Origin of the sequence: Zunongwangia pacifica (genome assembly GCF_023499215.1) — a bacterium.
GTDB classification, from domain to species: Bacteria; Bacteroidota; Bacteroidia; order Flavobacteriales; family Flavobacteriaceae; genus Zunongwangia; species Zunongwangia pacifica.
Window position 1 is genome coordinate 1 of sequence record NZ_JAKHSK010000035.1, and the last position, 53,464, is coordinate 53,464.

The 53,464-nt window shown below is 35.1% G+C and carries 52 protein-coding genes, 1 rRNA gene and 1 other RNA gene; 24 read left to right on the forward strand and 30 right to left on the reverse strand.

The window, feature by feature from the left end:
* Positions 1 to 39: 39 nt before the first annotated feature.
* Positions 40 to 149: ribosomal RNA gene (gene rrf, locus L1967_RS18045) — 5S ribosomal RNA — on the forward strand.
* 305 nt (positions 150 to 454) lie between these two features.
* Here rrf and L1967_RS18050 read toward each other — a convergent pair.
* Both L1967_RS18050 and L1967_RS18055 read right to left on the reverse strand, forming a co-directional pair.
* Positions 455 to 886: a DUF4268 domain-containing protein gene (locus L1967_RS18050; RefSeq protein WP_249602903.1), complete on the reverse strand. Its 432-nt coding sequence runs from the start codon at positions 884 to 886 to the stop codon at positions 455 to 457.
* A gap of 3 nt (positions 887 to 889) precedes the next feature.
* Positions 890 to 1,558 carry a ZIP family metal transporter gene (locus L1967_RS18055; protein ID WP_249602904.1) on the reverse strand — a complete coding sequence of 223 codons (669 nt, stop codon included), beginning with the start codon at positions 1,556 to 1,558 and terminating at the stop codon, positions 890 to 892.
* 144 nt (positions 1,559 to 1,702) lie between these two features.
* Between L1967_RS18055 and L1967_RS18060 the strand changes: the two genes are divergently transcribed.
* Positions 1,703 to 2,860 carry a THUMP domain-containing class I SAM-dependent RNA methyltransferase gene (locus L1967_RS18060; protein ID WP_249602905.1) on the forward strand — a complete coding sequence of 386 codons (1,158 nt, stop codon included), beginning with the start codon at positions 1,703 to 1,705 and terminating at the stop codon, positions 2,858 to 2,860.
* Between the two features lie 321 nt (positions 2,861 to 3,181).
* Here the strand turns inward: L1967_RS18060 and L1967_RS18065 are convergent, their stop codons facing one another.
* The 3 genes from L1967_RS18065 to rlmD are packed head-to-tail and all read right to left on the reverse strand — an operon-like array spanning position 3,182 to position 5,936.
* Positions 3,182 to 3,928, reverse strand: a complete 747-nt coding sequence (locus L1967_RS18065; protein WP_249602906.1) for a DUF6048 family protein — start codon at positions 3,926 to 3,928, stop codon at positions 3,182 to 3,184.
* Entirely contained in the window at positions 3,928 to 4,527 is a 600-nt protein-coding gene (locus L1967_RS18070) for a DUF6452 family protein (RefSeq protein ID WP_249602907.1), read from the reverse strand. Before L1967_RS18070 ends, L1967_RS18065 begins: the two co-directional genes overlap by 1 nt.
* Entirely contained in the window at positions 4,527 to 5,936 is a 1,410-nt protein-coding gene (gene rlmD / locus L1967_RS18075; RefSeq protein ID WP_249602908.1) for a 23S rRNA (uracil(1939)-C(5))-methyltransferase RlmD, read from the reverse strand. Before rlmD ends, L1967_RS18070 begins: the two co-directional genes overlap by 1 nt.
* 166 nt (positions 5,937 to 6,102) lie before the next feature.
* Between rlmD and rocD the strand changes: the two genes are divergently transcribed.
* Entirely contained in the window at positions 6,103 to 7,347 is a 1,245-nt protein-coding gene (gene rocD / locus L1967_RS18080) for an ornithine--oxo-acid transaminase (protein ID WP_249602909.1), read from the forward strand.
* A gap of 69 nt (positions 7,348 to 7,416) precedes the next feature.
* On the opposite strand, the gene L1967_RS18085 is transcribed toward rocD, so the two are convergent.
* From L1967_RS18085 to L1967_RS18095, 3 genes are read right to left on the reverse strand one after another with little or no spacing between them, the layout of a single operon-like run.
* A complete protein-coding gene (locus L1967_RS18085) occupies positions 7,417 to 7,737 on the reverse strand; it encodes a CCC motif membrane protein (protein ID WP_249602910.1) in 321 nt (106 codons plus the stop codon).
* Positions 7,738 to 7,746: 9 nt separating this feature from the next.
* Positions 7,747 to 8,028, reverse strand: a complete 282-nt coding sequence (locus tag L1967_RS18090) for a DUF2752 domain-containing protein (RefSeq protein ID WP_249602911.1) — start codon at positions 8,026 to 8,028, stop codon at positions 7,747 to 7,749.
* Positions 8,029 to 8,047: 19 nt separating this feature from the next.
* The gene (locus tag L1967_RS18095; protein WP_249602912.1) at positions 8,048 to 9,832 is read right to left on the reverse strand and encodes a T9SS type A sorting domain-containing protein; all 1,785 of its coding nucleotides are present in this window, start codon (positions 9,830 to 9,832) and stop codon (positions 8,048 to 8,050) included.
* 91 nt (positions 9,833 to 9,923) lie between these two features.
* Between L1967_RS18095 and L1967_RS18100 the strand changes: the two genes are divergently transcribed.
* Positions 9,924 to 10,133 (forward strand): hypothetical protein, encoded by a 210-nt coding sequence (locus L1967_RS18100; protein WP_249602913.1) that lies wholly within the window; start codon positions 9,924 to 9,926, stop codon positions 10,131 to 10,133.
* A complete protein-coding gene (locus L1967_RS18105; protein WP_249602914.1) occupies positions 10,133 to 10,687 on the forward strand; it encodes a Smr/MutS family protein in 555 nt (184 codons plus the stop codon). The genes L1967_RS18100 and L1967_RS18105 overlap by 1 nt, the downstream gene beginning before the upstream one ends.
* A gap of 29 nt (positions 10,688 to 10,716) precedes the next feature.
* Here L1967_RS18105 and L1967_RS18110 read toward each other — a convergent pair whose 3' ends face one another.
* Positions 10,717 to 11,733 (reverse strand): hypothetical protein, encoded by a 1,017-nt coding sequence (locus L1967_RS18110; RefSeq protein WP_249602915.1) that lies wholly within the window; start codon positions 11,731 to 11,733, stop codon positions 10,717 to 10,719.
* 89 nt (positions 11,734 to 11,822) lie between these two features.
* Between L1967_RS18110 and L1967_RS18115 the strand changes: the two genes are divergently transcribed.
* Positions 11,823 to 12,971 carry a cysteine desulfurase family protein gene (locus L1967_RS18115; protein ID WP_249602916.1) on the forward strand — a complete coding sequence of 383 codons (1,149 nt, stop codon included), beginning with the start codon at positions 11,823 to 11,825 and terminating at the stop codon, positions 12,969 to 12,971.
* Positions 12,972 to 13,095: 124 nt separating this feature from the next.
* Here the strand turns inward: L1967_RS18115 and L1967_RS18120 are convergent, their stop codons facing one another.
* Positions 13,096 to 14,790 carry a M23 family metallopeptidase gene (locus L1967_RS18120; RefSeq protein ID WP_249602917.1) on the reverse strand — a complete coding sequence of 565 codons (1,695 nt, stop codon included), beginning with the start codon at positions 14,788 to 14,790 and terminating at the stop codon, positions 13,096 to 13,098.
* Positions 14,791 to 14,973: 183 nt separating this feature from the next.
* On the opposite strand from L1967_RS18120, the gene L1967_RS18125 reads away from it, so the two are divergent.
* The 4 genes from L1967_RS18125 (at position 14,974) to rny (ending at position 17,367) form a co-directional block, all read left to right on the forward strand.
* Positions 14,974 to 15,264, forward strand: coding sequence for a hypothetical protein (locus tag L1967_RS18125; RefSeq protein ID WP_249602918.1), 291 nt, complete (start codon positions 14,974 to 14,976; stop codon positions 15,262 to 15,264).
* A 6-nt stretch (positions 15,265 to 15,270) separates the two neighbouring features.
* Positions 15,271 to 15,564: a cell division protein ZapA gene (locus L1967_RS18130; protein WP_041579872.1), complete on the forward strand. Its 294-nt coding sequence runs from the start codon at positions 15,271 to 15,273 to the stop codon at positions 15,562 to 15,564.
* Between the two features lie 53 nt (positions 15,565 to 15,617).
* Positions 15,618 to 15,734, forward strand: a non-coding RNA gene (ssrS, locus tag L1967_RS18135) — 6S RNA.
* A gap of 49 nt (positions 15,735 to 15,783) precedes the next feature.
* Positions 15,784 to 17,367, forward strand: coding sequence for a ribonuclease Y (gene rny, locus L1967_RS18140; RefSeq protein ID WP_249602919.1), 1,584 nt, complete (start codon positions 15,784 to 15,786; stop codon positions 17,365 to 17,367).
* A gap of 115 nt (positions 17,368 to 17,482) precedes the next feature.
* Here the strand turns inward: rny and L1967_RS18145 are convergent, their stop codons facing one another.
* Together L1967_RS18145 and xerD are read right to left on the reverse strand one after the other, a co-directional pair.
* Positions 17,483 to 18,439 (reverse strand): aldo/keto reductase, encoded by a 957-nt coding sequence (locus tag L1967_RS18145; RefSeq protein ID WP_249602920.1) that lies wholly within the window; start codon positions 18,437 to 18,439, stop codon positions 17,483 to 17,485.
* Between the two features lie 96 nt (positions 18,440 to 18,535).
* The gene (gene xerD, locus L1967_RS18150) at positions 18,536 to 19,435 is read right to left on the reverse strand and encodes a site-specific tyrosine recombinase XerD (RefSeq protein ID WP_249602921.1); all 900 of its coding nucleotides are present in this window, start codon (positions 19,433 to 19,435) and stop codon (positions 18,536 to 18,538) included.
* A 116-nt stretch (positions 19,436 to 19,551) separates the two neighbouring features.
* On the opposite strand from xerD, the gene L1967_RS18155 reads away from it, so the two are divergent.
* The 4 genes from L1967_RS18155 (at position 19,552) to L1967_RS18170 (ending at position 22,512) form a co-directional block, all read left to right on the forward strand.
* Positions 19,552 to 20,169: a porin family protein gene (locus tag L1967_RS18155; protein WP_249602922.1), complete on the forward strand. Its 618-nt coding sequence runs from the start codon at positions 19,552 to 19,554 to the stop codon at positions 20,167 to 20,169.
* 246 nt (positions 20,170 to 20,415) lie between these two features.
* Positions 20,416 to 21,108, forward strand: a complete 693-nt coding sequence (locus L1967_RS18160; protein ID WP_249602923.1) for a porin family protein — start codon at positions 20,416 to 20,418, stop codon at positions 21,106 to 21,108.
* A gap of 186 nt (positions 21,109 to 21,294) precedes the next feature.
* A complete protein-coding gene (gene aroQ / locus L1967_RS18165; RefSeq protein ID WP_249602924.1) occupies positions 21,295 to 21,708 on the forward strand; it encodes a type II 3-dehydroquinate dehydratase in 414 nt (137 codons plus the stop codon).
* An 84-nt stretch (positions 21,709 to 21,792) separates the two neighbouring features.
* The gene (locus L1967_RS18170) at positions 21,793 to 22,512 is read left to right on the forward strand and encodes a Dph6-related ATP pyrophosphatase (RefSeq protein WP_249602925.1); all 720 of its coding nucleotides are present in this window, start codon (positions 21,793 to 21,795) and stop codon (positions 22,510 to 22,512) included.
* A 30-nt stretch (positions 22,513 to 22,542) separates the two neighbouring features.
* Here the strand turns inward: L1967_RS18170 and L1967_RS18175 are convergent, their stop codons facing one another.
* A complete protein-coding gene (locus L1967_RS18175) occupies positions 22,543 to 23,244 on the reverse strand; it encodes a LytR/AlgR family response regulator transcription factor (protein ID WP_249602926.1) in 702 nt (233 codons plus the stop codon).
* Complete coding sequence (locus L1967_RS18180; RefSeq protein ID WP_249602927.1) at positions 23,241 to 24,059, reverse strand: sensor histidine kinase; 819 nt, start codon at positions 24,057 to 24,059, stop codon at positions 23,241 to 23,243. Before L1967_RS18180 ends, L1967_RS18175 begins: the two co-directional genes overlap by 4 nt.
* Before the next feature lie 217 nt (positions 24,060 to 24,276).
* Here L1967_RS18180 and L1967_RS18185 point away from each other — a divergent pair, with 217 nt between their 5' ends.
* Positions 24,277 to 25,449, forward strand: a complete 1,173-nt coding sequence (locus tag L1967_RS18185; protein WP_249602928.1) for a metallophosphoesterase — start codon at positions 24,277 to 24,279, stop codon at positions 25,447 to 25,449.
* A 115-nt stretch (positions 25,450 to 25,564) separates the two neighbouring features.
* On the opposite strand, the gene lpdA is transcribed toward L1967_RS18185, so the two are convergent.
* The 5 genes from lpdA to L1967_RS18210 all read right to left on the reverse strand — a co-directional run bounded on the left by lpdA (position 25,565) and on the right by L1967_RS18210 (position 29,493).
* Positions 25,565 to 26,956: a dihydrolipoyl dehydrogenase gene (lpdA, locus tag L1967_RS18190; RefSeq protein WP_249602929.1), complete on the reverse strand. Its 1,392-nt coding sequence runs from the start codon at positions 26,954 to 26,956 to the stop codon at positions 25,565 to 25,567.
* Positions 26,957 to 27,125: 169 nt separating this feature from the next.
* On the reverse strand, positions 27,126 to 27,680 hold the full coding sequence (locus L1967_RS18195; protein ID WP_249602930.1) for a hypothetical protein: 555 nt from the start codon (positions 27,678 to 27,680) through the stop codon (positions 27,126 to 27,128).
* Positions 27,681 to 27,702: 22 nt separating this feature from the next.
* A complete protein-coding gene (msrB, locus tag L1967_RS18200; protein WP_249602931.1) occupies positions 27,703 to 28,098 on the reverse strand; it encodes a peptide-methionine (R)-S-oxide reductase MsrB in 396 nt (131 codons plus the stop codon).
* A 9-nt stretch (positions 28,099 to 28,107) separates the two neighbouring features.
* Positions 28,108 to 28,596 carry a peptide-methionine (R)-S-oxide reductase MsrB gene (msrB, locus tag L1967_RS18205; protein WP_249602932.1) on the reverse strand — a complete coding sequence of 163 codons (489 nt, stop codon included), beginning with the start codon at positions 28,594 to 28,596 and terminating at the stop codon, positions 28,108 to 28,110.
* A gap of 27 nt (positions 28,597 to 28,623) precedes the next feature.
* Complete coding sequence (locus tag L1967_RS18210; protein ID WP_249602933.1) at positions 28,624 to 29,493, reverse strand: alpha/beta fold hydrolase; 870 nt, start codon at positions 29,491 to 29,493, stop codon at positions 28,624 to 28,626.
* A 146-nt stretch (positions 29,494 to 29,639) separates the two neighbouring features.
* Between L1967_RS18210 and L1967_RS18215 the strand changes: the two genes are divergently transcribed.
* The gene (locus L1967_RS18215) at positions 29,640 to 30,464 is read left to right on the forward strand and encodes a M48 family metallopeptidase (protein WP_249602934.1); all 825 of its coding nucleotides are present in this window, start codon (positions 29,640 to 29,642) and stop codon (positions 30,462 to 30,464) included.
* Positions 30,465 to 30,527: 63 nt separating this feature from the next.
* Entirely contained in the window at positions 30,528 to 31,847 is a 1,320-nt protein-coding gene (locus L1967_RS18220) for an MFS transporter (RefSeq protein WP_249602935.1), read from the forward strand.
* 608 nt (positions 31,848 to 32,455) lie between these two features.
* Here the strand turns inward: L1967_RS18220 and L1967_RS18225 are convergent.
* From L1967_RS18225 to L1967_RS18240, 4 genes are read right to left on the reverse strand one after another with little or no spacing between them, the layout of a single operon-like run.
* A complete protein-coding gene (locus L1967_RS18225) occupies positions 32,456 to 33,193 on the reverse strand; it encodes a head GIN domain-containing protein (RefSeq protein ID WP_249602936.1) in 738 nt (245 codons plus the stop codon).
* 58 nt (positions 33,194 to 33,251) lie between these two features.
* On the reverse strand, positions 33,252 to 34,343 hold the full coding sequence (locus tag L1967_RS18230) for a DUF4097 domain-containing protein (RefSeq protein WP_249602937.1): 1,092 nt from the start codon (positions 34,341 to 34,343) through the stop codon (positions 33,252 to 33,254).
* Positions 34,324 to 34,887: a DUF4179 domain-containing protein gene (locus tag L1967_RS18235; protein WP_249602938.1), complete on the reverse strand. Its 564-nt coding sequence runs from the start codon at positions 34,885 to 34,887 to the stop codon at positions 34,324 to 34,326. The genes L1967_RS18230 and L1967_RS18235 overlap by 20 nt, the downstream gene beginning before the upstream one ends.
* Entirely contained in the window at positions 34,877 to 35,434 is a 558-nt protein-coding gene (locus L1967_RS18240) for an RNA polymerase sigma factor (RefSeq protein ID WP_249602939.1), read from the reverse strand. The genes L1967_RS18235 and L1967_RS18240 overlap by 11 nt, the downstream gene beginning before the upstream one ends.
* 214 nt (positions 35,435 to 35,648) lie before the next feature.
* Between L1967_RS18240 and lon the strand changes: the two genes are divergently transcribed.
* The 4 genes from lon to rpsA all read left to right on the forward strand — a co-directional run bounded on the left by lon (position 35,649) and on the right by rpsA (position 42,080).
* Positions 35,649 to 38,099 carry an endopeptidase La gene (lon, locus tag L1967_RS18245; protein ID WP_249602940.1) on the forward strand — a complete coding sequence of 817 codons (2,451 nt, stop codon included), beginning with the start codon at positions 35,649 to 35,651 and terminating at the stop codon, positions 38,097 to 38,099.
* Between the two features lie 91 nt (positions 38,100 to 38,190).
* On the forward strand, positions 38,191 to 38,883 hold the full coding sequence (gene cmk, locus L1967_RS18250; protein WP_249602941.1) for a (d)CMP kinase: 693 nt from the start codon (positions 38,191 to 38,193) through the stop codon (positions 38,881 to 38,883).
* A 1-nt stretch (position 38,884) separates the two neighbouring features.
* Positions 38,885 to 40,078 carry an MFS transporter gene (locus L1967_RS18255; protein WP_249602942.1) on the forward strand — a complete coding sequence of 398 codons (1,194 nt, stop codon included), beginning with the start codon at positions 38,885 to 38,887 and terminating at the stop codon, positions 40,076 to 40,078.
* Between the two features lie 172 nt (positions 40,079 to 40,250).
* Positions 40,251 to 42,080, forward strand: a complete 1,830-nt coding sequence (gene rpsA, locus L1967_RS18260) for a 30S ribosomal protein S1 (protein WP_249602943.1) — start codon at positions 40,251 to 40,253, stop codon at positions 42,078 to 42,080.
* 85 nt (positions 42,081 to 42,165) lie between these two features.
* Here rpsA and L1967_RS18265 read toward each other — a convergent pair whose 3' ends face one another.
* From L1967_RS18265 to L1967_RS18295, 7 genes are all read right to left on the reverse strand, one after another.
* Positions 42,166 to 42,603 carry a hypothetical protein gene (locus L1967_RS18265; protein ID WP_249602944.1) on the reverse strand — a complete coding sequence of 146 codons (438 nt, stop codon included), beginning with the start codon at positions 42,601 to 42,603 and terminating at the stop codon, positions 42,166 to 42,168.
* Positions 42,604 to 42,695: 92 nt separating this feature from the next.
* The gene (locus tag L1967_RS18270; RefSeq protein ID WP_249602945.1) at positions 42,696 to 43,094 is read right to left on the reverse strand and encodes a response regulator; all 399 of its coding nucleotides are present in this window, start codon (positions 43,092 to 43,094) and stop codon (positions 42,696 to 42,698) included.
* Positions 43,081 to 46,200, reverse strand: a complete 3,120-nt coding sequence (locus L1967_RS18275) for a PAS domain S-box protein (RefSeq protein WP_249602946.1) — start codon at positions 46,198 to 46,200, stop codon at positions 43,081 to 43,083. Before L1967_RS18275 ends, L1967_RS18270 begins: the two co-directional genes overlap by 14 nt.
* Positions 46,201 to 46,333: 133 nt before the next feature.
* The gene (locus tag L1967_RS18280) at positions 46,334 to 47,086 is read right to left on the reverse strand and encodes an NUDIX hydrolase (RefSeq protein ID WP_249602947.1); all 753 of its coding nucleotides are present in this window, start codon (positions 47,084 to 47,086) and stop codon (positions 46,334 to 46,336) included.
* Positions 47,087 to 47,799: 713 nt separating this feature from the next.
* A complete protein-coding gene (gene gloA2 / locus L1967_RS18285) occupies positions 47,800 to 48,183 on the reverse strand; it encodes an SMU1112c/YaeR family gloxylase I-like metalloprotein (RefSeq protein ID WP_249602948.1) in 384 nt (127 codons plus the stop codon).
* Complete coding sequence (gene eutC / locus L1967_RS18290) at positions 48,176 to 48,931, reverse strand: ethanolamine ammonia-lyase subunit EutC (protein ID WP_249602949.1); 756 nt, start codon at positions 48,929 to 48,931, stop codon at positions 48,176 to 48,178. The genes gloA2 and eutC overlap by 8 nt, the downstream gene beginning before the upstream one ends.
* Positions 48,924 to 50,294, reverse strand: a complete 1,371-nt coding sequence (locus L1967_RS18295; RefSeq protein ID WP_249602950.1) for an ethanolamine ammonia-lyase subunit EutB — start codon at positions 50,292 to 50,294, stop codon at positions 48,924 to 48,926. The genes eutC and L1967_RS18295 overlap by 8 nt, the downstream gene beginning before the upstream one ends.
* A gap of 316 nt (positions 50,295 to 50,610) precedes the next feature.
* Here L1967_RS18295 and L1967_RS18300 point away from each other — a divergent pair, with 316 nt between their 5' ends.
* The 3 genes from L1967_RS18300 to L1967_RS18310 all read left to right on the forward strand — a co-directional run bounded on the left by L1967_RS18300 (position 50,611) and on the right by L1967_RS18310 (position 53,186).
* Positions 50,611 to 52,122 (forward strand): MltF family protein, encoded by a 1,512-nt coding sequence (locus L1967_RS18300; RefSeq protein ID WP_249602951.1) that lies wholly within the window; start codon positions 50,611 to 50,613, stop codon positions 52,120 to 52,122.
* Between the two features lie 97 nt (positions 52,123 to 52,219).
* Entirely contained in the window at positions 52,220 to 52,636 is a 417-nt protein-coding gene (locus L1967_RS18305; protein WP_249602952.1) for an organic hydroperoxide resistance protein, read from the forward strand.
* 109 nt (positions 52,637 to 52,745) lie between these two features.
* Entirely contained in the window at positions 52,746 to 53,186 is a 441-nt protein-coding gene (locus tag L1967_RS18310; protein WP_249602953.1) for a MarR family winged helix-turn-helix transcriptional regulator, read from the forward strand.
* The last annotated feature ends 278 nt before the right edge of the window (positions 53,187 to 53,464 follow it).

Consider the following 53,464-nt stretch of genomic DNA (forward strand, 5'->3'; position numbering starts at 1 on the left):
ATCATCTATAACAGATAGGTGATGCAGTAGGTAACGACTTAAGGTGGTTATAGCGACGGGGCTCACCTCTTCCCATTCCGAACAGAGCAGTTAAGCCCGTTAGCGCAGATGGTACTACTATCTTGTGGGAGAGTATGTCGCCGCCTTTCTTTTTAAAACCCTTACCAGAACTGGTAAGGGTTTTTTCGTTTTTAGAAAGGTTTTGACCAGAGAAACATTTTATAATTACCAGGTTAATACAAAAGAGATAACAATAGAAAAGCCGCTTTAAGATGTTATTAGAGCGGCTTTATTTGTAGATATACAACAAATTATACTTTTTTTAAATTCGTTATTCTCTTTAAATGGAATGTACTATGCCACCACTAAATTGTTGTCAATCTATTAAGTAAACAAAGAAGCAGGAGAAATTGCCATACAATTAAAGATTTACAGGTTGAAATAAGCCTGATAATTAAGCGGTAATGAAATCTTTAAATTCTAACCAGAACATTTCTAATTGATGCATATTTTCAACGAAGAATGTCTTTACTTTTGGCCAATCATTTTTGTTATTAATGCTTACTTTTTCTTTTAGCGGTACATAAATCCTGGAAACTATTTTACCTTCAGGTAATTCATATTCTTCGTCTAATATAACTTCGGGTAAATATTCCGATCTTAAAATAGTAGCTAAAGATTTGATTTTTTCAAAATAATAAGCTCGTATAATTTCATCTTCAGCATCAATATCTAAAGAGATCATTGCTTTTTTGCGGTCAAAAGAAAATTTGAGCTGTATTTCTTTAATTTGGGTATTGTATAGAATCCATTTTCTAGAATATTCCTGCCCAAAGCTTGTCCAAAATTCCTGTCTTATTCGTTTGCTTTCTTCTTTACTAAACATAGATTACATAAAATAGGCTAGTAAAATTCCTAATATGATGACACATAATTTTGATGCATTGAATTTATGGTCTTTAGAGGCCTCAAATAAAATAGTGGTAGATATATGTAGAAAAACACCAATCACAATGGCATTTAAATAGGCTGAATAGGTTTGTATAAATTCAAATTGGAGCTTTAGCCAACTTCCTAACGGGGTCATTAAAGCGAAAAGTAATAAAAATAATAATGCCTTAACTTGACCAATTTTAGAATTAAATAAAAAAATGCTTAATATCGCAGCTACTGGGATTTTATGAATGGCAACACCGTATAATAAGTGAGCGCTTTCGTTTAGAGGAAATCCTTCGAGTAAAGAGTGGATGCCCAAACTTACCAATAGCATTAAAGGAAATTGTTTAGTGTTAGGATCATGGTGCATATGGCCATGTTCAAGCCCCTTTGATATAAATTCCAGGATAATTTGAAATAATAAACCAAGTAGTATAAATACGCCAATCTCCTTGCTTCTATGTTCATAGACCTCGGGAAGTAATTCGAATACAGTAACGGATAGTAGATAGGCACCACTAAAAGATAGCAGTAGCTTAAATGTTACGGAAGAAGAAGGTTTTAAAAATTTTGCAATCAGGTAACCAATAAGAACTGCTAAAAGTGGTAAAATAAATATCATTAAATAGTACTATTAATTTAGGCTTGAGTTAGTCGATTGTTTTATTAAATTATTTCAGCAGAAATTATTTTTTTAACCAATTAAGCTTAGGTTATTAATTGCTGCGAAAATAACGTAATTTTGCCACTCTTTAAAAAGATGATTATGGAAGGTAATTTTAAAATGATCGCTAAAACTTTCTTTGGTTTCGAGCCTTTGTTAGCAAAGGAGCTGAGAGATCTTGGTGGGATGGATGTAAAGGAAGGCAATAGGATGGTGAGTTTTGTAGGAGATAAAGGTTTTATGTATAAAGCAAATCTTTGTTTACGTACAGCGATTAAAATTTTAAAGCCTTTTGCTGGTTTTAAAGTATTTTCTGAAGAAGATTTATATCAAAATATAAAGAATCTCGATTGGGATGCTGTTTTGGATGTTAACGGCAGTCTTGCGGTAGATGCAACATTACATTCAGAGGTTTTTACACATTCTAAATATATTTCTCTAAAAACTAAAGATGCTATTGTAGATCGTTATAGAGAGAAATACGGCGCAAGGCCTAATGTTGATCTAAAGTTCCCTAGTCTTCGTGTAAACATTCATATCGAAAAAACCTGGTGTAATGTTTCTTTAGATACCAGCGGGGATTCTTTGCATAAAAGAGGCTATCGTACCGCAACAAATATTGCGCCTATCAACGAGATTCTTGCGGCCGGAATGATATTAAAATCTGGATGGCAAGGGCAATGTGATTTTCTTGACCCTATGTGTGGTAGTGGTACCATCCCTATTGAAGCTGCCATGATCGCCTGTAATATTCCTGCCAATATAAACCGTAAAGAATTTGGTTTTGAGCGTTGGAAGGATTGGGATGAAGATTTATTTGAAAAGATCGAAGATTCCAGTCTTAAAAAAGTCAGGGATTTCCATTTTGAAATCATAGGCTATGATAAAGCTCCATCAGCCGTGGAAAAAGCTAAAGAGAATGTGAAAAATGCTAATCTTTCTGAATTTATAAAAATAGAAAGATTGGATTTTTTTGAAACTGAAAAAAGAAATGATCGGCATTTACATATGGTTTTTAATCCGCCATACGGTGAAAGATTACAAGTGAATATTTCGGAATTTTATCAAAAAATAGGAGATACACTGAAGCAAAGCTATCCAGGTACCCAGGCATGGTTTATCACTTCAGAAGATGAAGCAATGAAGAATGTTGGTTTAAGACCTTCTAGAAAAGTAAAAATGTTTAATGGAGGATTGGAGTCGCGTTTTTTGAAGTATGAAATTTATGAAGGTTCGAAAAAGCGAAAAAAGCAGTTTTAATCACTCATTGAGGGTTTAAATTGTAATAGCTTAGGTTTGATCTGATAGTTAAGTTTTTCCGATTCATACCTCGCGGGCTTGCCCCGAGGTTCTATTCTTTTTTTGAAGGTTATTTTATAACTCCTGATAATTCTTTATCTGGGTTGTTTTAAAATTTTAAAAAAACATTTTCGGTTCCTACCTTGAGGTTTTGCCTCAGGGGTTTTTGCTTGATAATCGGGATTAAATACTCCGGGCTCGCTCGATAGCTAACGGTGTCGGGATGCCCTGAAATTAAAATAATTTTCTAGTAATTACCTAACTGGCTTGCCCTAAGCTAGTTTACTTTTTCGCTTTTTTAAAAATAGGGATTAGATAAGATATTGAGTATCCGTAGCCTATTCCAAAATCACTATCGTCGAATGTACGGCCAAATCCTGGTATGGTAAGATTATCAAAGCCATCTGGTGTCTTTTGACTTATTCTGCGTTTTAGTTGTATGTTAGCAGATAAGTATAAGTTATTAAGTATTTCAACCTTAAATCCGGCCATTAACTCTATCCAGCTGGCAGTTAATCCAGAGGATTTATCTCCACCTACTCGAATATCTTCTCCAAAATAATCATTGGTCGTATAAATTTGATACTCTTCAAGCTCTTGGCTAAATGTAGAAAATCCATATCGCAAACCGGCAAAAACGATATTCTGCATTCCTTTCCAGTTTTCGTAAGCATTATAATTTGCTCCAATTTTCACAAAACTTCCAGAAGATGAAACTTTAATATAATCTTCCCCAAAGGGTAACGTTTCGTTTCCAATTTCAGCAGCTAAGTAGTAATTGTTGTAGATTCTCATATCAGCTTCAACCATAAAGCCGGTATAATCTTCATCCAAAACTGTTCTCGCTAATTTACTTAGGTCTATACCTACCCTTAAACCGTATTTTTCTTTATAGATGGTGTCTGTGGTTTCAATAGGTGTTTGTTCTTCCTGATCTTGTGCAAATAAGGAATTGGTGCCTAATAAAAACAATATAGCACTAAAAACTAAAGTCGATTTTATATAATTTCGAAAGATTTTTTCAGGCATTAGTCAAAAAATATATTTAAATGTGCAGTTGGCGCATCCTCTTCATCTCCATTATCGTCATCTTCATTATCATTTCCAAAATTATCTGTCGTGATGTTATTTGTCAAAAATCGCATACTGCTAATCCAGCGACCATCTTCTCCACCTTCAGTGATATAATCGATATTTAAATAATTTACTTTGAATGAACAGGCACGGTTTATATACTCTTCTTCAGGATTGTAAGTGAATTCTATAATATCTGTATTGGTTTCCAGATTATTATCTTCATCTTCCACAATCTCTCCCTTTTCATTATAAACAGGTCCGTCATAAATAAATTCTAACTTTGTGGAATTCTCACCTGTTTTTAACGGAATACGTATAGTTTGGCGATTTTCTCGATATAGTAGCATATCTAAAGGTTCGCGACCAACTTCACGAACCGTAAGGTTTACAGAAGTTCTGGGTTCTCTGGTTGTATTATTGTAAAAATTAATAACCAACATAGGGGTTGTATCTACCGTTTCTGGACAAATATCGTCTCTTTGACATCCTGCAAAGACCAAAAGGCATAAAAAGCCTAAAAAAAATTGTCTTTTGTAATTAATAAATTTCATTATTTTCTTTCTAAACAAACCACATTTTCCACATGAAATGTTTGTGGGAACATATCAACGGGTTGAACTTTTGTTACGTTGTAGTATTCGTCCAGTAAAGCTAAATCCCTAGCCTGAGTTGCCGAATTACAACTTACATAAACAATTTTTTTAGGTAGAATACCTATAATTTGTGCAACAACATCTTTATGCATTCCATCACGTGGCGGATCTGTTATAATAACGTCTGGATGACCATGTTTATTGATAAAGTTTTTAGTAAAAACTTTTTTCATGTCTCCAGCAAAGAATTGTGTATTATTGATCCCGTTTCTTTCTGCATTTTCGATCGCATCGCTAATGGCTTCAGGAACGGCTTCAACACCAATAACCTTTTTAGCATTTTTAGCCACAAATTGTGCAATTGTCCCCGTACCGGTATAAAGATCGTACACAAGCTCATCGCCTTTAAGGCCTGCAAATTCCCGGGTTACTTTGTAGAGTTCGTAGGCTTGGGCAGAGTTTGTTTGATAGAATGATTTGGCGTTGATCTTAAATTTAAGACCTTCCATTTCTTCAAAAATATGATCTCTCCCTTTATAACAAATTACTTCCTGATCATAAATAGTGTCATTTCCCTTATTATTAATTACATATTGTAACGACGTAATTTCAGGAAATTCTTCTGCCACGGCATCTAATAAAAGTTCTCTAATTGATTTATTCTCTTCATAAAACTGGATAAGAACCATAATTTCACCCGTACTCGCCGTTCTAATCATTAAGGTACGTAATAGTCCGCTTTGCGCTCTGGTGTTAAAAAAAGGAATATCATTTTGCGTAGCAAAGATCTTTATAAAATTTCTGATAGCATTACTGGGATCTTCCTGAAGATGGCATTTTTTGATATCCAGAATTTTATCCCACATTCCGGGAATATGAAATCCTAAAGCATTTTTATCATCGAAATCTTTACCACTTTGTATTTCCTCTAATGTTAACCAACGGCTGTCACTAAAAGAAAACTCCATTTTGTTACGGTAAAAATAGATTTCCTTACTCCCTAAAATTGGAGTGATTTCGGGTAGTTCTATTTTACCTAGTCGCTTAAGGTTGTTGGTTACTTCCTGCTGTTTGTAATCGAGTTGATATTTATAGTCCATAAACTGCCATTTGCAACCTCCGCAGGTTCCAAAATGTTGGCAAACTGGTTCTACTCTTTTATCAGAATATGAATGAAAATTTACCGCGGTACCTTCAAAATAGGACTTTCTTTTTTTTGTAGTTTGAACGTCTATAACATCACCAGGAACTGCATTATTTACAAAAATAACGCGACCATCTGGCGACTTAGCAATACTTTTACCTTTCGCACCGGCATCTACAACTTCAACAGCTTCAAAAACCTTATTTTTATTCCTTCTTCCCATACCGCAAAAATAGAATAATTGCAGGATTAAAGGTAGGTGTCATTAAAAAAATCAGGAAACATTTAGTAAATTGCGAAAACATTAAAAATGGATGATTTCTCTCCTAATCTGTAAATCAGAACAAGAAGGAATTTTAGATATTAATGATTAAAAATTTGAAAAAGGAATGGCATTAACAAAAATCGATTCATCACAACAAGCTATCGAATTAGAAGACAAGCATGGGGCGCATAATTACCATCCGTTACCAGCTGTGTTAAGCAGGGGAGAGGGCGTGCATGTTTGGGATGTTGAAGGGAAAAAATATTATGATTTTCTTTCGGCCTATTCAGCAGTTAATCAGGGACACTGTCATCCAAAAATCGTAGTGGCATTAAATGATCAGGCAGCTACATTAACCTTAACCTCACGTGCATTTCATAATGATGTTCTGGGGCCATTCGAGAAGTATGCTACAGAATATTTTGGCTTTGATAAATTATTGCCAATGAATACTGGAGCTGAAGCTGTAGAAACCGCTATTAAATTAGCTAGAAAATGGGCCTACGAGACTAAAGGGGTTAAAGAAACGGAAGCAGAGATTATTGTTTGTGAAAATAACTTCCACGGAAGAACCACAACAATTATATCTTTTTCTAATGATGAAGATGCCAGAAAGAATTTTGGACCGTATACGCCAGGTTTTCAAAAAATACCTTATGATAATATTGATGCTTTAGAAAAAGCACTAAACGAGAATAATAATATAGCAGGTTTCTTAGTAGAGCCCATCCAGGGCGAAGCGGGGGTTTATGTGCCATCTGAAGGTTTCTTAAAGCGTGCTAAGGAGCTTTGTGAAAAACACAATGTTCTTTTTATTGCAGATGAAGTGCAAACAGGTATTGCCAGAACTGGAAAATTGTTAGCTGTAGATCACGAAGATGTGAAACCAGATATTCTTATTTTAGGTAAGGCGATTTCAGGCGGGGTATATCCTGTTTCAGCTGTTTTGGCAAATAATAATGTGATGGATGTTATTAAGCCTGGGCAGCATGGATCTACTTTTGGTGGTAACCCACTTGCCTGTGCAGTTGCTCATGCCGCTTTAGAGGTAATTAAAGAAGAGAAATTAGCTGAAAATGCGGAAAGATTAGGAGGATTATTCCGTAGATTATTAGATGATTATATTAGAACTTCCAATATCGTTGAGTTAGTTAGGGGGAAAGGTCTTTTAAATGCCATTGTGATTAATGATACTCCAGATAGCTCTACGGCATGGGATATTTGTATGGCTTTAAAAGAAAATGGTCTCTTAGCTAAACCAACACATGGTAATATTATTCGTTTTGCACCACCTTTAGTGATGGATGAAGAACAACTGAAGGATTGTGTAGAAATTATTACAAAAACGTTGAAGGATTTTGAAAAATAGTAAGCTATAAAACAAAAAAATCCCCGGCTTGCCGGGGATTTTTTTGTTTATATAATTTGGTCTGTTTTTTTAAAAACCAGATCCATATATTTCTCTTTGCATTTCCATAAGGCCTTCTATACCTCCAGCGGTTATAATCATTATTACCGAAGAGATAAATGAAATTGCACTAAGTACCAAACCTATTATTCCTAAAATCCGACCTGTTTTTACATTCTCGTAACCAACGTAAAGATCTGGATTTGCATAGTAAAGCTCTTTTGCTTTATTCGCTAATACGATAGCAAGGATTCCAAATACGATCCCGAATAGGCCATAACAGCAACAACCTATAATGGATAATATTCCAAAGATTAAAATTAAAGTAGAGTTAGGCAGTTTTTCTTTCATGATTTTGAATTAATTGGTTAGGTTATAAAATTGTATCATTTTGAAAATATACGAAATTATCATTATGGATGCATTTAAAATAATAAAGACGATTTTAATTTTAAAATCGCCTTTAAATTTATATTTAATATTTACAATTAAAAAAATAGCAAAGATTACTAGGGTATAAATGGCAGGATACATTACAAAGGCTTCTTTAAAATTACCCTGAAAAAGCAAGATAGCAGCTCTTTGACCACCGCAGCCATAACAATCTACTCCTAAAAGAGTTTTGTTAAGGCAAGGGAGCATATATTCTTCGTAGCCGGTATTAATTTTTAACCGTAATTTTCTTAGTTACTGTTCGATTATCTGTGGTGTTAATTTGAACGATATAAATAGCATCCATTAAATTAGTAGTAGAAAAACTCAGTTCTTTTTCTGAGGTTGAGACTTCCTGACTAATTACAGCACCTGCATTTAAATTATAAACCGCAACATGTTTTACTTGTACATCTTTTGGAACAGCTACCTGTAAACGTCCTTCTTTATTATTTTGGAAAATATCGATAGAAGCTACGAAAGTTTCTTCTTTTTGAGTTTCTTCAATTTTTTCTTCTTCTGTGGGTTCACCATTTTCAAAGGCAAGGAAAAAGCGATCCTTAAAATCACCATTTAATTGCAGCTTATAGTGCTCTTTTTTAATATCTGTATATCTATCATTTTCAGAATCGTAAAGATAAATATTTTCATTCTGAAGAATAGCCGTACTATCGATAGAAAAATCAACTTCCATTTCACGGGCAGTTAAAATATTTAAAGGAATCATTTCAGATCGATCAAATGGTAAAACATTGATCATATATTCACTTCCGTCAATATTAAATGAAGCATCACTGGCTAGTTTTCCAAACATAGGAGCATCCATAGCTTTATCTGGACCTTTAGTAGATTTATCATTAAAGGCTAATAAAAGCTGTCTGGTATAAGTATTATCTATATTAACATTCAACCTAATTCTTACGGGTTTTTCTTTGTCAATAATAACAGAGGAGTTTGTATTTGAGGTTTCAGCTGATTTTACTTTAGATTTAATATCTGCTTTAGGGTCATAAATACGGTGGCTATTCTTAAAGGTAACAGTCCCTCCCGTAGAAGAACCAACCACATTAAATCCCTCGCCAATTGGTATATACTTTACATCGTATTTGGCTCCATTTCTACCACTGTTTCCAAGCGCATTACCAGTTTGGTTAGCATATTTTTTAAAAACTGCGGGAACATAATCTTCAGCTCCTGGGGAATAGGCACCATACCCACCTTCGTAATCTTTTATATAATGCGATTTTCCATTAGGCTCACTATCCCAAAAATAAGCAATGCCGGTAATATCATTATCTGGATCATTTAAGAATGCATCAAGATCTATAGCAGAAGGATAAGGGTTTCCTACCAACAATGATTTATTTGCATCGATGTTTAAGGTAATATCGCCATTATTGGGAATACCTCGAAAATCATATCTTTGAGCACTACCTGGGTTGTTTTTTACGCCATCAATTGTGGTACTATTAGTACCATTTGTTCCTTTCATGGTAAATCCCATTCCTGCGGCAAGTTGATTAATGTTATTACCAATATGCTGCCAAGAACTATAGCCCACACCAGAAAATTTATAGATCCACCGAGAAGAAATCGTTAATGGATTAGCAGAACCATTCTCATTAGAGGTTATTTTAACCGGTCTACTGGTCGTCTTATCTATTGGTTCGTATAAAATCTGATTCAGTTTTTTTCCTGTAGTTACTACTGGCATTCCCCAATAATTATAATCATAAGCATTAGAAGTCCCTTCTTGAAAAACAGAAAGATAGCCATCGCCAGAATTATTTATATTATCTTTTTGCAATAATTGCGCCTCATCTCTTAAATAAATGCTTGCCTCTGTAGATGAATTATTATTTTTAACTAAGTTAATACCTTTAGTCACAAATAATATTTCATTATTCACATATACATAACTATCTCCGCTAGGAGAGGGAGAAACACTTAAATCTACCTGGGCATTGGTAAATAAGGGGAAGATTAGTGCCAAGAATATGTAATATTGCTTCATAATTAAAGTAAATTTGCAAACAAAAATACTTCAATTTTCTATTTAAGTGACCAAATATTTTAAAAATTAGACGAAAGGTTTTAAAAAAAAGATGAAAAAGAATAATTCACAAATACTTAATACTCTTGTAATTATAGTTGGAGCGGTTATTTTGATTTATGGTATGTCGGTATCCGAAGATTCTCCCTATGCAAAGATCATTGGATTGGTGATTTTGATGCTTGGTTTATATCGGGCAACTCAATATTGGTCGGCTACTAAAGATGATTATAAGAAAGATCAGGAAAACGAGAACGAGTAATGAATTTCACAGTAGGAGATAGTGTACAGGTTATAGATGATAATATTGAAGGAGAAATCATTGAAATAGAGGGGGATATTTTATTGATTGAAACTTCAGATGGTTTTCCTATGAAATTTCAGCCGAAAGATTTGGTGAAAATAGAAAAGGAAGTAGAACCTATGCTTATCGTGGAAACTGAAACTATAGCAGAAGCACTTCAGGAAAAAGAACATTTTACGAAGAAGCGTAAAAGAGCTATCAGTAAAAAGAAAGAAAAGCAGGTGCCGCCTATGGAAGTCGATTTACATATCGAAAAATTAGTTCCGTCCAAAAAAGGCTTGTCTAATCATGACATTCTTACCAAACAATTAGATACCGCAAGAGGGCAGTTAGAGTTTGCTATTCGAAAAAGAATTCAGAAAATTGTATTTATTCACGGGGTTGGCGAAGGTGTATTAAAAGCAGAATTGGAATATCTTTTTAGCAGGTACGAAAATGTGAAATTTTACGATGCCAACTATCAAAAGTACGGATTAGGAGCTACTGAAGTTTATATTTTCCAGAACCCCTAATCCGTCTTTAAAACTAGTTTTATTTTACTCTATTCAGTGTCGGTTTCTTCTTCTCCAGAATCTACATTTCTTTCGTAGATTATGGTATAGGTAGAGTTAAAACTTCCCATTTTAAAAGCAACATTGGTGTTAATATCTGGGGCATTACCATCACGGTCGATTAAACTAAATCCAGAAATAGTTACTTCAGTTACTATCGTACGTTTAATTCTATTTTGGATATAAGTGGGGTTTTCAAAGTTTAACTGAAAATCCTTATTTAAATAATTAGGTATTCCGTCCTGTCTCTGGTAAATTAAAGGATTTAAATACTGGCCTTCATCTAAGTTTGCCAAATCGTTTCCATCTACTTCATTACGTGTTAATGCGCCATCGCCATCATCGTCAGTATCCAGATAATCGGGGGTGCCGTCACTATCGGTATCTAAAAAGCCAAAGTCTTTCCAGGATCCTTCTTTAGGATTTATTTCATCTTTTGTAAGTACATTATCACCGTCATCATCTATGTCTAAATAATCTGGGATTCCATCCCCGTCGGTATCCTGCATTTCGGCATCAGTTTTTTCAGGATCATACCCTTCTTGATTATTTGGGATTCCATCACCATCGGTATCATCGGTTTCTTTAGCGACATCGCTATATGCTACTTTAATGCTTATGGTCCCGGCATCACCGCTAGTAAATTCCTGCACTACTTTAGGTTGGCTTGGCGGGATATTAGAGCAAAAATAAGAATTCTCTATAGGACCGTCATATATGCGGTATATAAGCTTATTATTACTACTTAAATTAAAAGTATATGGTTTGTCGCTTACCTGTGCAATTAACATATTACTTATGCTGTCGTTTATGGGACTGGTAGCGTCTAAAATTAGGGAAATACTTTCGTAAACACCGTCGTTGTTTGTGGCATAAATTACTTTTTGATCTAATCCACAAACATTAAGTGTAGCATTCTCAATTTGAAAATCGGTCACTACAATATCTCCATCGTCACAGGAGCACATTAATAAAGCAAGGCTTAAAATGCCTAATATCTTTTTCATAAAAAAGCTTTTGAGCAAAAATAGAGGTTTTATAGATTTTCAACGGAGCTTCTTTACATTTATTTTAAATAGCCTTACATTTGCCCACCATGAAAAAAGTATATTTAGACGCTGCCGCCACAACCCAAATGCGCCCTGAAGTTATTTCTAAAATAACAGAAGTGATGCAGGATAATTATGGGAATCCTTCATCTACCCATAGCTTTGGGCGTTCTGCTAAATCGTTAATTGAGAGAGCCAGAAAAGCAATTGCAAAACAGTTAAATGTAACTGCTGCTGAAATTATCTTTACTTCTGGCGGTACCGAAGCCGACAATCTTGCCTTAAATAGTGTTGTGAGGGATTTAGGTGTTCGACGAATAATTACTTCGGAAATTGAGCATCATGCTGTATTGTATTGTGTAAATCAGTTAAAAGATTGTTTTGATATTGAAGTAGAATATGTAAAGCTTACTAATGAAGGAGAAGTTGATCTTCGGGATTTAGACAATCGCTTGAAGCATTCAGAGGTAAAGACTTTAGTAAGTTTAATGCATGTAAATAACGAAGTAGGGAACAAGCTTGATATTAAAAAAGTGGCCCTGCTTTGTAAAGAATATAAGGCTCTATTTCATTCAGATACGGTACAGTCTATAGGACATTATGAGCTAGATTTGCAGGACATCCCGGTAGATTTTACCGCGGTTAGTGCGCATAAGTTTCATGGGCCTAAAGGTGTTGGTTTTGCTTTTATTAGAAAAAATAGTGGCTTAAAACCGCTAATATTTGGTGGGGAACAGGAACGTGGTTATCGTGCCGGGACTGAAGGACTACACAATATTGTAGGTTTAGAGGAAGCTTTTAAACTGGCGTATCAGCATCTTGAAGAAGAGAAAGCATACACCACAGGATTAAAGTCTCATTTTATCGAATTGCTAAAAAAAGAAATTCCCGGAGTTAAATTCAATGGGAAATGTGCCGATTTTGATAAAAGCACCTATACATTGATTAATGTGAACCTTCCGGTAAGCCAGGAAAAAGCTTTAATGTTGTTATTTCAGTTAGATCTAAAAGGAATTGCCTGTTCTAAAGGTAGTGCCTGCCAGAGCGGAAGTGATAAAGGCTCCCATGTTTTAAATGCTTTTCTTTCAAAAGAAGATTTAAAGACGCCTTCTATTCGGTTTTCGTTTTCAAAATATAATACCAAAGAAGAGATCGATTACGTAGTAAAAACACTTAAAGATTTTATCGAATCTTAATCTGATAGTCTGATAGTCAATATTTAATGCTCATAGACTTGCCAGGGCATAGTTTATTTATTCATCAAAGACATTAATCAAAAACGCCTTGCAATCTGCAAGGCGTTTTTGGTTATTTTAGGGATTAATTTTTTCTAAAAAACTTGGCTTCGTAAGTACCGGTATTGCCAACATTATCGGTAACGATCAATTTAAAATTATTTTCGGTTTCGGTGACCATGCCGTCAGAAAAATCGTGAGTTAGCGTATTGTTTTTATATTCATATTCCATCAAAATCCATTTCCCATTTACTGTAGCCCTAAAGCTCTGGATTCCGCTTAAATCATCACTAATTTTTACCTGTAATGTATTATTTCCTGAGATCCACTGCCCATCTTTAAAATTTACGGGATTTATGGAAGGCGGATTAACATCTGAAACCAGCGTGTATTCCCCAAAAGTTCGAGTGCCGGTGGTAAAACGTGATGGCTTTTTATAAGTTGTTGAATAACTTGGGCGCCCGTAAGCATTTAATCTTGCGATAAACATTTTCTCTTTTTGTGCCGTAGGGATATCGCTTACATCAAAACCAATGGTGATATTTTTATGCAGAGGAACATCATCATGATGTACTTTTACAGTATCTCCCATAAACTTGATGTCTAAAAATGTATCGTAATACAATGCATTTTTAGGAATATAAATATCAATTCCGTTTTCTTCGATGGAAAAGGATTGGTTGTAATTGGTAAAATAATCGGTTTTTTCTTCGTCTTTCGGGGTGATCTCCCCAGAGAAACTTCCTTTTATAGGAATTCTAATGGTTTTAGAATTTCCTTTAAAATCTGTTACTTCAACAACATAATTATAATCCAGCCCGTCTTCAATTTCTAATTTTCCTTCATTCACGACTCCGTTATAAATACTAAGCGGATTGTTACTTTCTTTGAATAATTTCTGGACTCTTTTTCGGTGATTTGAGTAGTATTCATAATCGATAAGGAAATTAAGATATCTGCTTTCAGCAAAAGAAAAACGCTGAAAATCTAAATTCATTACCGGACTTCCGTTTAAACTGGCTTCAATTTTATAAACTCCGTTTTTATTGGGAGCTAAACTTTTTTGATCTACCGTGGAAATCCCGAAGCCAATTTCACCGCAGGCTTTAACAGCATTGGTGGTATACGATCCATCATTTTGTGGAATTAAACGCAATTGTTGTCGATTGGCCGAATTGTTTATATGGGCACCTTCACCAATAGGATAGGCGAATAATCCATCTATAATAGGATCGCGAGTATCCTGAATGTCGATACCAAAAATCTCTGGGTTCATAGGTCGTTGGCTGCCATCACGAATTTCAAAGTGAAGATGAGGGCCTCCACTACCGCCGGTATTTCCGCTGTAAGCAATAACTTCTCCCTGCTCAACCGATAATTCACCGGCTTCAGGAAATAGTTCAATTTCGTAAGATTCTTTAGTGTATTGTCGCTTTTTTAAGTATGCTTCAAGTTTTGGGGACAGTTTTTGTAGATGCCCATAAACGGTGGTGTAACCATTAGGATGCTGTATATATAAAGCTTTTCCGTAGCCATAATGCTGAATTTTAATTCGGCTTATATAACCTTTTGCTGAAGCTTTTACTTCTAATCCCTGGCGCCCCTGAGTTTTAATGTCTAATCCTGCATGAAAATGATTAGATCTTAATTCTCCAAAAGTTCCCGATAAGATAAGCGGAATATCTAAGGGAGCTTTAAAGTAATCCTGAGGAACCTGATCTATCTGTGCATTTGCTATCAGTGAAAATACGCCAAAAAAAAGACTAAAAAATCGCTTCATATATCGTCAAAAATCATTAAATTCTACTTGCGTAAAGGTAATCAAACTTCCTACAAAATTAAACCACTATAATTTAGAAAGTTAGAATTTATAAGGCTTAAAAACGAAAATTGAAATAAAAAATCATTGCAAATTTAAAACGGTATGTTAACTTTGTAAGGATTAGTATCGAGTTTGACTTTTATGAGTGAGATCACCGAAATAGTTGATAGTCTTGAAAATAGGATTAGTAAATTGTTGCATAGGCACGAGTTGCTAAAGCATGAAATGCAATCACTACAACAGGAAATGACAGCGGTTGAATCTGAAAATAAATGGCTAAAAGGAGAATTAGAAAATTCTAACAGCCAGATAAAAGATCTAAAAGCTGCAAACGCGATGCTTGGCAGTAATGATTATAAAAAGGAAACTAAGCTTAAAATAAATAGTCTTATTAGGGAGATCGATCAATGTATCGTTCAGTTATCTGAATAAATGTAGATGGAAGACAAGCTTAAAATAAAAATTTCGATTGCAGATAGGGTATATCCTTTAACTATTAATCCCAGACAGGAAGAGGGGTTAAGAAAAGCTGCAAAAAAGATCGAAGCCATGATTAAGCAATTTGAGCAAAGTTATGCCGTAAGGGATAAGCAGGATGTATTGGCGATGTGTGCTTTACAATTTGCAGCCCAAACGGAACAAAAAGATATAGATAAAAGCGAGGAAATGCAGGAAGCAGAAGATAAGTTAAGATCACTTAACGAATTGTTGCAAAAGCATATGGCCTCATAAACGTTCTTTAAATAAAACTAAGGTTACTGCCTGTATTAGTTATTTTTTGATAAACTCAACAGATAATTCTTTAAAGAGGGTGAGTCTAAGTTGTAAAAGCGCGCCGTTCCCTTTTGGGATTACGGATTCTTGATCAGCTTGTTAGCCCTAAACCTGATTTTAAGGAGTTTAAACAAAACATCTACTAATACAGGCTTTTTTTATATATAAACAAGAAGTATGGATATAGTATACGCGATAATTGGAGTAGTAGTGGGACTTGGTATTGGTTTTGCCATTGCCAAATCTCTAGAAAAGAAAAAAGCCTCACAAACCATTCAGGAAGCCCAGGGTAAAGCAGCTGGAATTTTAAAAGAAGCAAAAAGTGAAGCTGAAAGTATTAAAAAAGATAAAATCCTTCAGGCAAAAGAAAAATTTATAGAGCTAAAATCAGAGCATGAAAAAGTAATACTTGCCAGAGATAAAAAGATTGGGGACGCAGAGAAACGTACTCGGGATAAAGAATCTCAGGTTTCTAGTGAGCTTTCTAAAAACAAGAAACTAAATAAAGAATTAGAGAATAAGAGCAAACAGCTGGATGACCAGATTGCAGATTATGAACATCGTAATGATTATTTAGAGAAAAAGCAGGAAGAAATCGATAAGTTGCACAACAGTAAAGTGCAGCAGTTAGAGGTGATTTCGGGTCTTTCTGCAGATGAAGCTAAATCTCAATTGGTAGAAAGTCTTAAGGAAGCTGCAAGAGCAGATGCAATGGCTTTAATTCAGGACACTATAGAAGAAGCAAAACTTACTGCACAGCAGGAAGCCAAGAAAATTATTATCAATACCATTCAACGTATAGGAACAGAAGAAGCGGTAGAAAATTGTGTTTCTGTTTTTAATCTTGAAAGTGACGATGTTAAAGGTAGAATTATTGGACGTGAAGGTCGTAATATTAGAGCCTTAGAAGCGGCAACCGGAGTAGAAATTATTGTAGACGACACTCCTGAAGCTATTATTCTTTCTTGTTTCGATTCGGTTAGAAGAGAGGTAGCGAGATTATCATTGCATAAACTGGTAACCGATGGCCGTATTCACCCAGCCCGTATCGAAGAGGTAGTGAAAAAGACCAGAAAACAAATCGAGGAAGAAATTATAGATATAGGAAAACGTACCGTAATCGATCTTGGTATCCATGGATTACAACCAGAATTAATTAAAATGGTTGGGAGAATGAAGTATCGTTCTTCTTACGGACAAAACTTATTACAACACTCGCGTGAAGTTGCTAAGCTTTGTGGTGTGATGGCTGCCGAATTAGGGATTAATCCGAAATTAGCAAAACGCGCTGGTCTATTGCACGATATTGGTAAAGTGCCGGAAACTGAAACTGAAGTACCTCACGCTATTTTAGGAATGCAATGGGCAGAGAAACATGGCGAAAAGCCGGAAGTTTGTAATGCGATTGGTGCTCACCACGATGAGATTGAGATGAATTCTTTATTGTCTCCTATCGTTCAGGTTTGTGATGCTATTAGTGGTGCAAGACCGGGCGCCAGAAGACAGGTGTTGGATTCTTACATTCAGCGTTTAAAAGACCTTGAAGAAATTGCTTTTGGTTTTGGTGGCGTTAAAAAGGCTTATGCCATCCAGGCAGGTAGAGAACTGCGTGTTATCGTAGAAAGTGAAAAAGTAAACGACGAAAAGGCCAGTAACCTATCTTTTGAAATTTCTCAGAAAATTCAAACAGATATGACCTATCCAGGTCAGGTTAAAGTAACGGTAATTCGTGAAACCAGAGCGGTAAACATTGCCAAATAATGGTTGCCGAAATTTTATAATTCCGACTTAAATATCAGACTTATTTTTATACAGAATTTATAAAACAAAAATCCCCGAATTTTCGGGGATTTTTGTTTTAAGATGTTGCTTAAAATTACTCATCATAAATATTGGAGTATGAATTTCCTTTAGTAACAAAAAATTCGCCTGTTACATATCTAAAATGCTCATCTAGTTGGTCAATTTCAGCTAAATCTTCTTTATCTAATTGAAAACCTGAACTGGCCAGATTTTCTTTAATTCTGCCTTCATTGGTAGATTTTGGGATAACCGCAGTTCCTCGTTGTACCGCCCAATTAATTAATATCTGTCCCGCAGAAGCACCATGTTTTTTAGCGATTTTTATGATGGTAGGATTTTCCAATAAGCTTGGTTCATCTTCCGCTTTCATCGATTCAGCACGATCACCGCTTCCCAATGGAGAATAAGCAGTTACATTAATTCCATTCTTACTACAAAATTCCAAGAGTTCATTTTGGTGTAAATAAGGATGCAATTCTACCTGTAGTGCTTCAGGTTTTTCATCGGTCTTACTTATTAGGTCTTTCAGCTTTTTGGTACTGAAATTAGAGACGCCTATATGTTTTACCAAACCTTGTTTTTTTGCTTCAACCATTGCTTCCCAGGTTTCAATAATGGGCACTTCTTCTAAAGAATAATATTCATCATCACTTTCAGGAAATCCAACACCTTTTTTAAAAGCAACCGGCCAGTGCATCAAATAAAGGTCTAAATAGTCTAATTTTAGATCTTTCAGTGTTTGTTTTAAAGCAGGAATAACATCTTCTTTTTTATGAGAATCATTCCACAGTTTAGAGGTAATCCATACGTCTTTACGTTTAATTTTTCCTTCGCCAAATACTTTTTCAAAAGCTTCACCAACTTCGTTTTCATTACCATAAGTTGCTGCACAGTCTATATGCTTATAGCCATTATTTAAAGCAATTTCAACTGCTTTGGTTACTTCTCCTTTTCCAGATTTCCAGGTACCTAAACCTATAGCTGGTTGCTCGTCACCATTCTTGTACTTAAGCGTTCGTAGTGGTTTCATAGTTTATTGTTTTTTTCCGAATTTAATCAGAGAAAAAGGCAAAATAAACTTCTAGTTGATATTTAGCAGAATTTTAATAGTACTTCTTAACCTAAGTTAAGTTTTCTTGGGATGATAGGTTTCCAGGACTTCTCTTAGGTACGTTCTGTCTACATGCATATAAATTTCGGTAGTTGTGATGCTTTCGTGTCCCAACATTTGCTGTATTGCCCGTAAATCGGCCCCGTTTTCTAAAAGATGAGTGGCAAAAGAATGTCTAAAGGTGTGCGGACTTATCTTTTTCCTGATATTGGCTTTTTCAGCTAACTGTCTTATTATAGTAAAAATCATTGCGCGGGTAAGCTGTGCGCCCCTTCGATTAAGAAACAAGGTGTCACTTGCTTCAGGTTTTATTTCCTGGTGGCATCTTACCTGATCTTTATAGATGGTAATGTATTTAATATTGTAATCTGAAATGGGGACAAATCTTTGTTTATCGCCTTTTCCGGTTACTTTTATAAATCCTTCGTCAAAATAAAGATCAGAAATTTTAAGATTGGTTAATTCTGAAACACGTAAACCACATCCGTAAAGTGTTTCGATGATCGCACGGTTTCTTTCCCCTTCAGCTTTACTTAAATCGATGGCTGCGATCATCTGGTCTATTTCTTCAACAGAGATAGTTTCAGGTAATTTTCTTCCTATTTTAGGCGCTTCGATAAGATCTGTAGGATTGTCTTTTCGATAATCTTCAAATATCAGATAATTAAAAAAGCTTTTTAATCCTGAAATGATACGGGCCCTGGAACGTGAGTTAAGTTCTTTTGCTATCTCATATAAAAACAATTGTAAAGTTTCCTGATCGATTGTAAGTGGAGTAGCTAAAATACTTTTAACTTTTAAAAAATTGATAAGTTTTAGTAAATCCAGCTCATAGCTATTAATTGAATTAATTGAAAGTCCGCGTTCTAACTTTAAATAGGTAAGGTAATCCTTTAAAATATGTTCCCATTTCATGTGTTAAATATACGATTTACGCCGATTTAACCTTAGTAATACTTTAGGCTTTGGTAAGATTTCTTTAAGAATCGCTTGCTTACATTTGCCCCTGTAATCAAAAACAAAATGTAATTATGAAGAAGTCAATTTTAATTATTGCTTTACTACTATTTGGAGCCACTACAATGAGTGCTCAGGAAGCTTGGAATTTTGGTATTAAGGGTGGTGTGAACTTTGCTAATTTTACCGGTGATGATTTTAGTTCAGATAATTCCAGAACAAGTTTTAATGTAGGTTTGCTAGCTGAAATTCCTTTAGCCGATCGTTTTTCTATCCAACCAGAGGTAATGTATTCAGGACAAGGGTTCGATTTTTATGAAAGAGATCAGGACAATATATTTGATACTGATGATAACGTGGAATATCAGGTAGATTATATTAATGTTCCTGTATTGGCTAAAATTTATTTAGTAGATGGATTAAGTGTTCAGGCAGGTCCTTCTTTTAACTTTAAAGTAAACGAAGAGATTGATTACCAGCCAACTCAAGACGGTGGTGATATTGATACTGATCTAGCCAGAGATTTTGAGTTTGGTGGAGTTGCAGGTCTTGAATACAAATTTAACAATGGTTTCTTTATCCAGGGAAGATATAACTATGGTTTTTCTAAACTTTATAAAGATGATAGCGCTTTAGGAGATTCAGATATTCATAACTCTGTTTGGCAAGCCGGAATTGGATTTATGTTTTAATAGAAATTGAAACTACGAACCTAACTAACCAAATTATGAATTAGAGCGGAAGATTTTTCTTCCGCTTTTTTTACGTTTTTGCAATATAAGTGTCATTGCAGTTTTATTTACCATCAAAATTTTAAGCATTATTTTATAAAAACTACAAATTGGTTCATTAAAAATAAATCTGATGTTTTTAACGGTACCGTGTAAAATCAAAATGTTTTTTTATTAAAATTGTATAAAGTTTAGCAATTTAAAACTATGAAAAAAGCATGTTTGATTTTTATAATGATGATGACGTCATTGTACTTCCCTTTAAAAATGAGCGCACAGGAAAATATTCCTAATTTCTCTTACGGGATTAAAGCCGGGTTAAACCTTGCTAATATTAATTCCTCTAATTTTCCGCTAGAGGAGTTTACCAAAAATCGGTTAGGATTTCATGGAGGTTTGGTGTTTGAATATCGTTTCCATCAATTCTTTGCTTTGGGAGCCGAAGTTTTGTATTCGCAACAAGGAGTAAAATCAGAGAGTGATTATATTGAAATAGAGCCACCTGGAGAATTAGGCATAAATCAGGTAAATAATAGCAGTAATGAATCTTTAATTAGTTCTACCGGAAAATATGATTATTTGAATATTCCCCTAGTAGCAAAAGTTTACTTTTTTAAAGGTCTATTTGTAAGTGCCGGCCCTCAATTGTCAATATTGCTTTCGGCTAAAGATGAGTTTTCAGATTCGGATATTGAGGTGGATGTAAAAGAAGAAATCGATAATTTTGATTTTGGATTAAATTTTGGAGTTGGATTCCAAAGCTCCATTGGGCTATTTGTTAGTGCTAATTATTATTTGGGCTTAAACAATATAAGTGCCTATAATTACAGTGATGAATTAGGTTTTGATCCTAAGTTACATCAAGGCGTTTGGCAATTTTCGGTAGGATATATGTTTTGATAGAAACCCCTTTGGGAGCTGTTTAAAAAATATTTATAACGATCATATAAGCCTGTTGCTTGGTAAATAAATGATTATAAAATAATGATGGCAACCTCAAACAAATCAGGTTAACCTAAATAGTCTTTTAAGACCATCTATTTTTATGGGTAAAATTTTTATCTTTAGCCTTAAATATAGCACATCATGAAGCTTCTAATTATCAACGGGCCTAATCTGAATCTTTTGGGAACAAGGGAACCTGAAATATATGGAAATCAAACGTTTAAAGAATATTTTCATGATCTACAAAAGAGGTTTGAGAAAATAGAGCTTTCTTATTTTCAAAGTAATATAGAAGGCGAGCTTATAGATATGCTTCACGATGCACGCAAAGAATTTGATGGTGTTATTTTAAACGCCGCGGCTTACACACATACTTCAGTTGCCATTGCCGATGCCATTAAAGCTATTGAAATACCGGTGATCGAAGTGCATATTTCGAACACTCATGCCAGGGAAGCTTTTCGACATAAATCCTATTTATCTCCGGTAGTTCAAGGTGTTATTTTAGGATTCGGACTCAAGAGCTACGATTTGGCTATACAAAGCTTTTTATAGTTAATTTCGAAATTCGATAATTTCAGCATTTAATTTTAACTAGAATTTCTTCTCTTCAGATGATGATTCGTTATGTTATTTGATATGAAAAAAGCTTATCTAAATTGGAGTAGTGGGAAAGATGCTGCTTTTTCACTATATAAAATTCGGCAACAGAATGATTTTGAAATCGTTCAGCTTTTCACAGCGATCAACACCGATATAAATCGAATTTCGATGCATGGTGTGCGTGTAGAATTGCTCGAAGCTCAGGCTAAAAGTTTAGGTTTACCCTTACAGTTGGCTAAGTTTTCAGGAAATGTTTCTATGGAAACATATAATACGGTGATGGAAACCGAAACGAAAAAATTAAAAGCATCGGATATCGATTTTGCATGTTTTGGGGATATTTTTTTAGAAGATCTAAAAGAATACCGGGATTCGCAACTGGCAAAAGTTGGTTTAAGCGGAGTCTATCCTCTTTGGAAAAAAGACACCCAAAAATTAGTAGAAGATTTTATTGAATTAGGCTTTAAGGCGATTGTAGTCTGTACCAATGCAAAATATTTAGACGAATCTTTCTGTGGAAGAGTAATCGATCATCAATTTTTAGCCGATCTACCCAAAAATGTAGATCCTTGTGGTGAAAATGGCGAATTTCATACGTTTGTTTTCGACGGGCCTATTTTTTCTGAACCCATCAGCTTTGAAATCGGAGAAAAAGTCCATCGAACTTACGAAAAAGCAGCAGAAGGCGAGGATAATTGTTTTACCGATGAAGAAACTAATTGGGATACCGGGTTTTGGTATTGTGATCTTACTTGATTGGGTTCGGTGATTTATAAGCTAATCTATCTATTTTTCCAAAAGCGCATCTATACCAGCTTTATAGACTTTTCCTATAGGAATATGTTTATTATGAACTGCTATGCGATTCCCTTCTATGGTTTTTATATGTCGTTTAGCGACTATGTAGGATTTATGAATGCGAATAAACATTTCTTGGGGTAGCTTATTTATCATTTCCGAAATTTTTACTCTCATCAATAGCTGGTCTTCGGTACATATAATTTTTGAGTAATTTCCGGCAGCTTCAATATAAATGACATCATCGAGTTTTATCTGAATATGTTTTTTATCGGAGTAAAGAAAGATGAAGTCTGACTTATTTCTATTTTCGGGAGCTATATTAAGTGGATTTAGATGTTCTACCGTAAGTGCTTTATTAACCGCTTTTAATAAACGTTCGAAACTGAAGGGTTTCAAAAGATAATCGATCACTTCTAGTTCATATCCTTCTAAAGCATGCTCCTGGTATGCTGTTGTAACGATTACTTTTGGCGGTTTTGATAGGGATTTTAAGAAATCAAAGCCTTTTAATTTAGGCATGTTCAGATCCAGAAATATCAAGTCTACACTATGACTTCGCAGATATTCTAAAGCTTCTATAGCATCATAGCAGTGTTTTGATAACATCAAACCTGGGATTAAATCACAATAATCTTTTATGATTTCGTGGGCTATATGTTCATCATCGATGATTAGATATTTGGTCATTTCCTTATTTTTAGAAAAGCTGTAAAAACTGTTTCTTTTTGAGTAATTTTAAATATATGCTTATTGGGATATGCAATTTCAAGTCGACGTTTTAGATTTTTTATTCCAATTCCCGGTTTTTCGTTAGATCCTTGCTTATCGAAATTGTTAGATATTTCAAATATTATTTCCCCTTTTAAAGCCCTAAGATGGCAATATACAAATGACTTCTCTCTAAGATTTTCAACTCCATGCTTAAAAGCATTTTCCATTAAAGCTATAAAGATTAAAGGCATTATTTTTTCATCTTCATTATCAACCTCAATTTCAAATCGAATATCAATCTCTTTATGATAACGAATTTTATTTAATTCAATAAAACTTTGAAGATAGCTTATCTCTTCTTTTATTCTCACTTCATTCTTCGCTCCTCTATAAATACTATAACGCATTAGATCTGATAATTTAAGGATAAGATTTTTTGCTTTTATAGTATCTTTTCCAACTACTCCATATAGATTATTCAACATATTAAAAAAGAAATGAGGATTTACTTGATTCTGTAAGTGCAATAATTCGTTCTTTTTCTTTTCATTTTTAAGATTAATGATACTTTTTAACTGTATCAAAAGCCATAGAATTCCTAAAATTAAAAGGATCAAATAATAGATAAGTATGATGAAGCTTACTGGTGTAGGGTAATCTTCGAGTAATATTACTGAATCCTTTCCTGAAAAAACGATCTGGTAAGTAACAATACTAACGGGCAATAAGACAGACAAAACTATAATGAGTTTTATCGCAAGCCATTTTTTTTCTGTAAAATTAAAAGTCATGCCGCAAAATACTCAGATTATGCTTAAGGATTAAAAATTAGTGACTAACAATTCTTTCGATGATATAAAAACATGCTTATAGGTGATGAAATAACTTTCGAAGATAAATGCTATAGTTTATCATAAAAACAGCGCATTTTGAAACTATTTTTTTAGGGATTAAAAGTATAGAACCAGCTTTGCTTTCAGAATTAACGATACAATTAAATAAATAATCATGAAAGCAAGATTTTTTAGATACCTAAAACATTTAGGTGTAACCTTATTAGTCTTATTAGCTGTGGTGGTCCCTTTTGGGATATATCATGGGGCGCAACTTACTTATGGGCATAATCAAAACCGGCTCAATTTTAATCGGGAAGGACCCTACGCATTTTATAAAACTGATAGTATAGTAAGTATAAAATATATAAAGGGAAATAAAGAAGATGGATTTTTTATTGATGAAAAAGAATATACGCATAATGATCAAATTCCTGTTTCAGTATTTTTTCCTTTAGATTCTTCGAGTTTTGAATTCAATTTGAAAACGAAATTCAGTTCTCCTAAAACGATATATCAAGATGGGAATCAAATTCTCGCAATAGCTGATATTGAGAGTGGATTTAAAACATTTAGGGACTTCTTGATTACAAATCAGGTGGTCGATAAAGAGCTTAATTGGATATTTGGAGAAAATCATCTAGTATTATTAGGCGATTTTGTAGATAGGGGCTTTTCGACCATGCAGGTTTTATGGTTTATTTATAAGCTAGAACAAGAGGCAAGTAAACAGGGCGGGAAAGTTCATTTTATATTAGGAAACCATGAATTAAAAAATATGTATGGGGATCATCAGGCCGCTTCTTTAAAATATACATTTGTCGCTTCAATGATTGGCAAATCACAATCTGATCTTTATAGTAAACATTCGGTTTTAGGGAATTGGCTCTCCAGCAAGAATGTAATTGAAATGATTAATGGGAATATTTTTGTGCATGGAGGTCTTCATCCAGATATTGCGAATATGAATATTTCTATTGCTGAAATAAATGATTATTTAAAACCTACATATTACAAGGCTCCATATCCAAAGATAAATAAGGATGAAAAAGAACTTCTAATTTCTTCTAAAACAGGAGTGAGCTGGTATAGGGGATATTTTAAAGAAGATCTTCATCAGAAAGAAGTAGAAGCGCCATTAAAAAAGTTTAATGCTAAAGCAGTTATTGTTGGTCACACGCTGCAATTTAAAGTTAAAAAATTCTTTGAAGGGAAAGTATATGGAATCGATGTGAAACATGCTAAGGATTATCATAAGAACTGGCCGAGTTTTGGATCGGAAGGACTTCTTATTTCAGGGAATGATTATTATAGGGTGCTTGATGACGGTACCAAAGAAAAGCTTTAAAATTCTCACCAATGGTAACTGAGCTGTACCAAGATTACGGCCAAAATGAATACATAAAAAAACCCTGAAAATATCGACTTTCAGGGTTTTTGTTTTAAAATATAAAATCTAATTCTTAGATATGGATCACTTCGTCGTAAGCAGCAGCAACAGCTTCCATTACCGCTTCACTCATTGTTGGGTGAGGGTGAACTGCTTTTAATACTTCGTGTCCTGTAGTTTCTAGTTTTCTACCAAGAACAGCTTCCGCAATCATATCGGTAACACCGGCACCAATCATGTGGCAGCCTAACCATTCACCGTATTTAGCATCGAAGATCACTTTTACGAATCCGTCTGATTTTCCGGCAGCTTTCGCTTTACCAGAAGCAGAGAATGGGAATTTACCCACTTTAATTTCGTAACCAGCTTCTTTAGCTTGCTTTTCAGTCATTCCTACCGATGCAATTTCAGGAGTAGCATAGGTACAACCAGGAATATTTCCATAGTCTAAAGGCTGTACATTCATTCCTTTAATTTTCTCAACACAAATAATTCCTTCCGCAGAAGCAACGTGAGCAAGGGCTGGGCCATGAACCACATCACCAATAGCGTAAATTCCGTCTTTATTTGTTTTATAGAAATCGTCTACAACGATCTTATCTTTATCGGTTTTGATCCCTAATTCTTCAAGACCAATATTTTCGATATTTGTTTTAATACCAACTGCAGAAAGTACAATATCGGCTTCTAAAGTTTCTTCTCCTTTTTTTGTTTTTACTTTAGCTTTCACGCCTTCACCAGAAGTATCAACGCTTTCTACAGAAGAGTTGGTCATCACTTTAATTCCGGCTTTCTTAACGCTACGCTCAAATTGTTTAGATACATCCTCGTCTTCTAAAGGCACCAGGTTTGGTAAGAATTCTACAATAGTAACCTCGGTTCCCATTGAGTTATAAAAATGAGCAAACTCAACACCAATCGCACCACTACCCACAACGATCATTTTCTTTGGTTGCTTGTCTAAAGACATCGCCTCACGATATCCGATAACTTTTTTACCGTCTTGTTTTAGGTTAGGCAGTTCGCGAGAACGAGCCCCTGTAGCTACAATAATATGGTCAGCAGAATATTCTGTCTTTTTATCCTTAGCATCGGTAACTTCCACTTTTTTACCAGTCTTAAGTTTCCCGTAGCCATCGATAACATCGATTTTATTTTTTTTCATAAGGAACTGTACGCCCTTACTCATACCGTTAGCAACGTCACGACTTCTTTTAATTACAGCACCAAAATCCTTATCTGGATTTTCCAGTTTTAAGCCGTAGTCTTCAGCATGTTTAAGATAGTCAAAAACCTCTGCACTTTTAAGCAGGGCTTTTGTAGGGATACATCCCCAGTTTAGACAAACACCACCCAGGTTTTCTTTTTCCACAATCGCCGTTTTAAAGCCTAATTGTGAAGCACGGATTGCCGTTACATAACCACCCGGGCCACTACCTAAAACAATGATATCGTATTTACTCATATTTAGATTTTTTTATACAAAAAATAGTTCCTGCGAATTTACGGAATAATCCCCTAACCGAAAAGTTTTGAAGTTGTAGGATTGGCTAAAAGTTTTTGGGATTTCTTCTGAAATAAAAAAGGCTTTACCTAAAAAGATAAAGCCGTTGATTTTTAAAATATAAAGAAGCTTAATTAGCCATTTTTATATCTGAAGTTTTAAGATTCAATTCTCTCATTAGAGAGCCCAGGTTGTTTTCATTAAAGTTCGAAGATGAATAAATATCTCCGGGGATAATAGCAATTCTAAAAATTTGACCATCAGTAAACCCTGGATCTAAATTACTTAGATTGTAATTACCATCGACAAAAATCTCAGCATCTACAAAGGTGTGGTTAAAAACATATTGAATAGTGCCTTCAGCAGTAAAGAAATTTTGAGGAAGTAAACTCCACTCATCTACAGGATCACCATTGTCTAATTCTCCTATAGCGTCTAAGCGATATACCAGTACAACATCGGTGTCGAATATCTCAAAGTTGGTAAAATTATCGAATGTAATTAAACCTGTTGTCCAATAATTAGCATCAGCATCATAAATTAAATCACTTTCGACTTCAAAAATAGCGGGTATTGCTCCAAGTCCATCTTCTCCAGGAGGGCCTTGTGGTCCCGGTTCGCCATCATCAGAACAGGAAGTAAATAAAAATGTGGTTGCGAAAAGTAAGGTGAATATCTTTTTCATAGTGGTTAATATTTAAGGGTTTTTAATTGTTTTTAAAATCTATGCTGGCCGAGTTTACGCAATAGCGCTGCCCGGTTTCTGTTGGTCCATCATCAAACACATGGCCTAAGTGGCTTCCGCAGTTTGCACATAAAATCTCGGTTCTAATCATCCCAAAGGTACGATCCTGTACATATTCGATTTTGCCTTCAATCGCTTCATCAAAACTGGGCCATCCACAACCGCTTTCAAATTTACTATCACTTTCAAACAGTTTTTCGTTGCAAGCGGCGCAGCGATATTCGCCATCTTCAAAATGTAAATTATACTTACCGGTATGCGGAGCTTCAGTTCCTTTTTTTCTTAAGACACGGTATTGCTCTTCAGATAGCTGTTCTTTCCATTCAGCTTCCGATTTTTCAACATTATATTTTTTCATTTGGGTTAATTATTTTTTGGTTGGTATAAAATCCATAGCGACGCCGTTAATGCAGTGCCTTTTTCCAGTCGTTTCTCTTGGTCCATCGTCAAAAACATGACCTAAATGTCCACCACATTTTGCACAGTGAACTTCATCACGCTGGTAGCCTAGTTTAGAATCAGATCCAAAAGCAACGCCACCCTTTATGGCACGATCAAAACTTGGCCAGCCGGTACCGCTATCAAATTTGTATTTATTCTCGTAAAGTTCATTTCCGCAGGCAGCACAAACAAAGGTGCCATTCCCTTTTACGTTTAATAATTCGCTGGAAAAAGGACGTTCTGTTGCAGCTTTTCTAAGCACTTTAAATTCAGCAGCAGTCAGTTCTTTTTTCCACTCACTTTCCGTTTTAGAAACTTCAAACTTTTGTTTTGATTTGGGTTTTTCTTCCTGGGCATTTCCTTTGCAACTTACCAGAGTAAACACCGCGATGAATATAAAAAGTAACTTTCTCATTTGTTTTTATTTTGAAAGTTACAAAGATTATGCCGTGATGAACGTTGTGATTTTGTTAATGACTTTTGGATCTCCCAGGATTCTGCGATGTCCCAGGCCTTCGGTTAAGTATAATTCGCTATCGGTAAGTTGTTTATCTATTTCTTCTGCGCATTTATAATCTACATCTACATCATTTTTATCGTGAATTACCAACGTAGGAAGGTGTACGCTTTGCGCTGAAATCGCGCCAGAATAGTTATCCATATCCTGTCCAAATTTTTCATCAAAATGTGCTTTCATCAAATAGGCTACTTCTTTATCCATGTGCAGGTTTTGAACAAATTCCTGCGTGATGGCCGTAACGCTATTAGCCGTTCCAATAATGACAGCTTTTTCTGGAGATACTCCTTCTTTAATCGCTTTTAGTGTAGACATGCCACCCAAGGAATGTCCAATGATCGAATGAAACGGACCGTACTTTTTGTTTAAAAAATGAATAGCTTCTATAAAGTGAGGCATCATGCTCATTTTTCCTGGCGCTTTACCGTGAGCAGGAGCATCAAAGCTTATCGTACTAAAGCCTTTTTTTAGCAAGGCATCGGCTATTTTAGAAAGTTGCGTGCCACGGCCACTCCAACCATGGACCAGTAACACTTTTTTGCCGCCATTACCATATTCATAAACAATAATTTGCTTTTTGCTTTTGGGCAAAATCAGCGGTGTTTGTTTGGTATTTTGATCCATAGCCTTTTCCCGCTTTGGAAGTTTATACTTTAATGGAGTAAGAAATAATTTGCCAGCAAATCTACTGGCCAGGTAAGGAGACACCCAGTTTAAGAATTTACCGGTGTATAAAATATACCAGGGGAGCAGTAATTGCTGAATTGGGGTCTTATCTTTATGTTTTTTTGCCATTCTTATATAAATAATTGATATCCAGATCTTAAGATTCTAAAATTTTGGAATCCTTTTTGAAAGCTGAAAAATTGTTAAATCCTACTTAAACAAAACTTTAAAGCGATGTGGCTTTTGTAATTTTAACAAAACTAATCTAATTAACTATGAAAGTAAAGAAGTGGATATTAGTTCTTTTTGTGGCTACCTTAACAGTAGTCGCCTGTAAAGTAAATCCTTTCACAGGACAAAAGAATTTAAATTTTGTAAGTAATGACCAATTGTTCCCGGCTTCATTTCAACAATATCAGTCATTTTTGGATAGTAGTAAAGTAGTGACCGGTACTGCTGAATCCAGAATGGTAAAAAGAGTAGGGGATAGAATTAAAACCGCAGCCGAGCGTTATTTAAATGCGAATGGTTATCAGGGATTTTTGGATGATTTTAGATTTGAATATAATCTGGTAAAGGACGATCAGGTAAACGCATTTGCCATGCCGGGTGGTAAAACCGTGGTGTATACGGGTATCTTACCAATCACTCAGGATGAAACCGGTCTCGCGGTCGTAATGGGACACGAGGTAGCACATGCCTTGGCCGATCATGGAGCACAACGAATGAGTGCCGCTCAACTACAACAATTGGGTGCCGTTGCAGGAACGGTAGCATTAAGCGGTAAAAGTCAGCAAACACAGCAGATTTTTGCCCAGGCTTATGGACTTGGATCTCAGGTAGGAGTGATGTTACCTTTTAGTAGGAGTCACGAGTCTGAAGCTGATAGAATAGGTTTAACTTTAATGGCCATTGCGGGTTATAACCCAGACGAGGCAGCCGATCTTTGGAGAAGAATGCAACAAAACAGTGGAGGGGCATCTACACCAGAATTTTTAAGCACACACCCATCAAATCAAACCAGAATAAATAATCTTGAAGCCTGGGCTCCTGAAGCAAAAGCTGAAGCCCGAAAATACGGAGTGACAAGTTTTCAATAATATTTACAAATAAATAAATTGAAAAAGCTGCACTATCTGGTGTAGCTTTTTTATTTTTAGTCCATGAAAAATCTTCCAAAAGGTAGTAAAAAGCTACTTAACGCATGGGCATTTTACGACTGGGCAAACTCGGTGTACAGTCTGGTTATTTCTTCTGCCATATTTCCTATTTTTTATGGGGCACTTACTATTATAAAAGATGCTGAAGGGAATATCATTAATGATAAGGTTCCTTTTTTAGGATTTGATTTAAATAATGATACTGTAATTTCTTATGTAACCGCGGCAGCTTTTCTGGTAGTCTCTATACTTAGTCCGTTTTTGTCCGGGATTGCCGATTATGTAGGGAACAAAAAGAATTTCCTGAAATTTTTCTGTTATCTAGGTGCTTTATCCTGTATAGGTCTTTTTTGGTTTAATCTTGAATTTTTGTGGTTTGGCTTACTTTGTTATTTTCTGGCATTGATAGGTTTCTGGTCCAGTCTGGTGTTTTATAATAGTTATCTGCCAGATATTGCTTTCCCAGAGCAACAGGATAAAATAAGCGCAAAAGGTTTTTCGCTAGGCTATATTGGTAGCGTTATCTTGCTTTTGCTTTGTTTATTGATGATCCTTAAATACGAAATGTTTGGTTTTGAAGATGAAGGATTGCCAACCCGACTTTCTTTTGTGCTAACGGGAGTATGGTGGATTGGTTTTAGTCAGTACACGTATTACTATTTGCCAAAAGGAACCAAAAAAGCAAAACTGACTAAAAATGTAATGTTTAATGGCTTTAAAGAACTTCGGAAAATATGGAGTTCTTTAAATCATAATCGCCAGCTTAAAAGGTATCTTGGAGCCTTCTTTGTCTATAGTATGGCGGTACAAACCATTATGCTTATCGCTACTTATTTTGGGATTAAAGAATTAGATTGGGGCGAACAGGATGCTACAACAGGATTAATTGTAAGCATTTTGCTTATCCAGTTAGTAGCCGTTCTGGGAGCAACATTAACGTCGAGAATAGCCGCTAAAATTGGTAATATTAAGACCCTAATTTTTATAAATATCATATGGGCATTAATTTGCGTATATGCTTATTTTATAACCACTCCTAATCAATTTTATGTAGCGGCTGCCAGTGTAGGTTTGGTGATGGGGGGGATCCAGTCACTTTCACGGTCTACTTATTCTAAAATGTTGCCCGAAAATGCTATCGATACCGCCAGTTACTTCAGTTTTTATGATGTTTCAGAGAAAATTGGAATTGTTATCGGAATGATGATACACGGTGCAGTTGCTAACTATACCGGAAGTAGCCGAAATTCGATATTATTTCTGGTCATTTTTTTTATCGGCGGAATTATTTTATTGGTCAGAGTACCGAAAATTAGAAATTAGAGATTAGATCGCTGCGCTTTGAGAATATAGAATATAGAATATAGAAAAAGAGAGAAGAGACTAGAGAAGTAAGATGTAAGAAACAGGAAGCAAGATAAAATTTTTGATGCTGAATTGTTGTCATTTCTCCATTCCGCTACGCCCTAGTCGAAATTCCGACTTTTCATGTAGGGTGAGCCATCTCGACCCTGCCTCGCCGGCAGGTAGGCGAAGTGGAGAGATTTTTTTGAGTTATAAGTAGAAATTAGACCGCTACGCTTTTAGAGAATAGACTATAGACTATAGAAACAAGATGCAGGAGTCACGAAGCAAGATTTAGTACGGTTGAATATTCATCACTAATTTATGTTTTACTCCGCCCCTTTATAATTCAATATCCTTCATTTTACGTAAAATAAAAGCCAGCGATGTCAGATCAAATAATTAGTTTTAAATTCCTAATTCCTAATTCCTAATTCCTAATTCCTAATTCCTAATTCCTAATTCCTGATTCCTGATTCCTGATTCCTGTTCACCCTAAACAATTCCATTCATAAAAAAATCCCTTCTGTAAGGGAGAAGGGACTTCGCATTCAAAAAAATTAAACAATAATTATCAATATCGGGAATTAGTGTTTTGAAATATCTCCAGATCCTGAAGTTTTAAAGTTTTCTTTGCTGGGATTACCTTTATATTCAATGTCTCCAGAGCCTGCAACTCGTGCTTCAAGCTCTTCTTCAGCATAAACCATCACATCGCCAGAACCAGAAACCTGTGCACTTACTTTTTTTGCTCTAAGTTTAAAAGCATCAAAATCCCCAGATCCTGTTACACCGCAATCCAGGCTGTTTGCGTTTCCTTCTAATATGATATCGCCACTTCCGGTAATATTTCCTTTAATATCATCAGCTTCGATTTCTAGTTTTAAATCGCCACTTCCGGTTACCGATAAAGAAAAATCTCGTGCGGTGATTTTATCCTCAGTCCAAATATCACCACTTCCAGTAATATAAGCTCCTTCTAAATCTTCAAAAGGAACGGTTATTTTTATCATATTGTTTTTAGACGGACTAATGTTTACGCCTTTTTCTACTGAAATTTTTAAAGTTCCGTTTTTTACTTCCGTAGTAATATATTCCTGAAGATTGCTTTCGGCATTGATAGTTAGGTTTCCTTCAGTTCCCTTAACTAAAGCCACATCCATAAAACCTACAAGGCTTACCTTATCGTAATCTGAGGTTTTTCGGCTTTTGCTCACCATATCGCCGTTTCCTTTAATACTTTTATTGCTGCTCCACCATTGCGCGTTTGCTGAGGTGATGCTTATACAAAAGATAACTGCTGCTACTAAAATTGATTTTTTCATGATGTGATTGATTAATGGTTATGCCAGATGGCTATTTTATTTTTGAAATTCTGTAATTTTAATATTCTTTTTGAAAGCTTACACTACCGTAGCTTGTGGTAATATTTATTGAATTCTGACTATTTTGTTTGCCATAATACCCTGAAATCTCCTTACTGGTATTGCGATCATGCCTTTTTTGAACTTCCAGATCGTCTGTACCTTTTATGCTTCCGTAAGAGGTCTGCACGTTAAAAGTAAAATCCATTTCAGCATCAAAACCTAATTTGATCCCCGCATAATCGGTATTGATGCTCACACTTTTTACCCCGTCGATCAATTTTTCAATAGAAATTGAGCCGTAATCCTGATTTAAGTTAAGGGAAGAGAATACCCGTCCAATCTTAGTGCTTAGATAATCACCATCGGCTTCGAGGTCTTTTACTTTGTCTACTCTAAAACTACCATAATCACAATTGTATCGAAGGCTTTCTACTTTTTCAACTTTCGAGTCGGTATAATCAGCACTAATTACTAAATCTTCAGCTTCTTCAATGGTAAATTCAGAATAATCGGCATCAATTTCCGCAGAAGAAATAAATCCAAAGTGAGAATTACGGGTATAATCGAAGTTTAGAATATTTCTGGAACCTCTTAATTCGCCAATATCAATTTTTCCATAATCACAAGAAATGTCCGTATTTCCCTGTACTTTATCGATATAAATAGCGCCATAGTCATTATCGATTACCATATCATGATTTACCGGGGCTTTCACCACATAGTTAATCTCCATGCTAACATTGTTACCGCTGCTAAATAAACCGCTCCACCAGGATCTTTCTTCTTTCTGATATCTTGTTCTGGCACTTATTCGATTCCCGCTTTGCTGAAAATCTACAGAAATATCATCTAATTTTTTCTGAACTTTTTCTGGATCTTCACCATTTGTTTTTATAAAAACCTGAATTACAATTCGGTTTTCGTCCCAGGTAGAAATATCTACATTTCCGTAGTTATTATTAATATCCAAAACCCCTCTTTGCGATACTTTAAATTCTTTCTTTATCGTTTTTTCTTTGGTATGCCTGCCATCAAAATCGCCGTTGGCAAAACCTATTGCCGGTACTAATAGCGCACAGCACAAAAGCTTATATAATGTTAGTTTCATTTTCTTGTGTGTTTAGTTGTTTTATAGTTTCAATTTGATCGAGTACCTGGTTTAACAGGTCGATCCTTTTTTGAAAGTTGTTAATCATGGCATAGATTACGCGTTTATCCTGCCCGCTTTCTAAAAGGTCTTTTTTTAGTTTATTGTATTCTTTTTCTAAAGTTTCTAATTGCACCAATGCATCGTTAATGATTTTGTTGGTTTGTGGACTACGCTCTCCTTCGATAGATTTAAGTTCCCTTTCGATAAGCGTACTGTAAAAATCTTGTGTTTCCTTCATCTGCGGGGAAACTGCAGCAAGACCTGCTTCCTTTGCAAAAGCCGGTGTGTTAAATACATTACCAAAAGCAACAAATGCTATGATAAGGGCCGCTGCGATGCTACTTAAAGGAATCCAAAGCTTTCTTAGTTTTCCTTTTTTGGGAAGTTTGTTTTTATGTTGCCGGTCGAGTTTTTCAAGAAATCGATCTTTGTGTCCTGAATCTGGTTCAGCAATATCAAAGTTCAATTCCTTTAGATCTTCAAAGAATTCGTCATTTTTCATCTTTCATCATTTTTTTTCTTAAACTTTCTTTAGCTCGTGAGATGGTTGTCCTGCAATTGGCATAAGAGATATTTAAAATGTCGCCTATTTCTTCATAATCATAACCTTCAATTAAATGGAGTGTTAGGCAAATCCTGTAATTCTCTTTAAGCGCTTGCATGGCTTTTAAAACCATTTTCACTTTTTCATTTTGAGTATCATTAGTAGTTATTCCCTCATTCTCGTCTGTTTCGTTTTTAAGATAATCCTTGTAGCTTACTTCTTCGTATTTCGATTTTTTATTGTGGGCATTAATGCTGTTATTTACCACAATTCGCTTTAGCCAGGCGCCAAAAGAAGCTTCAGCTTTAAATTGATCGATTTTCTCGAAAGCACTTAAAAAAGACTCTTGCATAATATCTTCTGCCTCGGCGCTGTGATGAACAATTCTTAATGCGGTATTGTACATGGCCTTGTAATACCTGTTGTAAATCTCCATTTGCGCGCGCTGGTTTCCCTGGCGGCAGTCATTTACAAGATCGTTAATATGTGTGATGGTTGGTTGCAAAAAAATATCTTGTTTCTAATATAAAGATAGGGGTAGTTTCTATTTGTTACAGTTTTTGAAAATTATTTCAGAAAAAACATGCTGGCACAGGAATTGAAACATTTAATAAGCAACAATTTTAAGTGCCTGAAATATAGGAATTGCAGGCATAGAGGTCTCAAAACAAATTGAAATAAACAAACTGCAATGACAGTTTGACTTTTAAAGATAACTTATGGCTAAGACAAAATTCACGGATATTGACAGTTTGTCATTACAGGGTATAAATGAAGATGCAGAGTTGATACCGTTAATGACGCCTGAAGATGAAGAGGAAATAAACAGAGAAAAATTACCCGAAAATTTACCAATATTACCTTTACGAAACACGGTGCTCTTTCCGGGAGTGGTTATTCCCATTACCGCCGGAAGAGATGCTTCGATAAAATTAATTAACGAAGCGAACAATAATGAAAAAATTATTGGTGTGGTTTCCCAGAAAGATGAAGAAGTAGAAAATCCTGGCATTAAAGACATTAATAATATTGGGGTAGTAGCCCGTATTTTAAGGGTTTTAAAAATGCCCGATGGTAATACAACGGTGATTATACAAGGCAAGAAACGTTTTAATATCGCTAAAGTAACTCAGGAAGAACCGTTTCTAAGAGCAAATGTTGAAGAAATTCCTGAAACAAAACCTGATGCTAAAAATGAAGAATTTGGGGCAATAATCGATGCAATTAAAGATTTGGCGCTTCAGATTATTAAAAGCAGTCCTAATATTCCTTCAGAAGCTTCTTTTGCGATTAAGAATATCGAGAGTAATTCATTCTTAATCAATTTTGTGTCTTCTAATATGAATCTTACGGTAGAAGAAAAACAAAATCTTTTAGCGACCAACGATCTAAAAGAAAGAGCGTTGTCTACGCTTAAATTTATGAATATCGAAAACCAGAAACTGGCGTTGAAAAACGATATCCAGTCGAAGGTACAAAGTGATATGAGCCAGCAGCAACGCGAATATTTCTTGCATCAACAAATGAAAACTATTCAGGAAGAACTGGGTGGTGTTTCTCATGAAGATGAAATCGAAGAAATGCGCGTTCGTGCCAGGGATAAAAAATGGAGTGAAGATGTACAAAAGCATTTTGAAAAAGAACTTTCCAAAATGCAACGTATGAATCCACAGGTAGCCGAATATTCTATTCAGCGTAATTATCTGGATTTATTTTTAGATCTTCCATGGGATGAGTTTAGCAAGGATAAATTTGATCTTAAACGTGCCAAGAAAATTTTAGATCGTGATCATTACGGTTTAGACGATGTAAAACGTAGGATTATAGAATATCTGGCGGTTTTAAAACTGCGTAACGATATGAAATCACCTATTCTTTGTCTTTATGGGCCTCCGGGAGTTGGTAAAACCAGTTTAGGGAAATCTGTAGCCGAGGCTTTAGGCCGTGAATATGTGCGAATTTCGTTGGGTGGTTTAAGAGATGAAGCTGAAATACGAGGACATCGTAAAACCTATATTGGTGCGATGCCCGGGAGGATTATCCAGAGTCTTAAAAAAGCAGGAACTAGTAATCCTGTTTTTGTACTGGATGAAATTGATAAGCTAAGCATGGGGAATGCCGGCGATCCTTCTTCAGCATTATTAGAAGTTTTAGATCCCGAGCAGAATAGTGAATTTCATGATAACTTTTTAGAATTAGGTTTCGATCTTTCTAAAGTGATGTTTATTGCGACATGTAATAGTTTAAATACCATTCAGCCTGCATTGCGAGATCGTATGGAAATCATTAATGTTACGGGATATACTATTGAAGAGAAAATTGAGATTGCCAAAAGACATTTACTTCCAAAGCAATTAAAAGAGCATGGTCTAACAAAAGACGATCTTAAAATAGGGAAAGCGCAACTGGAAAAAATCGTGGAAGGCTATACCCGGGAATCTGGGGTTAGAGCCTTAGAAAAGCAGATTGCTAAAGTGGTACGTTACGGTGCCAAAAGCATCGCGATGGAAGAGGAATATAACAAAAAGGTAACTAACGAAGATATTATCGAAATTTTAGGTAGCCCTCGTTTAGAGCGTGATAAATACGAAAATAATGAAGTTGCCGGAGTAGTAACCGGATTGGCCTGGACGCAGGTAGGTGGCGATATTCTTTTTATTGAATCGATTTTATCTAAAGGAAAAGGAAATTTAAATATTACCGGAAACCTGGGTAAAGTGATGAAAGAGTCGGCTACCATTGCGATGGAATATATTAAATCTAATGCCGGTGATCTAGGTATAGATGCTGGTATTTTTGAGAAATATAATGTACATATCCATGTGCCCGAAGGAGCTACGCCAAAAGATGGGCCAAGTGCAGGGATTACCATGCTTACTTCTTTAGTTTCTTTATTTACTCAGAAAAAGGTGAAGAAAAGCATTGCGATGACCGGTGAGATCACTTTAAGAGGAAAAGTGCTTCCCGTAGGCGGAATTAAAGAAAAAATACTTGCTGCTAAAAGGGCAAGAATTAAAGAGCTTATTCTTTGTAAAGAAAACGAACGTGATATTAAGGAAATTAAAGACGAATATTTAAAAGGTCTTACTTTTCATTATGTAAATGAAATGAGTGAGGTGATTGATATTGCGATTACTCCTGAAAAAGTGAAAAACGCAAAGGAATTGTAATCATAAAATTATTTAAAAAGCCTCGAAGAAATTCGGGGCTTTTTTGTTTCAGCCATCTTCAAATCTCTATTTTTGTAAAAATTCCAGCTAAATGACCAAAAAGATTACTATTGCCATCGATGGGCATTCTTCAACAGGAAAAAGTACAGTTGCCAAACAATTAGCTAAAAAGCTTGGTTATATCTATGTAGATACGGGTGCCATGTACCGTGCAGTAACACTATATGCTATGCGTAAGGTAATGGTTACCGATAATCGTTTAGATAAAGAAGCTTTGCTTAGACATTTAGCTTTTATAAATATCAAGTTTAAATTCAACGAGAATTTGGGATATGGTGTAGTACATCTAAATAATGAGAATGTAGAAGAAGAAATTAGACTAATGGAGGTGTCTAATAATGTGAGTAAGGTTGCAGCAATTCCAGAGGTGCGTAAAATGCTTGTGGCGCAGCAGCAGGAGATGGGCAAAGAAGGTGGTGTTGTTATGGATGGCCGTGATATTGGTACGGTGGTATTTCCTGATGCCGAATTAAAATTGTTTATGACGGCTTCTGCGGAAAAAAGGGCAGAACGTCGATATAACGAATTGAAGGAAAAAGGAAGCGATGTAAGCTATGAAGAGGTACTTAAAAATGTAGAGGAACGTGATCATTTAGATTCTACCCGGGAAACTTCTCCTTTAATCAAAGCCAAAGACGCTATCGAGATCGATAATACCAATCTTAGCAAAGAAGAGCAATTCGATAAAATCCTCGCTTTGGTAAAAGAAAAAACGGACGCCTAAAATGGCCAAAGTCGATAACGCCGCTGAAGAAGGCATAAGTAAATCGGTACTCTATTTAATGTCGGCTGGTGCAGGTTTGGTGGTAGCCAACAATTACTATAATCAGCCTTTATTAAATCTAATGGCTAAAGATTTTGGAGTATCAGAATCTGCCGTGAGTAATATTCCGCTTTTTACACAATTAGGCTATGCGTTTGGATTACTGTTTATTATTCCTTTAGGTGATAAATTTCCGCGCAAAAAAATGGTGATGATCGATTTTGTATTTATTATCGCCAGTCTTTTAGTAATGGCTTTAGCACCAAGCTTGCTAGTACTTACTATATCAGGATTTTTTGTAGGTTTTAGTTGCGTGGTACCACAGGTTTTTGTGCCCATGGCGGCACAATTAGCCAAGCCGGAAAAGCGTGGGAGTGCCATTGGTATTGTGATGAGTGGTTTGCTGATCGGGATTTTAGGCAGCCGATTTGTAAGTGGTTTTGTGGGAGAATATTTTGGCTGGCGCGTGATGTATTTTATCGCAGCCGGAATTATGCTTTTCTTCTGGGGATTACTAAAATTGAAATTACCCGAATTGCAACCCGATTTTTCAGGAACCTATAAACAACTTATGCAATCCTTATGGAACTATTTTAAAACCGAATCTTCTGTACGATTGGCTGCCCTTCGCGGCGCATTGGGTTTTGCCGGTTTTAGTGCTTTCTGGACGACACTGGTCTTCCTTATGGAAGATAATTTTAATTACGGAAGCGGGGTAGCAGGTACTTTTGGTGTATTGGGAATTGCCGGTGCCTTAGCCGCAAGCTTAATTGGGAAATTAAGCGATACAATGAACAAAAATCGATTGATCATTATTGCAACGTTATTAATGATCATTGCCTGGATAGTTTTTGAGTTTTCAGGATATTCAATTATTGGGCTTGTGGTAGGAGTTATTTTGGTTGATATGGGGCTACAGTCATTACATATTACCAATCAAAATATTATTTTTTCCAGGAATCCCGATGCACGTAATAGGATAAATACCATTTATATGGTCGGTTATTTTATCGGTGGTGCTTTAGGTACAACAACCGGTGCGTATGCCTGGGAACTTTTTCAGTGGAGAGGCGTAGCTTCTTTGGGCTTAATTTACAGTGTGTTGATCCTTGTTTTTCATCTTCTTTTCCGGAAAACTATTCCTGAGGAAAATTAAGTTTTTAGAGAGTTTGAAAATATTGAAATTAGTTGTATTTTTGCACTCCTTTTTGGCAAAAGAACGGAAATGCAGAAAGGCTTGAAAATCAAAACGTAAAACATCTTCTTAGTTTTATTTTGCTTAAATGTTTCCGAAAGACTTAGAATACAAATTTTAATCAGCAATTATTATGGCTGAAGAACAAAAAGAACAAGAAGTTCAGGAAGTAGCAGGAATGGCTACAGCATCTCAACCAGAAGTAGAGGAGCAACAAGCTAATCCTGACAAATTCCTAAAAGAATTTAACTGGCACAACTACGAAGAAGGGATTGATCCTATCGCAGATGATAAGCTGGAAGAATTCGAGAAATTAGTTGAAGAAAACTTCGTAGACACTCTTGATGATGAAGTTGTAACAGGAAAAGTAATCAATATTACAGATCGTGATGCAATTATCGACATTAATGCAAAAAGTGAAGGGGTAATCTCTCTTAACGAGTTTCGTTACAACCCAGATCTTAAAGTTGGTGATGAGGTAGAAGTTTTAATCGACGTTAGAGAAGATGCTACCGGACAGTTAGTACTTTCTCACCGTAAGGCTCGTGTGATCATGGCATGGGATCGTGTGAACAAAGCACATGATGAAGGTCTTATCGTTAACGGTTTTGTGAAGTGTCGTACTAAAGGTGGTATGATCGTAGATGTATTTGGTATTGAAGCTTTCTTGCCAGGTTCTCAAATCGATGTGAAGCCAATTAGAGATTACGATGCTTATGTAGGTAAAACAATGGAATTTAAAGTGGTGAAAATTAACCACGAATTTAAAAACGTTGTGGTATCTCATAAAGCACTTATCGAAGCTGATATCGAAGAACAGAAGAAAGAAATTATTGGTCAGTTAGAAAAAGGTCAGGTATTAGAAGGTACTGTTAAGAATATTACTTCTTACGGTGTATTCGTTGACCTTGGAGGAGTTGACGGACTTATTCACATTACCGATCTTTCTTGGTCTAGAATTAATCATCCAAACGAGATTGTTGAACTAGATCAAAAACTTAACGTTGTAATCTTAGACTTTGATGAGGCTAAGACTAGAATCCAGTTAGGTCTTAAGCAATTACATAAACACCCATGGGAAGCGCTAGACGAAGATCTTAAAGTTGGTGATAAAGTAAAAGGTAAAGTAGTTGTAATCGCAGATTACGGTGCATTTATCGAAGTTGCTGAAGGTGTAGAAGGATTAATTCACGTTTCTGAAATGTCTTGGAGTACACACCTAAGATCAGCTCAGGATTTCGTAAATGTTGGTGACGAGGTGGAAGCTCAAATCCTTACTTTAGACCGTGATGATCGTAAAATGTCTCTTGGAATTAAGCAATTAACTCCAGATCCATGGACAGATATTACTTCTAAATATCCTGTTGGATCTAAGCATACAGGTGTAGTTCGTAACTTTACTAACTTTGGTGTATTCGTAGAGTTAGAAGAAGGAATCGACGGACTTATCTATATCTCTGATCTTTCTTGGACTAAGAAAATTAAGCACCCATCTGAATTCTGTAATGTTGGTGACAAATTAGAAGTTGTAGTATTAGAATTAGATGTTGAAGGACGTAAACTAAGTTTAGGTCATAAACAAATCGAAGATAACCCTTGGGATAAATACGAAACTGAATTTGCTGTAGGTACTACTCATACTGCTGCAATTTCTGAAATCGTAGACAAAGGAGCTACTATCGATTTTAATGAGGATATTACTGCATTTGTACCACAAAGACACCTTGAAAAAGAAGACGGAAGTAAACTTAAGAAAGGTGAAACTGCAGAATTCCAGATTATTGAATTCAATAAAGAGTTTAAACGTGTTGTAGCATCTCACGCTGCTATCCACAGAGAAGAAGAGCAAAAAATCGTTAAGCAAGCTGCTAAGAAAGCCGCTTCACAAAACAACGAGAAAACCACTATTGGTGATGTAAATGCAGACCTTCAGGCTCTTAAAGATAAAATGGAAGGAAAATAATTCTTTCAGTTTATAAAGCTAAAAACCTCCTTGAAAAAGGAGGTTTTTTTATGTTCTGATTTATTTGAAAAAATGATAAACTTTGTTATTTCAGCCTGTAGTCCAGTATTTGTTTTTTACCCTGATATTCAGAAGTAAGGACCATTACATTATCATTAGTCATTAAAAGTCTTTCGTTTTCTGAAAAGGGATCTTCTTCTAAATCTACAGAGGTTTTATCAAACTCAAACCGGATATAAATTTCATTATTTAACTTTTCAGTATAAAATTTTCCTTCCGCAGTAATAGTTTCAGTATTGGTCATTCGTTTTTTTAAGAAGGTACTATCGGGTAATAAAAGATAACTTTCCTGCCAGGCCATTTTTAAGCCTTCTTGCTGTATGTTTTCTGACGGGAAGCGCATCTGTATCAATTCCCATTTTTGAGGAAAATTCTTAGAGGTATGTAACTCTGAATATTCCGACTGATCGATATTACAGGAAAATATACCGAAAAACAGAAATAAACTAAAGAAATGTTTCATGACTGAGATTTGAGATCTATAGTATAGATGCTAAAATCTTCAATGGGTTGCGTGAAAAGTTAATAAAAACTAAAAAAAATATTTATATTAAGTTAATTTTGGTGATTTTGAAGCACATTTTTAAGACTATCTATCGTTACTGGTTTTACAATATAGTTGCTAACGTTATCGTATGATTTTGCCTTATTAATATCACTGGGATCGATAGAAGAGCTAACGATATAAATCGTAATTACCTTTTCACTCTTAATCTTTATAAATTCTTCTAAAAATTCCCATCCATCCATTACGGGCATATTAAGGTCTAATAATATAACATCTGGTAATTCGTCTTCTGCAGATATTATAGCCTTTAAGTGATTTAAAGCTTCTTTGCCATTATGGAAAACCAAAAAGCCATTACAAAAATCGGCTAATTCCATTATTTTTTTTGCGCTAAAAACGAATATTGGATCATCATCAATAACGCAGGCAAGATCAATTTTCTTCATTTTTAAAATAGATTTTAAATAGGGTTCCCTTATTTACTTCACTTTCTACTTCTATTTTTCCTCCTATGGCTTCAATTTGATTTTTGGTAATAAATAGTCCAATGCCTCTAGAATCTTTGTGTTTGTGAAAAGTGTTGTACATTCCAAACAACTTATGTCGATTTCGTTTTAAATCAATCCCCAGTCCGTTATCCTCAATGTTAAGAATAGTTTCACCATTAACCAGATCATTTTCAGCATACAATTTAATAAAACTATTTCTTTCTAGAGAACGATATTTAATACCGTTGGTAATAAAATTAAGCAAAATGCTCTCTAAATATGCCGGGATGCCAAGTATATTAATGTTTTTATCGATATTAAATTCGATGTTTACCTGAGCTTCCATGGCCAGTGCACTTGTGCTTTCCACAGCTTTTTCTATAAAATCATGCAAATTTAATCGGCTCAGATTTTCTTTTATTAAGGTATTTATAACCACGACCTCGTTAAGATGTTCTATGGTTTCTTTTAGGTTTTCGCTGGCAGTTCTTAAAAGTTGGATAATTTGATTTTCGTTTAGTTCTGAGCATTCTATTTTGAGGAGATCCAATAATGACGAGAAATTGCAGGAATGGCTCCTTAAATTATGGGATACAATATTTGCAAAATTTCGTAAACGTTGATTTTGGTCTTTTGTAACTTCTAAAAGACTTAAGATCTCATTTCTAGCTTCTTTCAGTTCGGTTATTTCAAGTGCTGCATGCAGGTAACCAATTAATTGCTCATCTTGTAAAATAGGTGTTATAGTTAATAATATCGGGATTCTATTTTTATTAATGTCTAAGTAACTCCATTCACGTGTGGTACTTTTTCTCTTTTTAGCTTCAAAAACCAGTGCCTCAAAATTGGTAAGTTCTCTACGAAATTCTTGATTGAGAGACTCAATCCTTTGGGCAATTTCTTTGGGATCGTGAAAAAGTAAAACATTTTTTCTTTTAATATTTTCAGCTTTATGGCCTAAAAGGTTTTCGGCTCCTAGATTAAAATCGGTAATTAAACCTTCTTTATCTGTTGCTATAAAACTAACTTTTGTACTGGCAGCCAATAATGCTTTTTGATGTGCCAGTGCTTTATTTAATTGTTGCTGCGCTAATTTTCTAATACTAATATTCTTTATCTGCATGGTGATTAATAGTGGTTCACCATTACTATCTGTTATTAAAGAAGCGAATATTAATACATATATTTTTTCGTTTTTCTTGGATATAAGTTGAAGTTCGACATGAAAATGATCTTCTTTTTTATGCACTAATTCCTTGATGAGTCTATGAATTCGATTGAAATCTTTTTGATTTACCAGTTCAAAAATGGGCTTTTTTAATAGCTCATTTTGACTATACTTTAATATTGAACAAAGACTTTTGTTTACTTTTAAGGGTTTGGCGTTAAGATCACAAATAGCCATACCAATTGCAGCATTTTCAAAATTTCCCCGAAAAGTTTCTTCGCTTAGTCTTAATTTTTCCTGGGATTGTTTGTACGAGGTGATATCGTGCATTGCTACAACGGCACCTATTATCTTACCGTTGTTATCTTTAATTTGCGAACCACTTACCGATACAAGTCGATCTTCGCCATATTTAGGCTTAATTCTTATAGTAGAATTACTAATATAACCATTTTCTAATACCTGAAGTAAAGGAATCTCGTCTTTTGTAAGATGGGTTTTACCGTCCTCATGATAAAGGCCATAGTAATCTGAGAGTTTATCAGGATCCATGGCAGTAACCGGTAAGCCATGCCATTCTCTTGTAGTACTGTTAAAAAGTTCGAGCTCACCCTTAGCATTACAGGAAACGATACCAACTTTTAAGGATTCTAGGATGGTTTCTAAAAATTGTTTACGGCTTTCGCTAATTTGCTTAAGTTTTTTAAGCTGAGTAATATCGGTAGTATGGATTATAATACCACCTATTTCTTGCTCATTAGTGTACCAGGGCTGCATAGACCATTTTACATATCGCTTTTTTCCAAATCGATCTATAAATTCATCATCCTCACTTAGTAGTGATTCTCCTTTAAGTCCAAGAAGGTGGATTGCTTTCCATTCGTCTTTTACATCAGGGAAAATATCGTAATGGTATTTATTAATGATATCTATATCTTCTACATGGTAATCCTCTTTCCATTTTTTAGAAGTTACGATATAGCGCATTTTGGTATCGAACATTGCAATAGCCGTTGGCGCTTCTTCAATAAATTTTTGGCTTCTTTCGATTTCTTTTTTCTGCCGCGTTATTTCTTCATGGTATCCTGTCATCCATTCAGGTCTTCCATCTTCCGTCCAACTAACTACTTTACCACGATCTGCAACCCAAACCCAATGTCCTTTTTTATGGCGCATTCTGGCTTCGGTTTTATATACTTCTGTTTTACCTTCAAAATGTTCATTTAAGATTTTCTGGCAATATTCAGCGTCTTCGGGATTCGCAAATTTATTCCAGGTATCTACAGATGTTGGTTGTAACTCTTCAAGCCCGTAGCCTAAAATTTTTGCCCATTGTTTGCTAAAAATAGTCTCTCCTGTTTGGATGTTCCATTCCCATGTTCCAATACCGGTTCCATCTAAAACATGCTCATAACGCTTAACCTGTTCTTGTAAATGAAGATCGGACTTTTTAAATTTAGTAACGTTTTTTACTGCAATCAGGATTCTATTTTTTAAAGAAATATTCTTAAAGCTAATAATAGCGCATTCTAACCATAGTATATATTTGTGGCTATGGACAAATCTAAAGATCAGATTTTCTTCTTGTGAAGTGTTTATAGCTTTTGAGGCAAGAACTTTCTCAAATTGATTTAGATCCTCGCTATAAATAATATCTTTCCAGATTTTTTTATTTTTAGCAGATTTGGTATTATCATAACCAAGCGATTCCAGAAGTTTTGGAGAGCAAAAAACATTTTCGTCTTCCTGGCCGTCTATAATAAAAAAACCATCAAGAGCATATTTTTGAATAAAATCGAAATAAGCCTTATCTTTTGTGATAGCCAGATATAACTCATCATTTAGATAAGAATTGCTATCCTTTACAGGGGATGTTTGGGTATTTTTAGGGTGCATTATGTATTTGTAGGGTTTTAAAAATACATAAAATATAATTAAACGGCACTTTTTTTTTGAATAATTTAATTATAAGGGTTAAATAAATACTTATTGTAATCTGTTGCAGTGATATGTTAAGAATACCTTAATTTTACCAGGCTTCTTTAAATCCGTTTTCCAAAGCTTCATTATAAACTTCTAAATTGAAAGTATATAAATTAGGAGCTTTGTGAGCACCACCTTTGCGGGTTTCCTTTAATTTATTAAGAATACCATATTTCGTCATTTTACGATAAAAATTACCACGGTTAAGGGGCTTATCCAGAACTATTTCATAGAGTCGCTGCAACTCAGGCATTGTAAATTTTTCAGGTAACAGGTTTAATCCTACAGGACGATAGTTAAGTCCTTTTCTTAGTTCTAATAACGCAGTATTAAAAATTTCCTCGTGATCCATCATAAGATTAGGAAGCTCATGTACATTTTTCCATTCGCTGGCATCAGATAAATCGTCTACTTTGGGTTCAACTTTTGCAAAATTGGTTAATGCATAATATCCAACCGAAAGAAATCGTTGTTTTTGCCACAGATCATCTGGATGACCATCAAAGAAATCTTTAGTTCGGTTTACGTTACCAAAGGTTTTAAATTGATTAAGGTAAATTTCTTTTGCTCCGGTTCGTTCCTCTAGGATTCTATAGGCACCATCATCCAGGTTTTCATTTTTCCATAAATACCCTCCCGGTAGGGCCCATTCATCTTTCTCCTTTAGCCTAACTAACAAGATTTTTAGCGAGGACGTATCGAAACCAAATACAACGCAATCGATGGAAATACTTGGTAAACTTTTCTCTTTGTTTATTTTTGAATATTTATTTAAAATTCTAGTGAATTCCGATTTCATTGTATCTGGTTTAATTCTCAAAATTACATTTACATTTCTATTAATCAAACTTTAATTTTACTAAAACTTGATGTTAATTAAAAATTGTATAATTTAAATTGTGAAATTTTTAATTTTTGAAAATAATATTTTCTCAATATTCTTTATCTAAATAATTTCGATCATTTGCATTTTGTCTTGATAGGCCAGAAATTTTATAAATCATTGAAAATCAAAAAATAATTAAGAAAATTTGAAATAATGTCTGTAGTCACCAGAGTTTGTTAGTGTTTATGAGGCTATCATATAGATCATCATTTCATTTAATATATGTTATTCCTTTTTGCTTAGTAATAATATATAGTTTCGTCCTTTAGTTTGAGTTTTTTATCGATAATTTCTTAATTTATATGAGAAAAGTTTTATTTATTGAAGCTAATACTTTAATATTGTTGTTAGATGAAGCAATGGCTTTCATCTTATAATATCGTTCATTTTTTGGTTAGGTTGGTATGATATTAGAAAAACTGGTTAGTTGTAAAAACGGGATGCATTGCATCCCGTTTTTTATTGGCACCGCCAAAGGGTATAATACCCCGAGGCTTGCCTCGAAATTAAAAATTTGTTTTCAACGAATGCCTTGTGGGCTTGCCCCGAGGTACTTTACGTGTATATAGAACCTTAAATTTTCTAGTTAGTAACTTTGTAAAGTTTAAAAGCTAACTAAAAATAATTTAATCCTCATAAAGCTCTAAAGGTAAACCATCAGGATCGCTGAAAAAAGTAAATTTTCTTCCGGTATTTGGGTCAATACGAATGGCTTCAGTATTAATTCCTTTTGTGTGTAATTTCAAGATACTATCTTCTATATTTTCCACCTTAAATGCCAGATGTCTTAATCCCTGTGCTTCGGGACGACTTGGGCGCTTGGGTGCGTTTGGGAAAGAAAATAGTTCGATAATGTATTCTCCATTCAATGCTAAATCCAATTTATAAGAATCACGCTCTTTACGATAAACTTCCCGTATAATCTTTAATTCCAGTATTTTAGTATAAAACTTTTTTGACGTTGGATAATCTGAGCAAATTATAGCAATATGATGAACGGCTTTAAGCATGATCGATTTTGTGGTTTTTTAAGTCAGATTTTAAAGATACACCACTAATTTTTTTCGAGAAAGATTCATTGATTAAATACTCCAAAAGATTTGCTGCGTCGGTTACGCTCATTCCATCGCTATGAATATTCGAAATGCAATTTCTTTTTTCATCAGTCGTACCACTCTTAGGCTTGTATGTTGTATAAATCCCTAAACTCTTTGGACTGGATAAACCGGGACGCTCCCCAATAAATGTGGCTGTAAATTTTCCGTTTAGTTTTTCGGCAATTTCATCACCAATGGCGACACGACCGTTCGTTACAATGCTAATAGCTATCGAATATTTTTCTTTTAACTTTGGCAGTAATGCCTCTATAATTTTTGGACTTTGTAGTGTCGCTTCAGGAGATAAACCATCAACAATAGTAAAGATAATATCAAATCCAGAAGCATTTTTAATCTGGGTTTCAGCTAAAAGTTTTCCTAAGTCTGGCCGTTTTAAATATTCTTCGCGATTTTTTGCCTTACTTTTAAATTTGAAGATTTCTAAGCCGAGATTCTTTAGATCTGATTCGATTTTTTTAATCTCAAATTCGTTATAAATCGCATCCCGGGCTTTAGCATGATCTAGCTGAAACTGTAAAACATTTTTTAGCGATTGGCTTCCGCCGGTATTTCCAAGTGCAATACGAGCTTTAGAAAGTTCCCGTAGCAGTGTATAAGGATCCTCCTGAAGTTTGCTTTTATACAATTTTGGTTTATCCATTACTAATAAGTTTATGAGATTTGGTTAAACGTTGGCGATTTCCGTGTTCATCAAAAATTCCCATTTTTAAAAGCCATGTTTCAAATTCTGGTGCTGGCCGTTTATTCAAAACTTTCCTAAGGTACATCGCATCATGGAAAGAAGTACTTTGGTAATTCAGCATCACATCATCAGCACCGGGAACACCCATAATATAATTACAGCCTGCCACGCCCAAAAGCGTTAACAAAGCATCCATATCGTCCTGATCGGCTTCAGCATGGTTGGTATAACAAACGTCACAGCCCATAGGAAGCCCCATTAGCTTTCCGCAAAAATGGTCTTCTAAAGCTGCGCGTGTAATTTGTTTTCCATCATACAAATATTCAGGACCAATAAAACCAACCACGGTATTGACCAAAAGCGGATGGTATTTTCTGGCTACGGCATAGGTTCTAACCTCACAGGTTTGCTGATCTATTCCATGATGCGCGTTTGCAGAGAGCTCTGATCCCTGCCCGGTCTCAAAATACATTATATTATTTCCAATCGATCCTCTATTTAGCTGTAGCCCAGATTCGTAAGCTTCCTGAAGCATGTTTAAATTAATTCCAAAAGATTCATTGGCTTTTTGGGTACCACCAATCGATTGAAAAATAAGATCTACCGGTGCTTTTTCGATGATTTCCATGGTGGTGGTAATATGGCTAAGAATACAGGTTTGTGTAGGGATTTGGTATTGCTGCCTAAAATCATCGAGTAATTTTAATAATTCTGAAACAGCATTAGGACTATCGGTAGCTGGGTTAATGCCAATTACCGCATCACCGCAACCATACAGTAATCCGTCAATCGTACTCGCCGCAATTGCTTTAGGATCATCCACCGGGTTGTTAGGTTGCAATCTAACCGAAAATCGGTCTTTTAATCCAAGGGTGTTTCTAAATTTTGTAATCACTTCACATTTTTGGGCAACTTTTATAAGATCCTGATTGCGCATTAATTTTGAAACCGCAGCAACCATCTCGGGAGTTAATCCGGGAGAAATTTCTTTTAAAATTTTAGGAGTGGCATCGTAACTCAGCAGCCAATCTCTTAATTCCCCTACGCTAAATGCCGAAATTGGGTAAAAAGCTTCCATATTATGATCATCCATAATTAAGCGGGTAACTTCATCTTCGGCATAAGGAATAATAGGGTTTGCAAGAAAATCTTTTAATGGGACATCACTTAAAACATATTGTGCGGCCACCCGCTCTTTATTGTCTTTTGCCGCTACACCGGCCAGTACGTCACCTGATCGATGCGGACTGGCTTTGGCAAGTAAATCCTTTAAATCTTTAAAGTTATACGTGAGATTATTGATGCTGAATTTATAGTCCATAAGCCAACTTTTACTTGATAATCGAAAATGATATGCTCCGATCCAGATAGTTCACGGGATGCCTCGAAATAAAAATAATTTTCTAATAACGACCTCATGGGCTTGCCCTGAGCTAGTTTATTGAAAGTTAGTAAAAACCAATCTAGCAACTTGTTTAAAGAATATTAATTTAAATCGAAGTGATTAAATATTCACATTTATCAACTTAATAGTGTTTTTATTTACCAAATTATAAACTTTAAAGGTTATTTATTCCCAGAACGGTAATTTTTAATTGTTGATTAATTTCGTTATATTACAGAAAATCAATTATTTAATGTTCATAATTTTACTCAGTTTTCTTTCACATCCTATTTTTAAAAAATTTGGCTTAGCATTTATTGTTTTAAGTTTGACTTTAAGTTGTTCTGAAAAAAAGAATATCAGCGCTAAGGTTTCTGCCGATATTACACCAAAAACATATACTAAAGATCTTTCAGAAATAAAAGAAGACGGCAAACTCACCGTAATCACTATTTATAATTCCACCAGTTATTTTTTATACCGTGGAAAACCCATGGGTTTTGAATACGAATTGGTAAAAAAACTCGCCGAGCATTTAGAACTCGAATTAGATATTAAAGTAGCCAAAGACATCGACCATTTGTTTGACATGCTAAATGCAGGGGTGGGCGATTTAATAGCCTTTGGACTCTCTGTTACCGAAGATCGAAAAAAGATCGTCAATTTTACCGAATATCACTATTTAACCCATCAGGTGTTGGTGCAGCGTCGCCCTGAAAACTGGCGGAAGCTACCGATGTATAAAATTAAAAAACATACGATTAACGACCCTCTTGAAATGATTGGTAAAACCGTTCATGTACGCAAAAATTCTTCGTATTACGAGCGCTTAGAGAATTTGGAAGACGAGATTGGTGGACAAATCGATATTCAATTGGTTTCCGGAAATAAAACGACGGAAGATATTATAAAAATGGTAGTGGATGGCGAGATCGATTATACCATTTCAGATTATAATATTGCCGCCATTAATCAAACCTACAACCCAATTCTAGATATCGATACCGAAATTAGTTTCTCCCAACGTATTGCTTGGGCAGTACGTAAAACTTCCCCTGAACTGTTAGGCGAAATTAATTCGTGGCTAAAAAACCTAAAAAAGAAAGACTTTTATTACGTGGTTTACAATAAGTATTTTAAGAATAAAAAATCGTATCGCCGCCGTATTAAAAGTGAGTTTTATAGTAAAAATCAAGGAAAAATAAGTCAGTATGACGCCATCGTAAAGAGCAATGTTGAGCGTTTAGGCTGGGATTGGCGATTGTTGAGTTCTCAAATCTTTCAGGAATCACGCTTTCAGCCTAATGAGAATTCCTGGGCGGGCGCAGGTGGTTTAATGCAACTAATGCCGGCAACTGCTGAAGAATTAGGGGTAAAAGACATTACCAACCCGACACAAAATATTCGCGGCGGTACTCAATATTTAAAGAAATTAAGTCAGAATTTTACCAAAGTCGAAGATAGCCTTCAGAAAATAAAATTCACTTTAGCCGCATATAATTGTGGTTTGGGACACGTTCGTGACGCGCAACGGCTAACCAAAGCTTTTGGTGAAAATCCCTATGTTTGGGATGATAATGTAGAAGATTATTTGTTGAAATTAAGTTCGAGAGAGTTTTTTAACCGACCCGAAGTAAAATATGGTTTTGTAAGAGGGCGTGAACCTTATTTGTATGTAAAAGAAATCTTCCTTAGGTACGAACATTATAAAAAGCTTATTCCATTTAAAACGCCAGATACTGCTGCTCAAGTAGTTTCTAATTAAGTAGATATTAACATATTGTTTTAATAGGCAACCAGATTAGTTTTATATATTTGTGTCGTAAACGATTTAATCGAATAGGATTTAAAAACAATAAGTAATGAAAACCTTATATCAAACAACAGTTTCGGCAACCGGAGGAAGAGACGGACACGTAAATAGTAAAGACGGACTTTTAGATTTAGATGTTTTAGTACCTAAAGAATTAGGTGGAAAGGGCGGAGCTACCAATCCTGAGCAATTATTTGCAGCAGGTTATGCCGCTTGTTTCGATAGCGCGTTAAATTTAATAATGAGTCAAGCTAAAGTAAAACCCGAGAGCCCAAGCATTGTAAATGCAACGATAGGTATTGGCAAAAAGGATGACGGTGGCTATGGGTTAGCGGCAAAACTTTCGGTAGAAATTCCAGGAATTGAGAAGGAGAAAGCGCAGGAATTGGTAGAGCAGGCACATCAGGTTTGTCCTTATTCTAATGCGACCCGCGGAAATGTAGAAGTTGAATTAGAAGTTGTTTAAAACAACTGTGAAATTGCAGAATTCCCTTTTTGCTTGCTGCGGAAAGGGAATTTTTTTATTACATTCATTGCCAAAATGAAATGCCAGGGCCACGTTAAATTGCTGAAAGATGAGTGAAAAATATGAAGCTTTAAAATTGGATAATCAACTTTGTTTTCCGTTGTATACGGCTTCAAGATTGGTCATTCAGCGCTACCAACCAATGTTGAAGGATTTAGATCTTACCTATCCGCAATACTTGGTATTAATGGTACTTTGGGAAAAAGATGAGGTAAATTTGAGTGCGATTGCTGAAAAACTTCAATTACAGTCCAATACGTTAACGCCACTGCTAAAACGACTTCAACAACGTGGGTTTTTAGATCGTCAACGTTCTGAAACCGACGAGCGAAATATTGTGATTACCTTAACCGAAAAAGGAAAAAACTTAAAAGAAAAGGCTTGTGAAATTCCGGCGTTGTTAGCAGGGCAACTTCCATTATCTAAAGAAGACGCCAATGAGTTGTACCGGTTATTGTATAAAATAATTGAAAATATGAACGAAAAATAATTTAGTATTCCTTTACTGAAATTATTATTTCACAGAACACTTGTACTTCTATTATCATTTTAGTGAAGCAATTGCTTTCTTAAAATAGATGTTAATCGTAATTACCATAATTAACTAGATGCTAACAGCGTTTTTTGGCTATTGATCTTACCTTTATTAGTGAAATGATTTAAACTTTTTTTAAAAATAAAAAAGGGTTGCAGATATTTGTGTTGCGAAACATACAATTATCAAAACCAACCCTTTATGTACTCTGTACTTGACAAAGATACAATAGA

What these genes read in the sequence shown, in the direction of transcription:
- L1967_RS18050 (WP_249602903.1), bottom strand. Translation starts at nt 886, where the DNA reads ATGTTTAGTAAAGAAGAAAGCAAACGAATAAGACAGGAATTTTGGACA.
- L1967_RS18055 (WP_249602904.1), bottom strand. Translation starts at nt 1,558, where the DNA reads ATGATATTTATTTTACCACTTTTAGCAGTTCTTATTGGTTACCTGATT.
- L1967_RS18060 (WP_249602905.1), top strand. Translation starts at nt 1,703, where the DNA reads ATGGAAGGTAATTTTAAAATGATCGCTAAAACTTTCTTTGGTTTCGAG.
- L1967_RS18065 (WP_249602906.1), bottom strand. Translation starts at nt 3,928, where the DNA reads ATGCCTGAAAAAATCTTTCGAAATTATATAAAATCGACTTTAGTTTTT.
- L1967_RS18070 (WP_249602907.1), bottom strand. Translation starts at nt 4,527, where the DNA reads ATGAAATTTATTAATTACAAAAGACAATTTTTTTTAGGCTTTTTATGC.
- rlmD (WP_249602908.1), bottom strand. Translation starts at nt 5,936, where the DNA reads ATGGGAAGAAGGAATAAAAATAAGGTTTTTGAAGCTGTTGAAGTTGTA.
- rocD (WP_249602909.1), top strand. Translation starts at nt 6,103, where the DNA reads ATGGCATTAACAAAAATCGATTCATCACAACAAGCTATCGAATTAGAA.
- L1967_RS18085 (WP_249602910.1), bottom strand. Translation starts at nt 7,737, where the DNA reads ATGAAAGAAAAACTGCCTAACTCTACTTTAATTTTAATCTTTGGAATA.
- L1967_RS18090 (WP_249602911.1), bottom strand. Translation starts at nt 8,028, where the DNA reads ATGCTCCCTTGCCTTAACAAAACTCTTTTAGGAGTAGATTGTTATGGC.
- L1967_RS18095 (WP_249602912.1), bottom strand. Translation starts at nt 9,832, where the DNA reads ATGAAGCAATATTACATATTCTTGGCACTAATCTTCCCCTTATTTACC.
- L1967_RS18100 (WP_249602913.1), top strand. Translation starts at nt 9,924, where the DNA reads ATGAAAAAGAATAATTCACAAATACTTAATACTCTTGTAATTATAGTT.
- L1967_RS18105 (WP_249602914.1), top strand. Translation starts at nt 10,133, where the DNA reads ATGAATTTCACAGTAGGAGATAGTGTACAGGTTATAGATGATAATATT.
- L1967_RS18110 (WP_249602915.1), bottom strand. Translation starts at nt 11,733, where the DNA reads ATGAAAAAGATATTAGGCATTTTAAGCCTTGCTTTATTAATGTGCTCC.
- L1967_RS18115 (WP_249602916.1), top strand. Translation starts at nt 11,823, where the DNA reads ATGAAAAAAGTATATTTAGACGCTGCCGCCACAACCCAAATGCGCCCT.
- L1967_RS18120 (WP_249602917.1), bottom strand. Translation starts at nt 14,790, where the DNA reads ATGAAGCGATTTTTTAGTCTTTTTTTTGGCGTATTTTCACTGATAGCA.
- L1967_RS18125 (WP_249602918.1), top strand. Translation starts at nt 14,974, where the DNA reads ATGAGTGAGATCACCGAAATAGTTGATAGTCTTGAAAATAGGATTAGT.
- L1967_RS18130 (WP_041579872.1), top strand. Translation starts at nt 15,271, where the DNA reads ATGGAAGACAAGCTTAAAATAAAAATTTCGATTGCAGATAGGGTATAT.
- rny (WP_249602919.1), top strand. Translation starts at nt 15,784, where the DNA reads ATGGATATAGTATACGCGATAATTGGAGTAGTAGTGGGACTTGGTATT.
- L1967_RS18145 (WP_249602920.1), bottom strand. Translation starts at nt 18,439, where the DNA reads ATGAAACCACTACGAACGCTTAAGTACAAGAATGGTGACGAGCAACCA.
- xerD (WP_249602921.1), bottom strand. Translation starts at nt 19,435, where the DNA reads ATGAAATGGGAACATATTTTAAAGGATTACCTTACCTATTTAAAGTTA.
- L1967_RS18155 (WP_249602922.1), top strand. Translation starts at nt 19,552, where the DNA reads ATGAAGAAGTCAATTTTAATTATTGCTTTACTACTATTTGGAGCCACT.
- L1967_RS18160 (WP_249602923.1), top strand. Translation starts at nt 20,416, where the DNA reads ATGAAAAAAGCATGTTTGATTTTTATAATGATGATGACGTCATTGTAC.
- aroQ (WP_249602924.1), top strand. Translation starts at nt 21,295, where the DNA reads ATGAAGCTTCTAATTATCAACGGGCCTAATCTGAATCTTTTGGGAACA.
- L1967_RS18170 (WP_249602925.1), top strand. Translation starts at nt 21,793, where the DNA reads ATGAAAAAAGCTTATCTAAATTGGAGTAGTGGGAAAGATGCTGCTTTT.
- L1967_RS18175 (WP_249602926.1), bottom strand. Translation starts at nt 23,244, where the DNA reads ATGACCAAATATCTAATCATCGATGATGAACATATAGCCCACGAAATC.
- L1967_RS18180 (WP_249602927.1), bottom strand. Translation starts at nt 24,059, where the DNA reads ATGACTTTTAATTTTACAGAAAAAAAATGGCTTGCGATAAAACTCATT.
- L1967_RS18185 (WP_249602928.1), top strand. Translation starts at nt 24,277, where the DNA reads ATGAAAGCAAGATTTTTTAGATACCTAAAACATTTAGGTGTAACCTTA.
- lpdA (WP_249602929.1), bottom strand. Translation starts at nt 26,956, where the DNA reads ATGAGTAAATACGATATCATTGTTTTAGGTAGTGGCCCGGGTGGTTAT.
- L1967_RS18195 (WP_249602930.1), bottom strand. Translation starts at nt 27,680, where the DNA reads ATGAAAAAGATATTCACCTTACTTTTCGCAACCACATTTTTATTTACT.
- msrB (WP_249602931.1), bottom strand. Translation starts at nt 28,098, where the DNA reads ATGAAAAAATATAATGTTGAAAAATCGGAAGCTGAATGGAAAGAACAG.
- msrB (WP_249602932.1), bottom strand. Translation starts at nt 28,596, where the DNA reads ATGAGAAAGTTACTTTTTATATTCATCGCGGTGTTTACTCTGGTAAGT.
- L1967_RS18210 (WP_249602933.1), bottom strand. Translation starts at nt 29,493, where the DNA reads ATGGCAAAAAAACATAAAGATAAGACCCCAATTCAGCAATTACTGCTC.
- L1967_RS18215 (WP_249602934.1), top strand. Translation starts at nt 29,640, where the DNA reads ATGAAAGTAAAGAAGTGGATATTAGTTCTTTTTGTGGCTACCTTAACA.
- L1967_RS18220 (WP_249602935.1), top strand. Translation starts at nt 30,528, where the DNA reads ATGAAAAATCTTCCAAAAGGTAGTAAAAAGCTACTTAACGCATGGGCA.
- L1967_RS18225 (WP_249602936.1), bottom strand. Translation starts at nt 33,193, where the DNA reads ATGAAAAAATCAATTTTAGTAGCAGCAGTTATCTTTTGTATAAGCATC.
- L1967_RS18230 (WP_249602937.1), bottom strand. Translation starts at nt 34,343, where the DNA reads ATGAAACTAACATTATATAAGCTTTTGTGCTGTGCGCTATTAGTACCG.
- L1967_RS18235 (WP_249602938.1), bottom strand. Translation starts at nt 34,887, where the DNA reads ATGAAAAATGACGAATTCTTTGAAGATCTAAAGGAATTGAACTTTGAT.
- lon (WP_249602940.1), top strand. Translation starts at nt 35,649, where the DNA reads ATGGCTAAGACAAAATTCACGGATATTGACAGTTTGTCATTACAGGGT.
- cmk (WP_249602941.1), top strand. Translation starts at nt 38,191, where the DNA reads ATGACCAAAAAGATTACTATTGCCATCGATGGGCATTCTTCAACAGGA.
- L1967_RS18255 (WP_249602942.1), top strand. Translation starts at nt 38,885, where the DNA reads ATGGCCAAAGTCGATAACGCCGCTGAAGAAGGCATAAGTAAATCGGTA.
- rpsA (WP_249602943.1), top strand. Translation starts at nt 40,251, where the DNA reads ATGGCTGAAGAACAAAAAGAACAAGAAGTTCAGGAAGTAGCAGGAATG.
- L1967_RS18265 (WP_249602944.1), bottom strand. Translation starts at nt 42,603, where the DNA reads ATGAAACATTTCTTTAGTTTATTTCTGTTTTTCGGTATATTTTCCTGT.
- L1967_RS18270 (WP_249602945.1), bottom strand. Translation starts at nt 43,094, where the DNA reads ATGAAGAAAATTGATCTTGCCTGCGTTATTGATGATGATCCAATATTC.
- L1967_RS18275 (WP_249602946.1), bottom strand. Translation starts at nt 46,200, where the DNA reads ATGCACCCTAAAAATACCCAAACATCCCCTGTAAAGGATAGCAATTCT.
- L1967_RS18280 (WP_249602947.1), bottom strand. Translation starts at nt 47,086, where the DNA reads ATGAAATCGGAATTCACTAGAATTTTAAATAAATATTCAAAAATAAAC.
- gloA2 (WP_249602948.1), bottom strand. Translation starts at nt 48,183, where the DNA reads ATGCTTAAAGCCGTTCATCATATTGCTATAATTTGCTCAGATTATCCA.
- eutC (WP_249602949.1), bottom strand. Translation starts at nt 48,931, where the DNA reads ATGGATAAACCAAAATTGTATAAAAGCAAACTTCAGGAGGATCCTTAT.
- L1967_RS18295 (WP_249602950.1), bottom strand. Translation starts at nt 50,294, where the DNA reads ATGGACTATAAATTCAGCATCAATAATCTCACGTATAACTTTAAAGAT.
- L1967_RS18300 (WP_249602951.1), top strand. Translation starts at nt 50,611, where the DNA reads ATGTTCATAATTTTACTCAGTTTTCTTTCACATCCTATTTTTAAAAAA.
- L1967_RS18305 (WP_249602952.1), top strand. Translation starts at nt 52,220, where the DNA reads ATGAAAACCTTATATCAAACAACAGTTTCGGCAACCGGAGGAAGAGAC.
- L1967_RS18310 (WP_249602953.1), top strand. Translation starts at nt 52,746, where the DNA reads ATGAGTGAAAAATATGAAGCTTTAAAATTGGATAATCAACTTTGTTTT.